This is a genomic window from Bacillota bacterium (genome assembly GCA_023511455.1).
GTDB lineage: Bacteria > Armatimonadota > HRBIN16 > HRBIN16 > HRBIN16 > HRBIN16.
Map to the genome: position 1 here is coordinate 1 of JAIMBJ010000014.1, position 57,671 is coordinate 57,671.

Annotated in this window: 53 protein-coding genes and 1 pseudogene (1 of these 54 running past the window's edge); 16 read left to right on the forward strand and 38 right to left on the reverse strand. The window is 59.7% G+C overall.

The annotated features are described in order from the left end of the window. Nucleotides 1–89: 89 nt before the first annotated feature. The 17 genes from K6U75_09240 to K6U75_09320 form a co-directional block, all read right to left on the reverse strand. Nucleotides 90–758: a DUF4304 domain-containing protein gene (locus K6U75_09240; protein MCL6475221.1), complete on the reverse strand. Its 669-nt coding sequence runs from the start codon at nucleotides 756–758 to the stop codon at nucleotides 90–92. Beyond that, complete coding sequence (locus tag K6U75_09245) at nucleotides 755–1,513, reverse strand: RHS repeat-associated core domain-containing protein (protein ID MCL6475222.1); 759 nt, start codon at nucleotides 1,511–1,513, stop codon at nucleotides 755–757. Before K6U75_09245 ends, K6U75_09240 begins: the two co-directional genes overlap by 4 nt. A gap of 66 nt (nucleotides 1,514–1,579) precedes the next feature. Beyond that, complete coding sequence (locus K6U75_09250; GenBank protein MCL6475223.1) at nucleotides 1,580–2,392, reverse strand: hypothetical protein; 813 nt, start codon at nucleotides 2,390–2,392, stop codon at nucleotides 1,580–1,582. Nucleotides 2,393–2,401: 9 nt separating this feature from the next. Next, nucleotides 2,402–2,641, reverse strand: coding sequence for a hypothetical protein (locus K6U75_09255; GenBank protein MCL6475224.1), 240 nt, complete (start codon nucleotides 2,639–2,641; stop codon nucleotides 2,402–2,404). Between the two features lie 77 nt (nucleotides 2,642–2,718). Beyond that, nucleotides 2,719–3,021, reverse strand: coding sequence for a hypothetical protein (locus tag K6U75_09260; protein ID MCL6475225.1), 303 nt, complete (start codon nucleotides 3,019–3,021; stop codon nucleotides 2,719–2,721). A gap of 32 nt (nucleotides 3,022–3,053) precedes the next feature. Further along, nucleotides 3,054–3,794: a DUF4258 domain-containing protein gene (locus K6U75_09265; protein ID MCL6475226.1), complete on the reverse strand. Its 741-nt coding sequence runs from the start codon at nucleotides 3,792–3,794 to the stop codon at nucleotides 3,054–3,056. A 137-nt stretch (nucleotides 3,795–3,931) separates the two neighbouring features. After that, nucleotides 3,932–4,780, reverse strand: a complete 849-nt coding sequence (locus K6U75_09270; GenBank protein MCL6475227.1) for an SMI1/KNR4 family protein — start codon at nucleotides 4,778–4,780, stop codon at nucleotides 3,932–3,934. Then, entirely contained in the window at nucleotides 4,771–5,229 is a 459-nt protein-coding gene (locus tag K6U75_09275) for a hypothetical protein (GenBank protein ID MCL6475228.1), read from the reverse strand. The genes K6U75_09270 and K6U75_09275 overlap by 10 nt, the downstream gene beginning before the upstream one ends. Nucleotides 5,230–5,407: 178 nt before the next feature. After that, nucleotides 5,408–5,776, reverse strand: a complete 369-nt coding sequence (locus K6U75_09280; protein ID MCL6475229.1) for a hypothetical protein — start codon at nucleotides 5,774–5,776, stop codon at nucleotides 5,408–5,410. 3 nt (nucleotides 5,777–5,779) lie between these two features. Further along, nucleotides 5,780–6,484 (reverse strand): RHS repeat-associated core domain-containing protein, encoded by a 705-nt coding sequence (locus tag K6U75_09285; GenBank protein ID MCL6475230.1) that lies wholly within the window; start codon nucleotides 6,482–6,484, stop codon nucleotides 5,780–5,782. Between the two features lie 84 nt (nucleotides 6,485–6,568). Then, complete coding sequence (locus K6U75_09290) at nucleotides 6,569–7,237, reverse strand: DUF4304 domain-containing protein (protein MCL6475231.1); 669 nt, start codon at nucleotides 7,235–7,237, stop codon at nucleotides 6,569–6,571. After that, nucleotides 7,234–7,992: an RHS repeat-associated core domain-containing protein gene (locus K6U75_09295; protein ID MCL6475232.1), complete on the reverse strand. Its 759-nt coding sequence runs from the start codon at nucleotides 7,990–7,992 to the stop codon at nucleotides 7,234–7,236. Before K6U75_09295 ends, K6U75_09290 begins: the two co-directional genes overlap by 4 nt. A 66-nt stretch (nucleotides 7,993–8,058) precedes the next feature. Further along, nucleotides 8,059–8,871, reverse strand: a complete 813-nt coding sequence (locus tag K6U75_09300) for a hypothetical protein (GenBank protein ID MCL6475233.1) — start codon at nucleotides 8,869–8,871, stop codon at nucleotides 8,059–8,061. A 9-nt stretch (nucleotides 8,872–8,880) separates the two neighbouring features. Next, nucleotides 8,881–9,120: a hypothetical protein gene (locus K6U75_09305; GenBank protein ID MCL6475234.1), complete on the reverse strand. Its 240-nt coding sequence runs from the start codon at nucleotides 9,118–9,120 to the stop codon at nucleotides 8,881–8,883. Between the two features lie 77 nt (nucleotides 9,121–9,197). Then, nucleotides 9,198–9,500, reverse strand: coding sequence for a hypothetical protein (locus K6U75_09310; protein MCL6475235.1), 303 nt, complete (start codon nucleotides 9,498–9,500; stop codon nucleotides 9,198–9,200). A gap of 32 nt (nucleotides 9,501–9,532) precedes the next feature. Further along, complete coding sequence (locus K6U75_09315) at nucleotides 9,533–10,342, reverse strand: DUF4258 domain-containing protein (GenBank protein MCL6475236.1); 810 nt, start codon at nucleotides 10,340–10,342, stop codon at nucleotides 9,533–9,535. 114 nt (nucleotides 10,343–10,456) lie between these two features. Next, entirely contained in the window at nucleotides 10,457–11,821 is a 1,365-nt protein-coding gene (locus K6U75_09320) for a CCA tRNA nucleotidyltransferase (GenBank protein ID MCL6475237.1), read from the reverse strand. 319 nt (nucleotides 11,822–12,140) lie between these two features. Here K6U75_09320 and K6U75_09325 point away from each other — a divergent pair, with 319 nt between their 5' ends. Genes K6U75_09325 through K6U75_09335 form a run of 3 tightly spaced genes read left to right on the forward strand, consistent with a single transcriptional unit; the run spans nucleotide 12,141 to nucleotide 16,317 of the window. Continuing rightward, entirely contained in the window at nucleotides 12,141–13,235 is a 1,095-nt protein-coding gene (locus K6U75_09325) for a uroporphyrinogen decarboxylase family protein (GenBank protein ID MCL6475238.1), read from the forward strand. Then, complete coding sequence (locus tag K6U75_09330; GenBank protein ID MCL6475239.1) at nucleotides 13,232–13,984, forward strand: HAD-IA family hydrolase; 753 nt, start codon at nucleotides 13,232–13,234, stop codon at nucleotides 13,982–13,984. The genes K6U75_09325 and K6U75_09330 overlap by 4 nt, the downstream gene beginning before the upstream one ends. Nucleotides 13,985–13,989: 5 nt before the next feature. Beyond that, nucleotides 13,990–16,317 (forward strand): hypothetical protein, encoded by a 2,328-nt coding sequence (locus K6U75_09335; protein ID MCL6475240.1) that lies wholly within the window; start codon nucleotides 13,990–13,992, stop codon nucleotides 16,315–16,317. 125 nt (nucleotides 16,318–16,442) lie between these two features. On the opposite strand, the gene K6U75_09340 is transcribed toward K6U75_09335, so the two are convergent. Together K6U75_09340 and K6U75_09345 are read right to left on the reverse strand one after the other, a co-directional pair. Next, nucleotides 16,443–16,721, reverse strand: coding sequence for a hypothetical protein (locus tag K6U75_09340; protein MCL6475241.1), 279 nt, complete (start codon nucleotides 16,719–16,721; stop codon nucleotides 16,443–16,445). Beyond that, on the reverse strand, nucleotides 16,709–16,951 hold the full coding sequence (locus K6U75_09345) for a twin-arginine translocation signal domain-containing protein (protein MCL6475242.1): 243 nt from the start codon (nucleotides 16,949–16,951) through the stop codon (nucleotides 16,709–16,711). The genes K6U75_09340 and K6U75_09345 overlap by 13 nt, the downstream gene beginning before the upstream one ends. Nucleotides 16,952–17,081: 130 nt before the next feature. Here K6U75_09345 and K6U75_09350 point away from each other — a divergent pair, with 130 nt between their 5' ends. Then, the gene (locus tag K6U75_09350; protein ID MCL6475243.1) at nucleotides 17,082–18,248 is read left to right on the forward strand and encodes an amidohydrolase; all 1,167 of its coding nucleotides are present in this window, start codon (nucleotides 17,082–17,084) and stop codon (nucleotides 18,246–18,248) included. Between the two features lie 367 nt (nucleotides 18,249–18,615). Here the strand turns inward: K6U75_09350 and K6U75_09355 are convergent, their stop codons facing one another. Genes K6U75_09355 through K6U75_09380 form a run of 6 tightly spaced genes read right to left on the reverse strand, consistent with a single transcriptional unit; the run spans nucleotide 18,616 to nucleotide 26,713 of the window. Then, nucleotides 18,616–20,070, reverse strand: coding sequence for an NADH:flavin oxidoreductase (locus K6U75_09355; GenBank protein MCL6475244.1), 1,455 nt, complete (start codon nucleotides 20,068–20,070; stop codon nucleotides 18,616–18,618). A gap of 43 nt (nucleotides 20,071–20,113) precedes the next feature. Then, the gene (locus K6U75_09360; protein ID MCL6475245.1) at nucleotides 20,114–20,905 is read right to left on the reverse strand and encodes an amidinotransferase; all 792 of its coding nucleotides are present in this window, start codon (nucleotides 20,903–20,905) and stop codon (nucleotides 20,114–20,116) included. 3 nt (nucleotides 20,906–20,908) lie between these two features. Beyond that, nucleotides 20,909–22,132: a TIGR00300 family protein gene (locus K6U75_09365; protein MCL6475246.1), complete on the reverse strand. Its 1,224-nt coding sequence runs from the start codon at nucleotides 22,130–22,132 to the stop codon at nucleotides 20,909–20,911. A 13-nt stretch (nucleotides 22,133–22,145) separates the two neighbouring features. Then, nucleotides 22,146–23,924: a hypothetical protein gene (locus tag K6U75_09370; protein ID MCL6475247.1), complete on the reverse strand. Its 1,779-nt coding sequence runs from the start codon at nucleotides 23,922–23,924 to the stop codon at nucleotides 22,146–22,148. Then, nucleotides 23,921–24,751: a Cof-type HAD-IIB family hydrolase gene (locus K6U75_09375; GenBank protein MCL6475248.1), complete on the reverse strand. Its 831-nt coding sequence runs from the start codon at nucleotides 24,749–24,751 to the stop codon at nucleotides 23,921–23,923. Before K6U75_09375 ends, K6U75_09370 begins: the two co-directional genes overlap by 4 nt. Before the next feature lie 39 nt (nucleotides 24,752–24,790). Then, a complete protein-coding gene (locus K6U75_09380; GenBank protein MCL6475249.1) occupies nucleotides 24,791–26,713 on the reverse strand; it encodes a hypothetical protein in 1,923 nt (640 codons plus the stop codon). Between the two features lie 167 nt (nucleotides 26,714–26,880). Between K6U75_09380 and K6U75_09385 the strand changes: the two genes are divergently transcribed. Beyond that, a complete protein-coding gene (locus K6U75_09385) occupies nucleotides 26,881–27,789 on the forward strand; it encodes a hypothetical protein (GenBank protein MCL6475250.1) in 909 nt (302 codons plus the stop codon). Between the two features lie 4,108 nt (nucleotides 27,790–31,897). Here K6U75_09385 and K6U75_09390 read toward each other — a convergent pair. Next, nucleotides 31,898–32,497: pseudogene (locus tag K6U75_09390) on the reverse strand (beta-galactosidase). A 220-nt stretch (nucleotides 32,498–32,717) separates the two neighbouring features. Between K6U75_09390 and K6U75_09395 the strand changes: the two are divergent. The 5 genes from K6U75_09395 (at nucleotide 32,718) to K6U75_09415 (ending at nucleotide 37,287) form a co-directional block, all read left to right on the forward strand. Then, nucleotides 32,718–33,824: a GntR family transcriptional regulator gene (locus tag K6U75_09395; protein ID MCL6475251.1), complete on the forward strand. Its 1,107-nt coding sequence runs from the start codon at nucleotides 32,718–32,720 to the stop codon at nucleotides 33,822–33,824. A gap of 27 nt (nucleotides 33,825–33,851) precedes the next feature. After that, nucleotides 33,852–34,595: a DUF1559 domain-containing protein gene (locus K6U75_09400; protein MCL6475252.1), complete on the forward strand. Its 744-nt coding sequence runs from the start codon at nucleotides 33,852–33,854 to the stop codon at nucleotides 34,593–34,595. Between the two features lie 21 nt (nucleotides 34,596–34,616). Continuing rightward, a complete protein-coding gene (locus K6U75_09405; GenBank protein MCL6475253.1) occupies nucleotides 34,617–34,835 on the forward strand; it encodes a hypothetical protein in 219 nt (72 codons plus the stop codon). Nucleotides 34,836–35,054: 219 nt separating this feature from the next. Beyond that, nucleotides 35,055–36,314 (forward strand): glycosyltransferase family 4 protein, encoded by a 1,260-nt coding sequence (locus K6U75_09410; GenBank protein MCL6475254.1) that lies wholly within the window; start codon nucleotides 35,055–35,057, stop codon nucleotides 36,312–36,314. After that, a complete protein-coding gene (locus K6U75_09415) occupies nucleotides 36,304–37,287 on the forward strand; it encodes a hypothetical protein (GenBank protein ID MCL6475255.1) in 984 nt (327 codons plus the stop codon). Before K6U75_09410 ends, K6U75_09415 begins: the two co-directional genes overlap by 11 nt. Nucleotides 37,288–37,451: 164 nt before the next feature. Here the strand turns inward: K6U75_09415 and K6U75_09420 are convergent, their stop codons facing one another. Beyond that, nucleotides 37,452–38,810, reverse strand: coding sequence for a hypothetical protein (locus K6U75_09420; GenBank protein ID MCL6475256.1), 1,359 nt, complete (start codon nucleotides 38,808–38,810; stop codon nucleotides 37,452–37,454). Nucleotides 38,811–38,957: 147 nt separating this feature from the next. On the opposite strand from K6U75_09420, the gene K6U75_09425 reads away from it, so the two are divergent. Together K6U75_09425 and K6U75_09430 are read left to right on the forward strand one after the other, a co-directional pair. Then, nucleotides 38,958–40,658: a hypothetical protein gene (locus tag K6U75_09425; protein MCL6475257.1), complete on the forward strand. Its 1,701-nt coding sequence runs from the start codon at nucleotides 38,958–38,960 to the stop codon at nucleotides 40,656–40,658. A gap of 150 nt (nucleotides 40,659–40,808) precedes the next feature. Beyond that, nucleotides 40,809–41,447 carry a hypothetical protein gene (locus K6U75_09430; protein MCL6475258.1) on the forward strand — a complete coding sequence of 213 codons (639 nt, stop codon included), beginning with the start codon at nucleotides 40,809–40,811 and terminating at the stop codon, nucleotides 41,445–41,447. 16 nt (nucleotides 41,448–41,463) lie between these two features. Here the strand turns inward: K6U75_09430 and K6U75_09435 are convergent, their stop codons facing one another. Both K6U75_09435 and K6U75_09440 read right to left on the reverse strand, forming a co-directional pair. After that, nucleotides 41,464–41,949: a metallophosphoesterase gene (locus tag K6U75_09435; protein MCL6475259.1), complete on the reverse strand. Its 486-nt coding sequence runs from the start codon at nucleotides 41,947–41,949 to the stop codon at nucleotides 41,464–41,466. Continuing rightward, nucleotides 41,946–43,490, reverse strand: coding sequence for an MBL fold metallo-hydrolase (locus K6U75_09440; protein ID MCL6475260.1), 1,545 nt, complete (start codon nucleotides 43,488–43,490; stop codon nucleotides 41,946–41,948). Before K6U75_09440 ends, K6U75_09435 begins: the two co-directional genes overlap by 4 nt. Nucleotides 43,491–43,628: 138 nt before the next feature. Here K6U75_09440 and K6U75_09445 point away from each other — a divergent pair, with 138 nt between their 5' ends. Further along, on the forward strand, nucleotides 43,629–44,516 hold the full coding sequence (locus tag K6U75_09445; GenBank protein MCL6475261.1) for a sulfurtransferase: 888 nt from the start codon (nucleotides 43,629–43,631) through the stop codon (nucleotides 44,514–44,516). On the opposite strand, the gene K6U75_09450 is transcribed toward K6U75_09445, so the two are convergent. From K6U75_09450 to K6U75_09480, 7 genes are all read right to left on the reverse strand, one after another. Next, nucleotides 44,481–45,317, reverse strand: a complete 837-nt coding sequence (locus K6U75_09450) for a hypothetical protein (GenBank protein ID MCL6475262.1) — start codon at nucleotides 45,315–45,317, stop codon at nucleotides 44,481–44,483. The genes K6U75_09445 and K6U75_09450 overlap by 36 nt on opposite strands. A 59-nt stretch (nucleotides 45,318–45,376) precedes the next feature. Further along, nucleotides 45,377–46,204: a hypothetical protein gene (locus K6U75_09455; protein MCL6475263.1), complete on the reverse strand. Its 828-nt coding sequence runs from the start codon at nucleotides 46,202–46,204 to the stop codon at nucleotides 45,377–45,379. A gap of 194 nt (nucleotides 46,205–46,398) precedes the next feature. Continuing rightward, entirely contained in the window at nucleotides 46,399–47,718 is a 1,320-nt protein-coding gene (locus tag K6U75_09460) for a sigma-70 family RNA polymerase sigma factor (GenBank protein MCL6475264.1), read from the reverse strand. Between the two features lie 112 nt (nucleotides 47,719–47,830). After that, nucleotides 47,831–48,814, reverse strand: a complete 984-nt coding sequence (locus K6U75_09465) for an LCP family protein (GenBank protein ID MCL6475265.1) — start codon at nucleotides 48,812–48,814, stop codon at nucleotides 47,831–47,833. A gap of 58 nt (nucleotides 48,815–48,872) precedes the next feature. After that, on the reverse strand, nucleotides 48,873–49,193 hold the full coding sequence (locus K6U75_09470) for a heavy metal-binding domain-containing protein (GenBank protein MCL6475266.1): 321 nt from the start codon (nucleotides 49,191–49,193) through the stop codon (nucleotides 48,873–48,875). Between the two features lie 13 nt (nucleotides 49,194–49,206). Continuing rightward, the gene (locus tag K6U75_09475; protein MCL6475267.1) at nucleotides 49,207–50,079 is read right to left on the reverse strand and encodes a hypothetical protein; all 873 of its coding nucleotides are present in this window, start codon (nucleotides 50,077–50,079) and stop codon (nucleotides 49,207–49,209) included. 3 nt (nucleotides 50,080–50,082) lie between these two features. Next, nucleotides 50,083–50,631 carry a D-lyxose/D-mannose family sugar isomerase gene (locus K6U75_09480; protein ID MCL6475268.1) on the reverse strand — a complete coding sequence of 183 codons (549 nt, stop codon included), beginning with the start codon at nucleotides 50,629–50,631 and terminating at the stop codon, nucleotides 50,083–50,085. A gap of 181 nt (nucleotides 50,632–50,812) precedes the next feature. Here K6U75_09480 and K6U75_09485 point away from each other — a divergent pair, with 181 nt between their 5' ends. Genes K6U75_09485 through K6U75_09495 form a run of 3 tightly spaced genes read left to right on the forward strand, consistent with a single transcriptional unit; the run spans nucleotide 50,813 to nucleotide 56,497 of the window. Then, a complete protein-coding gene (locus K6U75_09485; GenBank protein ID MCL6475269.1) occupies nucleotides 50,813–51,916 on the forward strand; it encodes an NAD(P)H-binding protein in 1,104 nt (367 codons plus the stop codon). Nucleotides 51,917–51,964: 48 nt separating this feature from the next. After that, entirely contained in the window at nucleotides 51,965–55,084 is a 3,120-nt protein-coding gene (locus tag K6U75_09490) for a DUF5107 domain-containing protein (protein ID MCL6475270.1), read from the forward strand. A gap of 27 nt (nucleotides 55,085–55,111) precedes the next feature. Then, a complete protein-coding gene (locus K6U75_09495; GenBank protein MCL6475271.1) occupies nucleotides 55,112–56,497 on the forward strand; it encodes an NTP transferase domain-containing protein in 1,386 nt (461 codons plus the stop codon). A 26-nt stretch (nucleotides 56,498–56,523) separates the two neighbouring features. Here K6U75_09495 and K6U75_09500 read toward each other — a convergent pair whose 3' ends face one another. Further along, on the reverse strand, nucleotides 56,524–57,363 hold the full coding sequence (locus tag K6U75_09500) for a histidinol-phosphatase HisJ family protein (GenBank protein ID MCL6475272.1): 840 nt from the start codon (nucleotides 57,361–57,363) through the stop codon (nucleotides 56,524–56,526). Continuing rightward, nucleotides 57,350–57,671, reverse strand: the 3' portion of a protein-coding gene (locus tag K6U75_09505; GenBank protein MCL6475273.1) for a hypothetical protein. 167 nt of this gene lie beyond the right edge of the window; only the last 322 of its 489 coding nucleotides appear in the window; its start codon lies off the right edge, out of view; the stop codon is at nucleotides 57,350–57,352. Before K6U75_09505 ends, K6U75_09500 begins: the two co-directional genes overlap by 14 nt.

Genomic DNA, 57,671 nt, shown 5'->3' on the forward strand with positions numbered 1-57,671 from the left:
CCCACATGTTATAAGCATATAGTCCTGTCCTACATAGGGTATGTTGGCTGAGGCATATGCTTGCCATCTCTATAGCCATTGCCCGCGCTTCAAATCTCCTTCTCCAGGCGTAGCTGGGTCAAAGTAAACTGGCGCCATTCATACAGTTGCTGCACTGCCGCCTCCGATGACTGCTCCAGCAACGACATCATCCGATTGACACGCTCCGCTATCTCCCCCATCCACGGATAGTTCGGTTCATCTTGGCGCAACTCGGTATACAAGCGAGGCAAAATCCGCCGCGCAAGACGATAATCGCCAATCAAAATATAAGAATAGGCTTTTACTTCTTGATAGTGAACATCCTTAGGATTTCCACTCTTTTTGTCAATCCACCATATCACCTCACTGGGGGTCCGCACCTTATCCAGAAATGGTAACCCGTACTTTTGCATATACCAGTAGATTTCCTGCATCACTTGCTTCTCCTGCTCGTTATCCTCTGGACGCCACCGCCACCAGATGTCTCTGTCATGTTGAAACCATCCCAATCGCCCACCAATATTCAACACAAAGTGATCACAGGGCACATAGAGTGGCTGAGCGAACACCCATACCGTGAAGGCTTCCCTGTCCAGATAAGAGGTTTGAAAGTAGAAGGCACGAAGAACCATCTCCACTGGGGTGGCGTATAGAATCGTCGTCGGTTTGTACCTGAAGTTGGGCAATAGAGGTAGGATGTGTTTTCTAAACGCCTTCATCAGAATGCTGGCTTTCATCTGGGGCGTACCTCCCGAATAGGAATATTTTCGCAACCTTTGGGGAGATGCCGACGTATCTGCTCAATCCGTTTCGGTGTCAACTGCGCACCTCCTGTCTTCAAATCCCAAATCTCCTTCGGCTTATCAAGACGACCTCTAACCGCATCTACCCGTACTGAGCCCCGGGAACCTCTGGGTACTACCACACCGTTCCTATAGGATACCTCAGCGCGGATTCGTCCACGCGAGATTTGTTGCACCTGCTTTGCGAACTCCGTATGAACACGAGTCCCATGCGCAGCACCACGACCAGAACCTACGATACGCTGCGCATTATTCGCTGCCTGTTGAACCTGCCTCGCAGCGCGCGCAGAAAATATGAACTCTCCCACGCCCAGCGTAGCCGCTGTAATCAAACACTCACGACCCACTCCAGCGAAGAAGTTGCTGGTATCAAAACCAACCTGATCTTTGTAAGCGCCTCCATCCCACAAGCCAAAAGTGAAGACACTGCCAACCGCCGCCAATCCCGTCTTGAGACCTTCTGACACAACCTCACTGTTGAAGAGGAAAGGTCCTATCCAGATTCCATCCTCTGTCTTCTTGAACCAGTCCTTTCCTCCGTCATCTGCCATGTTGATGGGGTCATTGCCCGCATACCGATACAGGTTCGGGTCGCCGGAGGCGATGTCAATCGGGTCGCGTTGGAGCCATCTTGCGGTGCGCGGGTCGTACTCGCGGGCGCCGACATGATACAAACCTGTGGCTGGGATGTACTCATACCCGTACGCCCCGTTCCAGCGGGAGGGCTGGCGCGTGGTCTCCGCGTGAGCGTTCCGCTATTTCTTCAAACGCGCCACTACCTTCTCCACCATCTTGCGGAACTCGCCTTGACTACGCTTTGCCATCCGCTCCGCAAACCGTGCCAATATCGCCTCCCGTGCCTCCCGCACCTTCAAACGCGCCAACCCACGCGCCGCCTCTAACGCGACGCCATCGTCAAAATCCTGCAACAACTCCAGCAACAACTCGCGCAGCCCTTCAGGACGAAAGCGAACCATTGCGCGTAAGATTTGGGTGCGTGCCGAACCGTAGCGTGGGTCGCGCACAATCTCCAACAGGTGGGGCAGGTCTTCCCGCTGCGCCAGATACCCAATCGCATTCCCAAAAGCGAAAAGCAAACTCTCCCACGGAGCCAGCGTGCGGATGCGACGCTGCATCTCCACTGGCAGTTCGTAAAAATCGCCCAGATCAACGTGAGTCTCTGAAAGGCGTTGGTACTCCCGCGCCAGTTCTGCGTTCCACGGCACCTGCTTGAGCTGTTCTATCAACACCGAGTTGGCAATCCCGCGTGCTTCCTTCACAGTTAGGGCTCTTGTCAGCATCTCTTTCACCCGAGGATGCTGCACTGTGCGCAAGAGATCGATCAGCGTTGGAATGACCTCAGGGTACGAAAGCCCAGTATTGACCAGTGCGTCTAGCGGCGAGAGTGGTTCTGTTTGCCAGAGAGCGCGTGCCTCTGTTTCATACTGGACAATCTCTCGCACTCTGGGAAACTGCTCCAGCACACGGTCGACCTTTTCGTACTCGCTTTGGCGCAGTTGTTCATCAAGCGCGAGTTCCAGCATCGGTTCATCTACAATCGGTTCCATCGCCACACCTCATAGTATGGGCTTGTGGATGCTTCTACCCTGTCGGATGAGGTCTTGCAGTCGTTTATCCAAGACCGTATTGCGTCGTGTGATGAGTACAAAGGTGTGGTTATAATTCTTGCACCACTCTAAATAGTCTTGAAGTTGTTTGGTGTATCGCAGCTCGCGGACATTCTTTACTTCTTCAAGTGTGCACGCATTTTTATTAACCTCTTCAGGGAACGGGACCCCTTCGATTGAGCAGTGCAAAACACATACGCCGTTAGGAAAGTTAGAAACTACACATGGCTTATATACTCACCGCAGCACGGTTCAAACAGCCAAATCTAACCGCTTTCGCTATCTGCAGATTCAACTTTCGCTATAGCTATCAGAATCTGTTGACAAACTTCCTCGTCTCCGAAAAATGAAGGACTCTCTCTACGCCACTCTTCGTTTGGTTCGTAGTAATCAAGGTCGACTGCAAGATCGTTAAGAATGTCCCAGATCTGCTGCTCACCTGGTGCGATCTCATCCTCTCTGGTGTCCCACACCAGCTGCTGAAACCTGTTTATCCTTTCGGAGCGATTCTTCGGGTTCTCAATCGCTTCCTTGAGCAACCCGATCAGCATCTCCAACTTTGGACTCATCCAGCCCCTCCAAGAGAATTTTACCCACCAGGCTATCTACATCGTACAGGCTGATAGCGCGGACTTAGCTCGCGTGTCACAAAAGTAGTTGTGACCTTACCAGTTACAGGATTACGCGCTACTACAAGATGTTTTCCACTAGCCATTCCGTGTTCGAGAACGTGGATGATTGTTTTCGTTTTAGGATCCCAGAACTGCCTGCCACGTTCTGTGGCTTTTCGCACCATCGCCGGAGTAATCCCGCGTTCGGACATACGTTGCAACGCATGCTTAGAAAAAACAAGACGCGGTGCCAAAGCTGTGGATGTACGCGCACCACCAACTGCTGTTGCTTGCCTAACAGCGCCCCGCACTCCTTGGGAAGCCGCTGCTTTTGCCGTAGCAGCACCCCCAAACACCATCTCATCCCCTGGAACCACAGAGGAAAACCCTGCCAGCAGTAGGGCACCGCCCCACAAAGTCGCATCCCACGCCAGCTGCCATCCCGACGCCTGTCCGCAATCATAACGCCCTGCCGTCGTACCGAACCGCTCTGTCAAACCGAACATCAAGTTCTGATCCACCCACTGGCTCAGCCCGCCCATTCCGCCCATATACCAGCGTTTGAGATCTTCCCAAAAGTCTAAGCCAGAGGGGTCTGCCAGGTTCACGGGGTCGTTGAGACAGTACCGATACAGGTTCGGGTCGCCGGAGGCGATGTCAATCGGGTCTCTCTGCAGCCATCTTGCGGTGCGCGGGTCGTACTCCCGTGCGCCCGCGTGGCACAGCCCCACGGTGGGCAGCCACTCATACCCCGCGGCGGCGTTTTAGTGCTGTCAAGGAGCAGGCGGGTGTTGCCCCACCTTTACGAGCATTATAGCGGGTGCAGCCGAAGAAAGCAAGGTTGTTCCCTCTACGTCGGGCATCATCGTTACGGCAGGTTGGGTTGCGCTATCAGATATTGCAATGCCTCGCGGAAGGAGGTGAACTCGGCGCTTGGGGTTCCGTCCTCGTGATGGAAGTAGTAGACGCGCGGCTGTTCATCCCCTTCCCGCGCAACGATGAACCCACCGCCACGCCCTGCTAATACCCAGTAGATGGCTTCTCCAAAGTTAACCTCATACATGGAGGATATGCCGAAAACGTCAACGTCGCCGGTTATAAAACCATCACACTGTTTCAAAAGTTCATGGTAGTCGTCTGGTAAAAGAAGCCGACGCCGATTTAGCCACCGCTCACGCTCGGGGGCATCCATGGGATAAGCCATCTCCAGCACCGGGTGCTGGGATATCCAATCCGCGAGCCATCCACTCATGACAGGAAACAAGCCGGGGGCGGAGACCACCTCAGGTGATACGGGCGCATCGGGACGCATGGGGTCAGAAAGTAGCTCTACCGAAAGCACCTTTACCTCAACGTCATGGCGTTTCCGAATGCGACGGACGTCTCTGCTGTATGTAATGCTAAAGAAACGACCATCGACCAGATGGATACGTGCCTGATAAACCGTGTTGCGGCACTCGAATCGCACCACCGCAAGACGTCTCTCCTCTTCGGGGTGGTGAGGGAAGCGGACAGTAGGCTCATCGGGCGAAGCAGGGTAATAATCCGCTTCGGTACCCAGAATTAGCTGACAGCGTCTGAGGACACGCAGCTGTTCATCCCATATCGCCTGCGCTTCCGGGGATAGATGCTTCCTCACCTCGTCCAGTATCTGTTTATCCAGAGGCGCGATGACTTCTCGCCTAAAAACGGTAGAAAGCCATGCCTTCAAGGACATTTTCCGTCTCCCAGCACCAGTTTGTTCCACCAGCTGGAGAGCCACCCAGCTGCCATCCCTGCTACTCCCACCGTCACTGAACTGGGAACCCTGTGTAACTGTTGTCTCCATACGGGATACGCTGGGTTAGCCTCCTTCCAGCGACTCGGAAGGAACTGCCGACGAAACGGGTCGTTCTTTGCATGTTCCGCTGCCCACATATACTTGGTATTCAAAGGAGAATCCATAAACCATTTGGGAACCCAGCGATATCGTTGCGGTATCCAGTGCGACACTTCCACCTTCTCCACGCCGCGCACCCTGCCATAAACGAACACCCGGGCAGGGTCAGGCCGAGACAAACTAGCCAGTCGTGCATTCCGCGCGTAACCCAACCAGCCGCTGAGTGCGGTCGTGTGCAGAATACCAGTAACCTCGCCCGCGTTATACCAGCCACTACACCGGTTCACGACGCTATCTACCCCCATCCATTGACGGGCTTTAGCCGTTAAGCCAAAAGTAAGCGTATCGCCCCAACCGGCGAAAAAATTCGCGGCGTCATCTAGCCAATCCAGTCCCGAAGGGTCTACTGTGTTAACAGGATAAAACCTTGCAGAACTTTGCAGCACGGGCAAGATCAGGAAAAGGCTAAAACCGCTTTAACCACAGCAAAAAACGCTTCCAAAAACCAGCTACACCCCGTGCCTCTGCAGCCTCTCGCCGCTTCCTTTCCCATTCCTGTCTGTTCAAAGCCGCTTTTTCCACTAGAGATAAAATCTCGTGATACTGCTGTTCTGAAGGATTATACAATCGGCAGCGTAAGACCTCCATTTGGCGCACTAGTAGGGAGACCGGACGCCCATATTTATCCAATACCACCATCTCCTCCCTGTCACTCGGATCATCACTGTCGTACCACTCGACATAGCTACCCAAACTGTCGAAACCGTGTTCTATAAAATATCCATCATGAATATCGATAAGTCGTACTGGAAAGGCAACCTCATGTACAGGCATCGCCTACCACCCCTGCCATGGTCTGTGTCTGCCTATGCCCGGTCGTCTATGGTAATGTAGCCATTTCCAGAAAGGCGCATACCTAGGTGGCGTGTCTTGCCACTTGTGCCAATCTAAGGCGAATATTCGCTTTCCGTCTCGGTAGACATTCATTCCTACGCCACCAGTATGTTGGTAATCTATCCACTGGAAATTATATCGTCCTATTCTAACACCGTTGGAGGTCGCTACCCCACCTAAGACTCCGCCCATCCCCCCAATCAACGCAGCTCCTATCGTCTCGCACGGGCGGTAGCAATTTTGCCAGGCAAAAGCCAGCGATACGCCCTGCACCGCAAGGTCACTGCTTGCCCCAGCTAAAGCACCACCAAGCACTGCACCAGCCGTGCCCCCAATACCAAACGTCCCTGCCAAGCTGGCTCCTGCCACGCCGCCCAGCACGCCCGCAGCGCCGATAACCGCCCCCCGCAACCCGCCATGCCAGATGTTCTCGCCGGACACCCAGGCAGTTACTCCACCTACAATACCACCGAGCACCACTCCTGCACCCACACCTGCCAATAGGGGCACAAACATGCCGTCGGGGTCAGCAATGTTGACAGGGTTATTCAGGCAGTAGAGGTAGAGGTTGGGATGCCCGCCGGCAACACCAATCGGGTCTCTCTGAAGCCATCGTGTGGTGCGCGGGTCATATTCGCGGGCGCCCACATGTTATAAGCATATAGTCCTGTCCTACATAGGGTATGTTGGCTGAGGCATATGCTTGCCATCTCTATAGCCATTGCCCGCGCTTCAAATCTCCTTCTCCAGGCGTAGCTGGGTCAAAGTAAACTGGCGCCATTCATACAGTTGCTGCACTGCCGCCTCCGATGACTGCTCCAGCAACGACATCATCCGATTGACACGCTCCGCTATCTCCCCCATCCACGGATAGTTCGGTTCATCTTGGCGCAACTCGGTATACAAGCGAGGCAAAATCCGCCGCGCAAGACGATAATCGCCAATCAAAATATAAGAATAGGCTTTTACTTCTTGATAGTGAACATCCTTAGGATTTCCACTCTTTTTGTCAATCCACCATATCACCTCACTGGGGGTCCGCACCTTATCCAGAAATGGTAACCCGTACTTTTGCATATACCAGTAGATTTCCTGCATCACTTGCTTCTCCTGCTCGTTATCCTCTGGACGCCACCGCCACCAGATGTCTCTGTCATGTTGAAACCATCCCAATCGCCCACCAATATTCAACACAAAGTGATCACAGGGCACATAGAGTGGCTGAGCGAACACCCATACCGTGAAGGCTTCCCTGTCCAGATAAGAGGTTTGAAAGTAGAAGGCACGAAGAACCATCTCCACTGGGGTGGCGTATAGAATCGTCGTCGGTTTGTACCTGAAGTTGGGCAATAGAGGTAGGATGTGTTTTCTAAACGCCTTCATCAGAATGCTGGCTTTCATCTGGGGCGTACCTCCCGAATAGGAATATTTTCGCAACCTTTGGGGAGATGCCGACGTATCTGCTCAATCCGTTTCGGTGTCAACTGCGCACCTCCTGTCTTCAAATCCCAAATCTCCTTCGGCTTATCAAGACGACCTCTAACCGCATCTACCCGTACTGAGCCCCGGGAACCTCTGGGTACTACCACACCGTTCCTATAGGATACCTCAGCGCGGATTCGTCCACGCGAGATTTGTTGCACCTGCTTTGCGAACTCCGTATGAACACGAGTCCCATGCGCAGCACCACGACCAGAACCTACGATACGCTGCGCATTATTCGCTGCCTGTTGAACCTGCCTCGCAGCGCGCGCAGAAAATATGAACTCTCCCACGCCCAGCGTAGCCGCTGTAATCAAACACTCACGACCCACTCCAGCGAAGAAGTTGCTGGTATCAAAACCAACCTGATCTTTGTAAGCGCCTCCATCCCACAAGCCAAAAGTGAAGACACTGCCAACCGCCGCCAATCCCGTCTTGAGACCTTCTGACACAACCTCACTGTTGAAGAGGAAAGGTCCTATCCAGATTCCATCCTCTGTCTTCTTGAACCAGTCCTTTCCTCCGTCATCTGCCATGTTGATGGGGTCATTGCCCGCATACCGATACAGGTTCGGGTCGCCGGAGGCGATGTCAATCGGGTCGCGTTGGAGCCATCTTGCGGTGCGCGGGTCGTACTCGCGGGCGCCGACATGATACAAACCTGTGGCTGGGATGTACTCATACCCGTACGCCCCGTTCCAGCGGGAGGGCTGGCGCGTGGTCTCCGCGTGAGCGTTCCGCTATTTCTTCAAACGCGCCACTACCTTCTCCACCATCTTGCGGAACTCGCCTTGACTACGCTTTGCCATCCGCTCCGCAAACCGTGCCAATATCGCCTCCCGTGCCTCCCGCACCTTCAAACGCGCCAACCCACGCGCCGCCTCTAACGCGACGCCATCGTCAAAATCCTGCAACAACTCCAGCAACAACTCGCGCAGCCCTTCAGGACGAAAGCGAACCATTGCGCGTAAGATTTGGGTGCGTGCCGAACCGTAGCGTGGGTCGCGCACAATCTCCAACAGGTGGGGCAGGTCTTCCCGCTGCGCCAGATACCCAATCGCATTCCCAAAAGCGAAAAGCAAACTCTCCCACGGAGCCAGCGTGCGGATGCGACGCTGCATCTCCACTGGCAGTTCGTAAAAATCGCCCAGATCAACGTGAGTCTCTGAAAGGCGTTGGTACTCCCGCGCCAGTTCTGCGTTCCACGGCACCTGCTTGAGCTGTTCTATCAACACCGAGTTGGCAATCCCGCGTGCTTCCTTCACAGTTAGGGCTCTTGTCAGCATCTCTTTCACCCGAGGATGCTGCACTGTGCGCAAGAGATCGATCAGCGTTGGAATGACCTCAGGGTACGAAAGCCCAGTATTGACCAGTGCGTCTAGCGGCGAGAGTGGTTCTGTTTGCCAGAGAGCGCGTGCCTCTGTTTCATACTGGACAATCTCTCGCACTCTGGGAAACTGCTCCAGCACACGGTCGACCTTTTCGTACTCGCTTTGGCGCAGTTGTTCATCAAGCGCGAGTTCCAGCATCGGTTCATCTACAATCGGTTCCATCGCCACACCTCATAGTATGGGCTTGTGGATGCTTCTACCCTGTCGGATGAGGTCTTGCAGTCGTTTATCCAAGACCGTATTGCGTCGTGTGATGAGTACAAAGGTGTGGTTATAATTCTTGCACCACTCTAAATAGTCTTGAAGTTGTTTGGTGTATCGCAGCTCGCGGACATTCTTTACTTCTTCAAGTGTGCACGCATTTTTATTAACCTCTTCAGGGAACGGGACCCCTTCGATTGAGCAGTGCAAAACACATACGCCGTTAGGAAAGTTAGAAACTACACATGGCTTATATACTCACCGCAGCACGGTTCAAACAGCCAAATCTAACCGCTTTCGCTATCTGCAGATTCAACTTTCGCTATAGCTATCAGAATCTGTTGACAAACTTCCTCGTCTCCGAAAAATGAAGGACTCTCTCTACGCCACTCTTCGTTTGGTTCGTAGTAATCAAGGTCGACTGCAAGATCGTTAAGAATGTCCCAGATCTGCTGCTCACCTGGTGCGATCTCATCCTCTCTGGTGTCCCACACCAGCTGCTGAAACCTGTTTATCCTTTCGGAGCGATTCTTCGGGTTCTCAATCGCTTCCTTGAGCAACCCGATCAGCATCTCCAACTTTGGACTCATCCAGCCCCTCCAAGAGAATTTTACCCACCAGGCTATCTACATCGTACAGGCTGATAGCGCGGACTTAGCTCGCGTGTCACAAAAGTAGTTGTGACCTTACCAGTTACAGGATTACGCGCTACTACAAGATGTTTTCCACTAGCCATTCCGTGTTCGAGAACGTGGATGATTGTTTTCGTTTTAGGATCCCAGAACTGCCTGCCACGTTCTGTGGCTTTTCGCACCATCGCCGGAGTAATCCCGCGTTCGGACATACGTTGCAACGCATGCTTAGAAAAAACAAGACGCGGTGCCAAAGCTGTGGATGTACGCGCACCACCAACTGCTGTTGCTTGCCTAACAGCGCCCCGCACTCCTTGGGAAGCCGCTGCTTTTGCCGTAGCAGCACCCCCAAACACCATCTCATCCCCTGGAACCACAGAGGAAAACCCTGCCAGCAGTAGGGCACCGCCCCACAAAGTCGCATCCCACGCCAGCTGCCATCCCGACGCCTGTCCGCAATCATAACGCCCTGCCGTCGTACCGAACCGCTCTGTCAAACCGAACATCAAGTTCTGATCCACCCACTGGCTCAGCCCGCCCATTCCGCCCATATACCAGCGTTTGAGATCTTCCCAAAAGTCTAAGCCAGAGGGGTCTGCCAGGTTCACGGGGTCGTTGAGACAGTACCGATACAGGTTCGGGTCGCCGGAGGCGATGTCAATCGGGTCTCTCTGCAGCCATCTTGCGGTGCGCGGGTCATATTCCCGTGCGCCCACGTGGTACAAGCCGATGGCAGGCGTCCACTCATATCCATAGGCAGCGTTCCAGCGGAAGGGGTTGAAGGTGGTGCCGTGCCCCACGCATCGTAACTGTAACGGTCGGTGATGTTGCCTGAACTGTCAAGGAGCAAACGGGTGTTGCCGCGTCATCGGGAGAATTATGGCGCGTCCGACCGAGAAAGGGAAGCTGCTCGCTTACCCGAACCGCTCCAGCAACAGCCGAGTAGCACTCTCCTTATCATCGGGGGCGAGTCTGCCCTCGATGACCTCGTTCAAAAGAAACTGCTTGCACTCGCCCACCTGTTTGCCTGGGGGGATTCCCAGAATCTGCATAATCTCGCGTCCAGTCAGGGGGCTGTCCAGCGACTGCACGTCCTCGCGGGCGGTCAGCAGTTCGATGCGGCGCTGCAGGGCGTCGATGTCCGCTTTGGGGAAGGCGGGGTTGCTTGCAGCGATGTCTGCCCGCACCAGCGTCAGCAGCTCCTGTAGCAAGCCGTCGGCATCGCGAATGAGCCGGCGCACCGCTGCATCGCTCCACGAATAGTCGTACTCGCCGGGGCGCATGTGCAGGCGCACCAGCTGCACCACCTGCTCCACGATGTCGTTGCTGTAGCGCAGGCGTCGCAATACCTGCCCGGCAATCTGCGCACCTACGTTCTGGTGACCGTAAAAATGCACGCCGCGCTCGTCGACGGTGCGGGTGAGGGGTTTGCCCACATCGTGCAGTAGCGTCGCCAGACGCAGCACCAGCGAGGCATCCGGCGGCAGGTGCGAAAACGCCACCAGCGTATGCTCCCACACGTCGTAGAGGTGGTACTGGTTCTGCTCCACCCCGCGCATCCGCGCCAGCTCGGGCGCAAACTGCTCCAGCAAACCGGTCTCCAGCAGCAGCCACAAGCCCTTCACCGCCTCCGTCGCCTGCAGCAGGCGTGTGAACTCGTCGCGGATGCGCTCCTTGCTGATAATCTGCAGGCGATGCGCGGTCTTGCAGATGGCGTCGTAGGTGCCCGGCTCGATGTCGAAGCCGAGCTGCGCCGCGAAACGCACCGCCCGCATCGCGCGGAGGGGGTCTTCCTCGAAGGTGACCATCGGCTCCAGCGGTGTGCGCAGCAGTCCCGCCTGAAGGTCACTCAATCCCATGCCCGTCAGGTCGAGCAGCTCGCCGGTGTGCAGGTTGCGCATCAGCGTGTTCACCGTGAGGTCGCGCCGGAAGGCGTCCTCGCGCAGGGTGGCGGGCTGTACCTGCACGGGCTTGCGGCTATCGGCGGAGTAGCTCTCGCGGCGGGCGGTGACCAGCTCTACCTGCACGCCCTCGATATGCACCATCGCCGTGCCGAAGCGGGGATAGGTGACCGGCAGATGGTCGGTGATGCCCTGTGTGTGCAGCCAGTGCGCGAGTTCGAGCGCGTCCGCCTCGGTCACGATGTCCACGTCAGGTGGCAGCGGACGACCGAGCAGTTCATCGCGCACGATACCGCCCACCAGGTACAGGCGTCCTTCCCACTTCGTGCCGAGCGTGGTCTGACGCAACTTGTCGATAGCAATCAGCAGGTGGCTCACACATCGAGTGTACCACGCTTTTGCGCGGGGCGAGTATTCATTCCGTGCCCGGTGCGCGTATCGATTCCCATTGCTGAGGCAGAGGGATACGCCAGAACAGCGAAAGTGCTTCTTCTCTTCGTCCCCCCTCTGGCAGATTCCTTATTTACAGGTTACAATAATCGGTGAGGTCGCAGCCCGTCGTGTGTGAGGATTACCACTGTAGCCGCGGGCTTCAGCCTGCGCTGGGCGGAACGCACCCTGAGAGGGGCGGCGCTATGGTGTTGGAGAGCAAGACCACAGGCAGGTTGACCTTGAGCCATCCAGAGGGTGAACCAACATGAAACGTGAGCGTGCGTTGAAAGCGTTTCAGAGGGAGATGACCGACCGCATCCCGCACTGGGAAATCATCTCCTGTCCGGATGCTATCGAGTACATTACCGGCATAGACCCCTGGCAGCATCCGCGCCAGGCGCAGAAGGCACTGGTGGAACGCTATGCCCTCGACCTGTACACGCTGCCTCTTGAGGATACCCCTGTGCCGCGCCCGCCAGACGGCGTGGTATACGAGGATGCCGAGGGACGCAGGACCGTGCGCTGGGGATGGGACCATACCTGGCACTGGGATTGGGGACATCGGTTTCGGTCGGTAGAAGAAGTGCTGCGCTATCAACCGCTGGAACACTGGGACTACCGCGAGATGGACCCCATCGGGATGGACCTTTCGCCGTCGGAAGACGAGCTGGCAAAACGTTTTCAGGAGCAGGTCAACCGCGACCGCGCCGCCAATGGTGACCTCTGTCTGGAAATCGGGCACTTTTATAACACCCTGTTCATGTGGCCCCTGCTCACTTTTGGCTGGGAGCTCTGGCTGGAGGTGGCGGCGTGCTACCCACAGGAGGCAAAGCGCCTGTTGCGTGACTTCGCCGAAATCTCGCGTAAAGTGTTTCGCGCGTGGGCACAGACGGATGTACAGGTTTTCTCCAGCCACGACGACATCTGCCATCGGCAGGGACCGGTCTTCTCGCCGAAGTGGCTACGCGAGAATATCTATCCCTACTACGAGGAGTTCTGGGGTTACCTGAAAGCGTCGGGCAAGAAGATATTCTTCGTCTCCGATGGCAATGTGGATATGGTGGCGGACGACGTGCTGGCGTGCGGGGCGGACGGCATCTTCTGCGAAACCTATACCGACTGGAAAGCCTTCGCCCGAAAGCACCCCGACAAGGTGTTGCTGGCAGGTGGCGACAACCGCATCATCATGAGCAATGACCGCGAGGCGATCGAGGCGATGGTACGCGAGATGGCGGAGGTAGGGCGTCACATGCCCGGATACTTCTTCTGCGTGGGCAACCACCTGACGTGGGACCTGCCTCCCGAGGGCGTGAAGGCTTACTTCGACGCTGCCGAGAAATACGGGGTGCGCAGTGTATGACGAAGGCAGCGATATTCGACATCGACGGCGTGCTGGTAGATTCACCACACGAGCGTGCGTGGGGCGAGACGTTACAAAGACTCATGAACACCCGCTGGGCGGACATCGCTTCTGACACTCGCTATGCGCCGGGGCGTTATACCTCAGAGGTATATCAACACGTCGTGTCCGGCAAACCCAGGCAGGAGGGAGCGGCTGCGTTGCTGGAGTACTTCGGCATCCACGACCCCGACGGCAGGCGCACACAGGAGCTGTGCGACCTCAAACAGCAGATGATTGTGGAACTGATCGAACGCGCCGAGTTTACTGCCTTTGAGGACGGTTTGCGGTTTATCCTCGCGCTGAAGGCGAGAGGAGTGAAACTGGCTGCCGCCTCTTCGTCCAAGAACGCCAATCGGATGCTGGAGCGGGTGTTCCTGTATCCCTTCTGCGAGAGGCAATGCCTGCAACTGCCCTTTGTCACCGCGCAAACACGCCTGATTGACCTGTTCGACGCCAACGTTTGCGGGCGCGACTTTGCGCGGGGTAAGCCGCACCCCGAGATATTCCTCACCGCCGCGGCTCTGCTGGACGTTCCCCCAAACCGGTGCGTTGTTATCGAAGACGCGCCATCGGGCGTGCAGGCGGCGAAGGCGGGAGGGATGCGCTGTATTGGCGTGGCGCGTAGGGACGATAGCGACTTGCTGCGTGCGGCAGGCGCAGACTGGGTGGTAACGAGTCTGGACGAGGTCAATCTCGAGGAGCTGTGAGGAGGATGGACGAATACGACTTTATCGACGGCTGGATTATTCGGGAGAAGCAGTACAAACCTGAAGAAGAGAGCGCAAAAGCCACCGTTTTCGCACTGGCAAACGGCTACATGGGTCTGCGTGGAGCAGGCGAAGAGCTTCCCCCCACCATCCCGGGCGTCAAAGGATGTTACATCAACGGTATCTATGATACTCCCCGTGGGAAACTCACCGAGCGCGAATTCCCCAACATGCCCGACTGGACGCTCATCCAGTTCTGGGCGGACGAGGAGCCTTTCGACCCCGCCAACATGGGTGAGCTGCTGGAATACAGCCGCGAGCTGGACATGCGCGAGGGCGTGATGCGCCGCTCCATCCGCTGGCAAAGCCCCTCCGGTAAGGTAATCCGTATGGAGAGCGAACGCCTGCTCAGCATGACGCACCGGCATGTGGGGGTTATCCGCTACCGGCTGGTTGCCGAAGACCCGGTGCACATCGAACTGCATTCCAGTATCGATGGGGCGGTGAACAACCGCTGGGCGTATCATTTCAAGCGGTTCTCTCGCCAGCAGGATGGCGAGGAGGACTATCTGGAAGTGGAAACCTTCGAGCCGGGCTACCATATCGGCGTGATGGCAAGACATGAGGTGCGTACGCCCGCACAGGTGAGCGTGGAGCGGGACGACCCCACCGACCGGTGCGTGCAGACGATTTTCAGCGTGCACCTGCAGCCGGGACAGGAGCTCGAGCTGACCAAATGGTGTGCCCTGTACGACAGCCGATTCAGCAACGGCGACCTGCGCGCGTTATGCCTTGCCGATATCGAGGCAGCGCGCACACTGGGCTACGAGGCGCTGAAAGCGCAGCATGTACGCCGCTGGGAAGAGCTATGGCAGGCATCCGACGTGCAGATTGAAGGCGACGAAGAGGCGCAGATGGGCATCCGGTTTGCGGTGTTTCACCTGCTCGCCGCCGCACCTTACCATGATGACCGCATCAGCATCCCCGCAAGGGGTCTGCAGGGACAGGACTACTACGGTTCTATCTTCTGGGACTGCGAGATATTTGTGCTGCCTCTGTTCATCTACACCCAGCCAGAGGTCGCGCGAAACATCCTGCGCTATCGCTACCACACGCTGGAAGGCGCGAAGCGCAAGGCGAAGAAACTAGGATTTGAGGGAGCCTATTACGCCTGGCAAAGTCAGGAAACCGGGGACGAGCAGTGCGACCTGTACGTGTTCACCAATCCACTCACCGGTGAGCCCATACGCAGCTACTTTGCCGACGAGCAGATACATATCTCTGCCGACATCGCCTACGCGATGTGGCAGTATGTGCAGGCAACGGGCGATGAAGGCTTCTGGCTGGATGGCGGCGCGGAGATTCTGGTGGAAGTGGCACGCTTCTTCCTGTCGCGGGCGACGTGGAATGCCGAGCGCGAGCGCTATGAACTCCGTTCGGTACTCGGTCCCGACGAGTATCATGAGCGCGTGAACAACAACGCCTATACGAACGCGCTGGCGCAGTTCAGTGTGCAGAAGGCAATCGAGGTGCTGAACCTGTTGCGGGAGAAACATCCCGAGGCATACGATGCAATCAAGGTGAAAACCGGTCTCACCGACGGCGAAGTGTCCCGATGGCAACACTTCGTGCAGAGGGTGTACGTGCCTGCCCCCGACCCGCAAACGCGCTTGATACCGCAGTTTGACGGCTACTTCGGGTTGCGCGACGAGCCGGTGGAAGAGACCCGCAAGCGGCTGGCACATCCCGACCTGCACCCGGGCGGACCGCTGGGGCCCTATCAGGAGACGCAGAACATCAAACAGGCAGACGTGGTGATGTTGCTGTACCTGCTGCGCGACCGCTACGATACCGAAACCAAGCGGGCGAACTGGCGCTACTACGAACCCCGCACGGCACACGACTCCTCGCTCAGCCCGATGGCGTATTCGCTCGTGGCGGCGGATGTGGGCATGGTGGACTGGGCATACAAGTACTTCCTGTACACCGCGCACATCGACCTGGCGTCCTATGGACCGCACTGGAATCTGGGCATCCACGCGGCATCACTGGGCGGGGCATGGCAGGCTGTGGTCAACGGTTTCTGCCAGCTGGAGCTGACCGCAGACGGCATCCGGTTTCTCAAGCCGCCGGTCATACCTGCCCACTGGCAAAGTGTGAGGTTCCGCGTGATGTGGCATGGTCAGCCGGTGCAGGTGCGTGTGGACGGGCAGAGCGTGCAGCTGACCAACGAAGGCACAGGCGACGTTCCCGTGCTGACCCCTCTGGGCAGAGCAGTGGTCGCGCCCGGCGAAAGCTGGCGTTGGGATTACTCAGGAGGTAGTTCCGACTGACTGGAGGGCGCGCCTCCCGCCGAGCCGCAAAAACTCCTGCCCGCGCGCGTGGAGGTTGGGCATGTTTTCCGGCTCACGCGGGGGTTCGCCCTCCAGAGTAAACATCCGTTTTCACCGACCGTGAACTACCCCGGTCTGTCCTCCTCGTTGACCGTGAGCCCATACAGTCGCGCCAGCTGCAACGCCTGCTTGCGCCAGTCGCCGTACACGGTCACGCGATGCCAGCCCATATCCCATTCGTTCAGGATGTTCTCGGCATCGGTTTTCGCTGCCAGCTTGGTGCGACAGGCTTTCGGGTCATCGACGTTGGCGACGGTCTTGCCGGTATGTATCACCATGCGCTTGCCGCCTACATCGATCTCTAGCGTGGTGACGGTCTCGCCGAGGGGCATCAATGACTGCACCGAAGCCCCTTTCTGGTCCTCGGCATGCGAACGGATGATGTAGGGGTTCGCCTTGCCCTGCGGACCGAACACGCGGTTGGTGGCGACGCAGTGCGCGTAGATAATCCAGCCGCGCGCGGTGCGGCGAACGCTGTTTCGGCAAGTGGCAGAAGCATCCATGCGCCGATTGCTCCACCCGCGGCCCGCAGAAACTGCCGGCGACTTAACGCACACCTCTCGCAGGGGTTCATCAGATGCACCCTCCTTGTTCAGAGTTCAGGTCAAGCGAACAGGTTTCTCAGTGCCCTTCTTCGAAAAGGAAGAAGGATTTCCTGTTACTTAGCGTCAAAAACTTTCGCATCAGGGAGAGGAGAAACCATCATGTCGGGGATACGACAGCATATGGCGCAGTTACAATCGGAGTGGGTAGCCCTGCGCCATGACCTGCACGCACATCCCGAGCTGGCTTTCGAAGAGCATCGTACGGCAGGAGTGGTCGCCGAATGGTTGCGCAGATATGGTCTGGAAGTGCGCACCGGCGTGGCGGGTACAGGGGTGGTGGGCACATTGCATGGCGAAGCGGGCGAAGGAGCAGTGGTGGGTTTTCGTGCCGACATGGACGCCCTGCCCATCGAGGAGCAGAACGAGCTACCGTACCGCTCCCGACACCCCGGCAAGATGCACGCCTGTGGACATGATGGGCATACCGCCATCCTGCTGGGCACAGCAGCGGTGCTTTCTCACTTGCGGACACAACTGCGTGGCACGGTGCGCTTCTATTTCCAGCCTGCGGAAGAGAGCGTTTCGGGGGCGAAGGCAATGCTGGAAGCGGGCGTTTTGCAGGAGATGCCTCCCCGCTGGGTGGTGGCATTGCACGGACGACCGGGGTTGCCGCTGGGTAGCGTGGGCATTCGCGCAGGCGCGATGATGGCGTCGGCAGATACGTTTGACATCCGTTTGAAGGGCCGGGGAGGACACGCCGCATTGCCCCACCTTACCGAAGACCCCATTGTGGCGGGGGTGCAGCTGGTGCAGGCAATGCAGACGCTGGTCAGCCGTGAGAGCGCACCTTCCGACCCTGTGGTGCTGAGCATCACGCAGTTCCATGCAGGCAACACCTATAACGTACTGCCGGAGGAGGCTCATCTGGCGGGAACCGTGCGCTGCCTGCGTGAGCAGACGCGCGGCAAGCTGCGCCATCGCATGGGGCAAATGCTGGAGGCAATGGCACAGGCGTGGCACATGGAAGGACGGTTCGACTGGCACGAGGGCGTGCCTGCCCTGTGGAACGACGAAAACGTTACTTCACGGATAGCGCAGGTAGCGGAGCGGGCATTCGGTAAGGAGAGGGTGATATGGCTGGAGCATCCGCTGATGGGCGCAGAGGATTTCGCCTTTTTTGCGCAGGCTGTTCCTTCGGCAATGTTCTTTCTGGGGCTGGGGGAAGTGGCGGACTGGCATACCGCCTGTTTCGATTTCCCGGACGAAGCGATTGCGCCCGGGGTGGAGATGTTCGTTCGGCTCGCGCTGGCAGAGTTCGCCACATAAAAAAACAGGGCGACAAAGCCGCCCTGTCTGCGCAGATGAACCGCCTCGGCATCCCTCCTCTCCGAAGCCTCTGGTGTCCTTCGCCAGCCAAGTTAGAGATATGCACCCTCACGGATCATGAGTACCACCAGTGCGATTGCCGCGATGGCCACACATATCGCGATAACGGAAGACATCCTGTGCACACCTCGCTTCCTTGCCTGCGTATGGTAACGGGAAGACTTCCCGCGTATTCGCTGTCTCGCTTCCACTGAGGTCTTTCCACCCGGAGTCGCAAAGTGTTCCTGCGTATCCTGCGAGGTGTGCCAAAAACCGAGAAGGATACTGACGGTAAATTGCGCAACCGCAAGAGTGTCAGAGAGGCGCTTTACCCCGGACGTTTCACCCTCTTTAACTGCTCCGCCAGCGGGGAGTTTCTGTAGAAGTCGTCCAGCGGGTAGCATCCTGAAGGCAATCCGTTACGCGGGGCGGTAGTGCAATCGCTGAAGGTGCGGCAGATGCGTTTGGTCTGCAGCGGTCTGCCTTCCAGTATGTCGCGCGGCAGTTCAGGGTATGCCAGCATTATCCGTCCCAGCCCCACCAGGTCCGTCCATCCCTCGCGCACGGCCGCCTGCGCCACATACGGAATGTAGTCCTGCAGGTAGGTATATGCTGTGCCCACGATGACCATGTCCGGGAACTGCTGTTTCAACGTGCGCACAGCCCACATTTGCCGCGCCACGCCCACCAGCGGGTCTTCAGGGGGCTGATAGCCGTCAGAGGGCGGGTACAGGGCAGGACGCTGGATGTGCGGGTTATAATAGGGACTGCCGGCGGTAAGGTTGACCAGCCGGATGTCCAGCTCGCGCAGCAGGGCGAGAAAGGCGGCAGGCTCGGTCAGGTCGGGTTCGGTCGGGTTCTGCGGGTTCACGCCGAAGCCCCACTGGTAGGGCAGCAGATGTTCGAACGGCTCCGGCATGCCGATGCCCGGCTTGCCCGGTCGCGATGTTGCCGGGTCGGGGCGGAAGGGCACCATGTCGAACGCCGACAGCCGAACGCCGATGCGCAAGTGGGGCGTCTCCGCACGGATGCCCTGCACCACCTCCCGCAGGAAGCGGGTGCGGTTCCCGAAGCTGCCGCCGTAGTCGCCTTCGCGCGTGTGCGCACTCAGAAACTCGTGTCCCAGATAGCCATGGCAGTGCTTGATGTCCACAAAGTCGAACCCAATCTGCCACGCCAGTTTCGCCGCGCGGATGAACGAGTCGATAATGTGCCGAACGTCGCCATCGGTGAGCGAGGGATAGTCATCGGGCAGGTTCAGCCGCCTGTCCAGAATGGGATGGCGATACAGGATTCGCGGGGCAGGCTTGTCGTCGGGACGGCTGTAGCGACCGGAATGGGTGAGCTGCAAGCCGATGACGAGTCCGTCGGTGGAGCCGCAGGCTTTACGGTGCTCTTCGACCAGCGCGTCGCGCAATCTGGCGAGGTCGTCGCGCGTGTGTTCGTTTAATACGAGCTGGTTGGGGTTCGCCCTGCCATCGTGCTGTACGGCTATCGCCTCGCCGCCCCAGATGAGCTTGGCTCCGCTGCTTCCAAAGCGTCGCCATCGGCGGAAGGTCATCTCCGAAGGTCTGCCGTCGCGCGTGCCGTCCCAGCCCTCCATCGGCTGCACGGCAAAACGGTTGCCGATAGTGAATCCATCTGCTGTTATCGGCTGGGCGAGGGGCGAGGCATCCCCCACCAGCACCTGCCGATCGCAGGGGATATGCAGATTCAGCTGCTGTATCGCAGCAAGGAACTCGTCGACGCTCTTTAATGATGCCAGCTTCACGTAGTCGCTCATGGTGGAAGGTTTCGACATGCAGGGCGCAAGTCCTGTGCGCACGTTACCTCTCTAAAAACATCACCAGGCACTTGCACGCGCCGCCGCTTTTGATAAACTCGCTCATCGGTATCGGTACCACCGAATAGCCCTTGCGCTCCAGCAGGCTTTTCAGTAGCCAGCAGCCATCGGGCATCCATACGGTGTTGCCAATCACCACGCTGTTGCAGGCGAAGCGCAGAGCCTCTTCCTGCGTCACATACAGGGTGTGGTAGTGTTCCTCTATCACGCGGCGGGCATAAGGGTCGAACGCGCCCGGATAGTACACCACCGTGTGCGCGTCCAGCACAAACAGCGCGGTGTCCAGATGATACCAGCGATCGTCTATCAGCTCCAGCGAAAGCACCTCCTGCTGAAGAATATCCGCTGCGATGCGATGGGCGCACATCTCCGTGCGTTTTCGGTAGCCCGCCAGGTAACGCTTGCCTGCCCACAGGATGTCGCCCTCGCCCTCGAACGGGCAATCTTCGGGCATAGTGAGCACCGTGTAACCGTGCTCCTCGAACCAGCGGCGGAAGTGCGGTTCCTCGGGCTGGCGTTCGGGATGGCGGAAGCGACTGAGCAGCACCGTTTTTTCGCCCACCATCAACCCCGCGTTGGCGGTGAAGACCATATCGGGGCACTCGGGGGCAGGAGCGACCAGCTCCACCTGTGCCAGCCTCTGAACCTGTTCGTACAGCATTCTCCACTGTCGGGCGGCAAGGGGCAGGTCGGGCTTGTTCTCCAGATGCATCCAGGCGTTAATCTCGTAGCGCAGGTCGTAGTGGTCGGGTGGACACATCAGTACCCGTGCCATGGCTCAATCCTCTCCGCACAGCTGCGTCGCCAGCTCTTTCAAGAAGAAAGCGCAGTCGGTAACGATGCCGAACGCCTGATGCGAGCCGCGGTCTGTCAATTTGATGACGGTATCGGCGTTGGCGTCGATGCAGAAGGTAGTGACCGAAGCAGGAAGCAGGTTACCCGTGGCGATGGAGTGCAGGGTGGTGGCCACCATCAGCGCCAGCCCCACGTCGCGGATAGCTTCGCGCATGGCATCCTGTGCCTGCACCGTGTCGGTGATGACGTCGGGAAGCGGTCCGTCATCGCGGATACTGCCTGCCAGCACGTAGTGAACTCCCGCCACCACGCAGGCGTGCATGATGCCGCCCTTCAGGATGCCTTTCTCCACTGCCTGACGGATGCCGCCTGCTGCGCGGATGGTGTTAATCGCCCGCAGATGGTGTTCGTGTCCGTGTGTTTCGGGCACGCCCGTCTCCAGGGCAACGCCCAGCGAGGTGCCGTATAGCACGCGCTCGATGTCGTGCGTCGCCAGCGCGTTGCCTGCGAAAAGCACGTCGATCCAGCCGCTGCGAATCAGTCGCTCCAGATAGGGTGCCGCACCCGTATGCACAATCGCGGGTCCGCCCACGAACAGCACCTTTTGCCCTCGCATTTTGGTTTCGCGCACAGCGCGTGCCACCGCCTGCACGATGCGCGTCTTGGGCTTTTCGAGAGAGACCTCACTGCCCATGAAGTGGAACACGCTCTCCGCCTCGCGTCGGGGCATGGGGGTTACCCGAACGCCTGCGCTACCCACCACAAACAGGTCGCCCTTTCGCGCCCAGTGCAGGGGAACGCACTCCGCCCACCAACCCGATTCGGTGCGGGTAACACGGATGCCGCAGTCCATCTCAATGCGTTCCACGGGTATCCACGTGCCCTCCACGCGCACGAAGGTCTCGAGATTGGTGGTGGAGTAGAAGCCTTCGGGAAACACGCCGTCCTGCGGAGCGGGTTGCAGGCTGGCGTCGTCCTGAGAGATGAGCGCGCCGTGTTGCTGCACTTCGTGCAGGGCACGTTGCAGGCTCTCCTCACTGGGCGCGATGACCAGTATCTCCGCGTGACTGGGCTCGTCGTGCGATTTGCCGATGCGGAACTCGCGTATCTCGTAGTCCACACCCGCCGCCACCAGAATATCCAGCACCTTCGACAGCGTCAGCGAGTCGATGATGTGCCCGTCGAGCGTAATCAGTTCGGTGTACATGGTCGCCTCCCCGTCACGGTTGTGCCTGCAGCCACTCGTCCCAGTGGGTGGCTCGCGCGAAAGCCAGCAGGTTATAGCGCGTCTCGAACTCGCTGGGGCGAGGTACGTAGATGGACAGCCCATGCGAACGGTTCACCCGTCGGTTGCTGTGCGCTTCGGCAATCACCGCCTGCGATAGGGCGTTCTGCACGCCGTTGATGGCGTCGGTCAACGCCGGTGAACTGGCCAGTCGGGTACGCAGTTGCTCGGTATAGTCCCACAGGTCTTTGAAGGTATATTCCGCGTATGCCTGCGCGTTCTCGCGGGCGGCGGCGACGGCGGCGTGGTCAGTCGCCACGCGCAGCAGCACCTGTGCAAGCACATCTACCCTCTGCGCAACATCTTCGATCAAAGAAGCGTCCAGCGCGGACTGCGTGATGTTATCGGTGCTGTCGGGGTTGTAGTAGTTGATGGTCTGCGTGACGATTTGCGCCGCGAAGTCGCGCACGGGGATGTTTGGGTTGGCAATGACCGGCGCCAGGATGCGATGGTAGGGGTAACCGGGTGCAGGCGGGCTTTCTTCGGAACCCACGATGTAATCGCCCAGATTGCGTATTTCGTATGCCACCTCCAGCATCTGCATCAGCGAGGCATCAAAAGCGATAATGTTCCATCGGACGCCCACGCTCAGCGCCAGCGGCAGCTCCCAGATACGGATGTGATTACCCGTGTTATCGTCGTAGGAGACGCCGCGCGCGAGGATGTTCAACCTGTCGCGATACGCCCGCCAGCCTGCACCGTGATTCCATATCACCACCATGTATTTGCGCGCGGGGAAGCTGCGCACGCCCCACTGCAGGAACTCACGCAGGGTGTTGGGATTGCCCATGTCCACCCCCGTTCCCATGTCCACCAGCAGATTAGCGTTGACCGTTTCGGGGTCGTTGTCTTTGGTGACGTAGTAGCGTCTGGTGGTGCGCCAGTCGCCGTTACTGCTGTCATAGCCTGCGATGCGCTTCCACTGCACCACGATGTTTACGTCCGCCGTGGAGCCGAGCTGTTCCATTTCGTTCATGTCGTCCACGCTGTCTGGCTCCAGATTGTTTGCGGCGTTCATGAACACCAGTATCGTCCACTCGCGGGTGACGGTTTGCACGCCCACGGAGGCGTTTGCGCTCAGCCCCAGACTGTCTACACTGGCGGTCACCGCGACACTGCCCGGAGCCAGCGCGCGGGCAACGCCGTCCGATTGCAGGTTCACCACATTGCTATCGCTCACACTCCATCGCACCACTGTACCGGCAGGCAGCAGCAGGTAGCGTCCCTGCGCGTCCACGCCCAGCACCGACAACGGCAGTATCTGTCCGGGTGTGAGCGTAACCACTTCCGGCAGGATAGCAAGGGCGACAGGGGTTCCACCGGTTGCCACGTTCAGCCGCTGCGGGGTATCCTGCACAATCTGCACGGTAATGTCCCCGCTGGCGACCGGCGTGCCGATGGCGTTCTGGTTGTTGTAGACGGCAAGCTGCAGGCGATACGTACCGCTCTCGAGCTGGGCTGTCCATCCGGTAGAGGGAGTATCCGCCCGGCTCAGTACCACATCCTGAATCAGTTTGTCCGCACGGTACAGCGTGACGCGCACTGCATGGGGTGAAGAGGGGTCACCGCGGTTGCCCGTCCAGATAACGGTAAGCACCAGACTGCCGGAACCGTTGATGGGGGGATTGGTACCGCTATGAAACATCCCGCAGCCCGAGAGGGGCAACACGAGTAGCAATAGCAGAGCAAAATCTCTCGAACGGGGTAAGGTCAAGGATCGAAAACCTCCTTCTCATCCAGTTTGAATATATCGACGAGTGCGACCGCCAGCCCGTTTTGCTCTATCGACGGGGCAATGCGGTGCGCCAGCGCTTTCACGGCGGGTTTGGCGTTGCCCATCGCCACTGCATAGCCCGCCCAGCGTAGCATCGGGATATCGTTGTTGCCGTCGCCGATAGCCAGCACCCGCTCGCGCGGCACGCCCAGCTGATACGCCAGCCTTTGCAGGGTGCGCGCCTTGTTCGCTGCCGGATGCATAAACTCCAGATACTCATCGTTGCTCTTGATGATGTTCAGCCGCTCGCCGAAACGTTGCAGGAACTGTTCCCGCAATTTATCGGTCGTTTCGGGGGTGTCAATGAGGATGAGTTTGGTCGGCGACTGTCCCCGAAAGCGTGTGAGGCTACCTGCTGGTTCAATGATTGAGCCTGTGCGCTGGTGGTACAGCTGCGACCACGGCGTCTCCTCTTTCACGTACAGGTGGTCGTTCAGGTAGTAGTTCAGGTGGTAGCCGTGCGTCTCGCAAAAATCCACGATGGCATCGGCGAAGGCGGCTGGCACGGTGAGGTGGAACCAGATGAAGCCATCTCGCGGGTGTTTGACCATCGCGCCGTTGTAAGAAAGGATGGGGGCGTTCAGAGCTGCCTCATGCCAGAAGCGTTCGGTGGCGGCGTGCATCCTGCCGGAGGCGATGACCACGTATGCCCCCCGCTGCGCCACCGCGTGCATCGCCCGCAGGTCGATGGGGGAACAGCGGTTCTGCTCATCCGCCAGCGTGCCGTCTAAATCCACTGCGACCAGATTGAAAGGAAGAGATTTCATCTTGACCCCTCGGGTCTCGTTCGGAAGTCGCCCGGTTCCCTAACGGGTCGGGGCGCGCCAACCGCTGTAGAGTGCCCAGCCAATCCAGCCCTGCTCCCGGTCGCTTTCCAGCGTTCGCACCTCGTTCCCTCGCTTTTCGCGCACCTTCACCGGGTAGCAGTTGCCCGCGAAGGCAATCTCACGCAGTCCCATAACGCACAACGATGCATCCACGATGTCAAAAAGCGGACGACGGTCGCTCTCCTCCGTGCCGAAGCCGTAAACAAACATGCCCAGCACCTCCGTGCGTCCACCGTCGCTGGTAAGAATCCTTATACCCCGACCTTCGTTCTTCATTCCCAGCACCCACAGGTCGCCGCCCCGATTCTGTACCAGTCCGACATCGCTGTCGCCCTCCGGGTTCAGCTGACGCGCCCACGCTTTTTGCCCCCGCTTCCGAAGATCCAGAAACCCCGACACGTTGGTCGCGAAGATGTCTCCTCCGCCATTCCCCACCAGCAACACGCCACCGCTCTCCATCACCAGCGTGCGCGAAGTAGACCGGTTTTCCAGTGTGACGGGTGGACCACCAAACGCATCCAGGTTTTGAAACTTGACCACCGGCGCCGAACGGTCATCTACCACGAAGCGCCCTTCCGGACCTCCCATGATTCGCCCAAAGCCCAATCCTATGATGTGTCGCACGCTGCCATGCACTCGCACCGGTCGTTCCAGATTATACCAGTTTGGGTCGGTTCCCCTGATGCCTCGCAGGTAGACGGTCGTCTTGCCCTGAGCCGCTGCGGTATCGATGGCTTTTTGTATCGCCTCGGAGTCGTCCTGATTGTGCCCTGCTTTGGCACCGAAATCGTTGGCGCAAACCCAGCGCGATGGGTTGGTCTCCCACGGCACGGCCGGCTCCCGCTTGATGGGCAACCGCAGGGCGCGCTCGGGCGAATCGTACAGCTTCTTGACCTCGTGCGAGATGTACTCCTCGATGAACGGTGTCTTCACATCGCCGCTCGGTGTCTCTCCCTTCAGCGCGAGGCGGTAGCCGCGGGTGCGCACGTTGCGCGCGTAAAGCACACTCCGATTGTGGATGGCATGGTCGCCCGGCGTTCGTGTGATGAATCGAGCGTTTACCAGTGCGACAACGCCCCCCCACCATGTCCAGTCGTTGGGAAAGTCGCAAAAAAGTCCGAGTGGTGTGTTCTCCACCGTCAGGTCTTCGATGCCGACGGCGGTCCCGCTCACGTAGACGCCCAGCTTTTGGCAGTTGCGGATGGTGATTCGGGACAGCGTATGCCCCCAGTTCCACTGACACACGATGCCCGTTTCGAAGCCGTCGATTTCCACGTCCTGATTCAGGTTGGGGCTGCTCTGGTCGATGAAGCCCGCGTTAATGCCCACCTTACCCCTGCCGATTACGCGCACGTTCTTAATGATACCGGTGTTGGTGGCGCACCAGCGGATGCCATCGGTTTCCGGATTGTTGCCCACGTCGACGGTGAAGTTGTAGAGGTTGCGCATGAACCAGTCCGCCGAGGTCGGAGCGCTTTCGCGCGGATGCGTGCGGATGACCGCATTGCAATCCTTCACTGCGTCGTCGAGACGGATGACCACCCCGTCGCGCGTCTCGCCGTAAATCCACGGACCGATTGCCGCGTTCACGACCAGGGTGCGGGTTACCCGATACACACCGTTGGGCAGGTATAGCACCCGCGTCGGTCCGCCGATGCCGCAACTGGCGTCAATCCCCTTCTGCAGCGCGTCGGTATCATCCGTCACGCCATCGCCCTTTGCGCCCAGGTCGCGCTTCGCGTCCAGCACCGACGGGTCCTTTGGAAAAACAATACGATCAGTGGCTACCTGCGGAACAGAAGGCGACTTCGCCCTCTGTTCCTGCGGCGCTGTGGTTGCGGAAGTCATCGTCAATGAGACCAGCGCCGCCCCGAGAAAGCGCAGATAAAAAGGTCTTATCATGTCTACAGGATACACCGTTTGAGGGGCGGTGTCAAGATTCGCAGCGGATGTACGATAAATCCTCCAGACGCCTCTTGAAAGGCGAGGCTCCTGCCGAACCGTGAAACCAGTCCACACCTGCGACAATGTTGGGATTGGGTACGGCTCACCAGGAGGTTCTGTCTCCAATGTCACAGGCTAAAGCCTGCGGCTACATTGTGTGTATTTTCGAACTCCCTCCCAACGACTTGACAGTGTTGAACGAAAGATGCAAAATAGTCTCGCCATACCGGGAGGTGATGGTGGTGCGATACGCTGCGCGACTTTTTAACACGGCAGACTGGCTGGGCGTCGCCGCTGTGGTTGTTTCCTACTTCAACTGGTCAAACTACCAGATGGCACAGCGTCAGCGCGGCGAGGTGGAGGTGCATCTGGCGATGGCGCTTGCGCTGGTAGCGGGGCTGGTCTACCGCGTCTACTGGCAGCGTGTGCCTTCTCGTTATGCGGAAATTGGCGCACGGACAGCGTTTCTGGCTTCGGCGTTGCTGGTGTTTACCGGGTGGGTGACGGAGGCGGTTACGCTGGCGGCGGGCGCGAATCTGCAATTCCTTCTGGATGGGGCGCGTTTCTCGGAGAGGGCGCGCTACGCCGTGGCATGGGTCAGCCCACTGCTGTACCTGATACTTGTTTTCATCGGGCCCACCAACGAGGATTTCCTGTTCCGAGTGATTTTGGGTATCTATTTTCTCAACATATTCGCTTTCGAGATAGAGGAGGAGGCGCACGATGGCAAAAACCCCTATGCGGATGTGCTTGGCGGCACCCTAGCTGTGATAGTTCTTCTATTTCTTCCGGCAGCGGCAATCTCGCTACTGGTCTATCCAAGGTCACCGACAGTGGAAGGGCAGCTGTTTGAGCGAGTCATGGCTGGCTTCGGCCTGGGTATCCTGCTTCTGGTGGCGGTCTGGTTGTTTTGGGAGATGCGCAGAGCGAACGGCGGACAGCGACCGCCTGATGCTGGTGTGCGCTCACCGGTGTCGCCGCGCCTGGTTCTCACCTCGCAGAATATGCAGCACCCGCCCGAAGAGGGGCAGTAGAGACGGACCTGTCCTCTGCGGGGTGTATGCCGCGGTTTTCACCCTAACGGTTTGCAACTACCGCGACCGGTGGCGGCTGCAGCAGGCGCTGGCGCATCTGGCGGGCTTGCACATGGTAGCCCTCGTGCAGGTAGAGCCAGAGCCGCACACGCGCCGGAAGCACTGGCTGGGCCACCAGTTCGATAGTGGCGTAGCGGCGCGCCTCGGCGGGTTTGCCGCGCTCCTCGCCCCAGAAGCCCTGCCGTACCCGATTGCAGCCTACGTTTTCCATAAGCAACAGGGAAAGGCTCTCGCTCAGGTCGCCGGGATGGAAAAGCGTCAATACCGGCGGAACCCAGTCGCCCATGCGCCAGCCGAAATGCACCTTCGGGCCGAATATCTCTGTCGGCTGGTCTCCCGTGCCCACGAAGTTCGGGAAGGTCTTCGTCCACCAGCGGGCGTTGAATCGCGCCTCCAGCGCAACGAGTTCCTCTGCTTCCGCCGCCAGCGGATGCACCTGCACGCTCATCTCTACCAGTGGTAGACCGGCAAACACGCGGTAGCGCTGCGTTGCCCGCAGGGGCAGGTTGCCCCCGCCAGCGGTGGCCTCCACCGTCACCCACACCGGATTGCGCTCTATCACCCGCACGGTTGCCCTGCCGTTGCGTTGCCACACGATGTCGTCTACCACGAACTGTGCGGTGTCCTGCGCAGGGCGTTTGGGGTCGCTCCTGCCGAATGTGCCCATCCCCGCGCCGCCGCTTTGCGCGGCGTAGTCCCTTCCGGTGCGTTTGGAACGCAGCCGGGTGATTGTGCCTCCGGCATCCTCGCGCCACTCCAGCTCCAGCACGCCGTTGTCTATCCGCACCACTCCGCTGCCGGTCTGTACCTGGATAGACGGTGAAGGCGCTTTCCGCGCTGGCGATACCCCCAGCAAGAGCAAGCCGCTTTCCTCTACTGGCTCCAGCGCTATCCAGTCCAGCGCAAGGTTGCACACCCGGCGGTCGTTGCCTGCACCCCTCTCCGCCGGACGATGCGCCTGCGCAAAGAGCAATCGTACCTCTGCAGGTTGAGGAGACGGGCTTTTGCGTGGCGGCAGGTTCACCGCCAGAGTTTGCCAGCCAGGGCGCATCTCGACCTCGTCTACCTTACGCCCGTCGACGAAGACAGCCAGTCTGTTCTGCCAGAGCACCTGCCCGTGCAGCAACAGGCGGTATGTGCCTCCGGCGGGAAGGGGCAAGCGCAGCACTGTCTCGCGTCCTTCTCCGGGTATCCAGCGTATCGTATTACCCTGTGCCCATGCCTCGCGTTGAGCCATGCCGCGCACAAGCACCTGCTCGTCGCCGGGGGAGCCGATATCGATGCGCCAGCTTTGAGTGCGCGGGGGGACAATGAAATGCATCCTGCCGTTGGCGATATGTGTGGGCAGGGGAGTACCATCGGGCAGATGTACCTGCCACGCTCGCCTACGCAAACCCCCAGGCAGTGGAACAGACAGCGGCGTCCCTCGCGCTTCATCTGCGCTGGCGATCAGCAGGCAGGATGCCTGCCCCTGGCGGGACGCGGGTAGACGTCCCGGCGCAGAAGCAATTACAAGCGGCGCTGTGCGTTCGTGTATACCTGCGCTGTCGCGCCAGCGGAGGGTAACGTTTGCCCGGCGGGCTTGCGGCTGTGCGCTGAACGGTATCGGTAAACGCACCTCTTTGCGCACGCCCTCGCGCAGTTCGCCAACGCGGATACGCGCCCCTGAAAAAACGACCTCCACGTCGCGGGCGGTCTCGCCGGGCACGTCCTGCGCAGGGTGCCACCATCGCATGTCGCCATACGGGGTGCGCGGCGCGTTGGTGACCACGACCGCAGGCGCGTGAGAGCTGGCAGAGGTGTGCAGCAGGCGTACATCCGCGTTGCGCCCCACCAACAGTGGACGCAGCAGATACGCCGTTTGCTCCCGCCCATCGGGCTCCTGCCACGAGACCTGTACGTACACCGTCTTCATGCCCCAGTCGGCGAAGGGTTTGACCTCGCAGGGCAGTTGCACCTGCTTGCTCTCCGCAGGCGCAAGGCGCAGGGTGATTGGTTTGCCCTGCACGCTGGCGATTTTCGCGCCGATTTGCAGCGTCACGCTGACCGGCGCCGAGGTCAGGTTCTTGACCGTCACAGGCAGGTTCACGATGCTGCCGGGATAGGCAAGCCACTGACGGGTATTCACCTGCACCGGCGCGTAGACCAGCTGATAGGCAGAGACGTATTGCACCGTGTCTTCAAATGGAAGAGAGGCTACCCGACGCGGGATAAAGTGCCTGCCGTCTATGGTCAGGGTGGTCACTTCCGCCAGCGGCAAGCCGTCCGCTTCCGGGGGATGCAGCCGGATGGTCTGCGGCTGCCAGGTGCGGTTTTCGACGAGCAGGAAGCGGGTGGTTCCTGCCTGCAGCACCGCGCCCATCAGGTCGGGGGTGTCGGGCAGGTTACCATCGGCGAGGCGGAGGCATTTCTCGCAGGGCAGGCCAGCCACTTCTTCCAGCGCTTTTGTCCACCAGCGTGGGTCGTCGGTGAAGATGCCGTTCACCGCGAGCAGACGGGAGCTACCGATCTCTGCCAGCACGTCGCGCGGCAAGCCGTCACTGTAACGGCTAAGTGCTTTGCCTTGCGGCAGGCGGCTGCGACGGCGCTGCAGGGGAGCACGGAAGACCGTATCGCCCTCGGTGAAGCGAGCGGCGTCGATCGGCTCCCATTCCACGCTCTCTTTCTCGCCTGCGGGTGCGTCGGGAGTAGAGATTTGCACCCAGTCCAGCGCGAGGTTGCAGGCTCGGCTCTCGTCTTTGAACCGCTGTGGCTCCTTTTCGCGCGGTATCATCGCCTCCGAGAACTTCCACTGTACCTCCGCCACCCGCGAGGCACCGATAGCGGAGGCAGGGATACGCACCTCGTACACTCGCCAGCCCGGTTCCAGCATGACCTCGCCAACCCGCTCATCGTGGACTATCACGCGCACCTGGTGTTGCCACATCACGCTGCCGTGCCAGCGCAGGAGCAGGTCGGTATTCGGCAGGGCAGGAAGCAGAAGGGTGGTGATTGTGCCTGTGCCGGGCGTCCAACGAACGGTTGCCTGAGTGCCTGCGCCGTATGCCCCTGGTGGCAGGTTGCCCCAGTCCTCGCGCCCACTGAATCCGGTCTGTAATACCCGCTCGTCGCCCGGCACGCCAATGTCTACCAGGAAATTGAACCGCCGGGCGGGTGTTCCGGATTGCACGGAGGGTGTCGCAGGCATCGTTTCGCCGGTCCAGTCCTCTGGTAACGCCGAGACGATCAGCGTGCGGTCGCCCTGTTGGAGCCATTCTCTCAGCACTTGCGCAATCCGTTCCCGCTTGCCGTTCAGTCCGAAGCCCGCTCCACCGGATGGCGCTATCAGCACACGATAGTTTCGCAGATGTTCCATGTCGGCCTCACTCTGCAGAAGCACCTCGAAGGGAGCCTGTATTGCCCGAAGAGCCTGCACGGCATGGTAAAGGTCGTTGGGGTCGCCTGTGCCGCTTTCGAAAATCCAGTCGTTGACCAGCAGGGCGACGGGGGCTTGCATTTGCGGACGGGGGTAGGTCAGCTGCCAGAGGGTGCTGTAGAGCAGGTTCGTCTCGCAGAAGCGTTTGCCACCTTCGAAGCTCGGCTCGAGATTAGAGCCTTCCCACCACTCGTTCCAGCTGAGATGCAACACGCCGTCCACGAATCGCATCAGGTTGCCCACCCAGAAGCGGTCGTAGTGGTGTGGTTCGGGGAGGTAGCCGGTACCCGGCACGCGGATGCCCCAGTCGAAGTAGCGGTGCTTGAGGTGGTCGAAGAACACGCCGCCGCACCTGCGAGTAACCGCCGCCTGCAGGAAGCGTTCTGCATCCTGCTCGTGAGGCACCCCGAAGATGCCAGCATACGAGTGCGCCCCGCCGAACACACGCGCAAACCGCTCGAAGCCGAAGCCCATGAAGGGCGCGTAGCCCACGTCGAAGGAGGCAGAGAGACCGGGCAAACCAAACTCCTGCTGTATCAAATCCTCCATCTTGCGCCAGTCGCGTTGCCATATCTCATACTGATATTCAATGCTCAGCGCACGCTGGAAGCCAGTGCTGTTGACGTCCATGCGGATATCTTCGAAGCGACGATACTGTGTGCCCCATTCTGCGTTGAGGCGATCGATGGTCTGGTACCTCTCCCGCAACCACTGCTGGAATCCCTGATGGTGCACGGTGAGTTGCGGCGCGCCGTTGCGCGAGTAAACCAGCTGGAACGGCTTCCCGCCCAGCCACGTCCACACGGGCGAGCGGGCATACTGGCGCATCCAGTAGACGGTGTCGCGTCGTTCGCTGACGTTGCGCCAGAACTCGCGCATGGCGAAGTTCTCGCCGTCCTGATACAACCCCATGAAGAGGCGATAGCCCAGCGCATGTACACGCTCAGTGGCTTTCAGCACGGTGGCTTCACGAGGCTCCCCCCCTTCGCCGCGCCAGTCGTGCCCCCAGTAGTCCATGTACAAGTGAGTCATTCCCCAGTCGGCGGCGAGCAATTGCGAGCGCACATTGTCGGCGAGCTTGCGGTTGTCGTAGTAGCCGTACAGGGGCGTATTGTGGACGCCGTTGATCCAGTTTCCCCACTCGCCCGCGTGCGTGTCCCATTCGTACCAGTAAAAGTATGCTGCACCCACCAGGGGCAGTTTTTCCGATACCTGGTGCATATCGGGCTGCATGATGAGGCACCCTCCCGCGTATGGTCTCGGAAGCCATCGTTCTTGATGGGGTAGAGAACTTCCTGTTCGGCGGTTGCGCCGACTCTTTCCTGCACTTCGGCGCTCGCACGAGGTTTTTTTCAAATTTTACGAAAAACCCGCAGGAAAACGCTTGACACCTCTGGCAGAGCGATATACAATACCAGTGTTACAGTAAACTATAACACTGGTTGTGAGAACGATGAGCATTCAAGTTGTGGACAGGAACAATCCACTACCGCGCTACGTTCAGGCGATGCTGATTATCCAGCAGCGCATCCGTTCGGGCAAGTATCGCCCGGGCGAGCGCATCCCTGGCGAGCGCGACCTGGCAGTAGAGCTGCGCGTCAGCCAGATGACCATGAACCGGGCGCTCATGGAACTGGCGAAGGAAGGCTGGATACGGCGTGAGCACGGTAAAGGAACCTTTGTGCCGGAGAACTTCTGCCCACCGCCTCCCGAGGTATTACAAATCGGGGTGGTGGCGCACATCCCCGCCGAACACGCTCTGGAAGACTTTTATCTCGGCTCGCTCTTTCGGGGGATGCAACGCGCCATTGTCAACACTTCTGTCAGTCTGTCTATCCTCGAGGTGCCCGCGGACGAGATAGAAAAAATCGGTGAAGCGCTTCTGGACGGCTTGCTGGTGCTGGATATGCTGGAGCAGAACGTGGAAAAGGTCAACCAGCTTTATCGGGCAGGGTTGAAGATGGTGGTTCTCGGTGCTTCCTGGGAAGGGTTGGAGGTGCCCTTTGTGGATAGCGACAACGTCGCGGGTACCCGTGCGGCTCTGGAACATCTCATCAGCCTGGGGCACCGACGCATCGGAGGTGTGTTTGCTCTGCCCCGTACCTGCAACACTCAGGACCGTCTTCGAACTTTCCAGCAAACCCTGCAAGAACGAGGCACGCCGCCAGACGATACTTTCGTCCTGATGGAAGAAGAGGCGACCTCGATATCGCAGCCCGGGCGCGAAAAGATACGGCAGATACTTCGCTCTTCCGCTCGCCCGACCGCTTTCTTCTGCGGAGGCTATTATCTCGCATTGGAAGTCATGCGCATCGCGCGCGAGGAGGGCTTGGATATACCGGAAGACCTTTCGGTGGTGGGCTTCGATGACCCGGTATCTGCGGCTCTGTTAAGCCCACCTTTGACGACTGTGCGTCAGCCTCTGGATGAGATGGGGCGTGTGGCCACAGAGATGCTTCTCGAATGGCTGAAGAATACGGCACCACCCCGCCATGGCGTCGTGTTGCCTGCGCAACTGATGGTGCGTCAGTCTACCACGTCGCCGGGCGGTAACACATAACGAACACACTTAAGGAGGGTTCAACGGATGCATCGCAAAAAACAGAGTTTCGCCTTTACGCTGATTGAGCTGCTGGTAGTTATCGCGATTATCGCGATACTCGCAGCCATCCTATTCCCCGTGTTTGCCCAGGCACGGGCTAAAGCCCGGCAGACCGTGTGCCTGTCCAACCTCAAGCAGCTGGGAACCGCGACCATGATGTACGCCCAGGATTACGACGAGACCCTGTGGTGGCAGGCATTCCCCGGTTGCTATACCGACCCGAACACGGGACAGACGGTCAACCAGCTGTATTTCCCGGACCAGCTGTACCCCTACGTGAAGAGCGCAGCCATTTTCAAGGAACCGGACTTTAGCGGTTATCCCTGGCTGGCGTACTGCTGCTTCGCTCCATCGCCTAACGTGACAAGCCTGGAGGACTACCGTCTGGGCTATGGCTACAACGAGTTGCTGATGGGAGGTAGCCTGCGATTCGGCGGCTGGCCGCTGGCAGCGATTAACGAACCCGCCGAAATCGGTGTGCTGGCAGATGGCTACATGCCCTGGAACAGCTACATCGGTTATTACCTGGATGCGGGCGACGGCATCAAGCGCACCTACTGGCTCAGCAGTGACCAGCAAACCTGGTTCTATGGTCCGCCCCGCCATAACAACGGTGCAAACTTCATGTTCGCGGACGGGCACGCGAAATGGGTGCGAGTCACGCTGACCAGAGAGAGTCCGGTATTCTGGGGCTACTACAAAGTACGTCTCCATCCCACCGAACCCTGACGCTAAAGGAGAACACAGCGGATGAAGAAGGAGATTTCGCCGGCGGTTGCTGCGATAATCATCGTCGTGATTGTGGTGGTGATTGCGCTGGTCTACTGGCAGAGTACGCGCAACGAGCCGAAGCTGCCGCCTGCGCCACCGTCCGGTCCGATTGAATTGCCCCCCAGCCAGCAGGGGCGTCCTATGCCGGGAGGAATGCTGTCCAACCCCATCCAGAATCCGCCCTCCCCGGGACGGTAAGCCAACCAGCACGAGCCCCCTCTTGGAGACAAGAGGGGTTTTTTTGTCACTCTCCTGAACCGGCAAAATCTTGCAAAACCGGCATATCCTCTGGTATAATGCTAACTGCTGCAACCCGTCTGTGTTGTCCAGTATCTGCTTCCGGTCATCTTTCGGGTAACACGGACGACGCGAACGCTCCAGCGAGAGCGACTCATTACTTTGAAAGGAGGTGAGGTAATGAGCCGTCTTGCGCAAGGACGTACCGTCGTGTTCGTGAGTACCTATCCACCTGTGCAGTGTGGGATAGCCACCTTCACCCGGGATTTAGCCAATGCTGTAGAACTTCACGGATGGACACCGCTGGTGATTCCCGTAGATAGAGGCGATGTGGACTATGCCGACCAGCGGGTCATCTGGCGAATCCGCAAAGAGCGGGTGGAAGACTACGAGCAAGCGGCGCACTTTCTGAACCGCCTGCAACCCGCTGCGGTGAGTTTGCAGCACGAGTTTGGTTTGTTCGCGGGCGAGATGGGTGAGGAGGTCTTGCGCTTTGTGCGTGCGCTGCGCGTGCCGCTGTTTGTCACACTGCACACCATAGAGCCGCAGCCGCGCGACATCATGAAGCGCATCCTGCGGGAGCTCGTGACGCACGCACAGGGCGTGATGGTAATGTCGCATACTGCCATTCGGTTGTTGAAGCAGGTATACCATGTGCCCACGCACCATGTGCGTACGATCCCGCACGGCGCACCTGATGTGCCGTTTACCAGCACCGAAGTCGCCAAGAGCAAGCTGGGTCTGGAGGGCAGAAAAATCGTCTCTACTTTCGGACTCATCAGCCGGGGGAAAGGCATCGAGGACGTGATTACTGCCCTGCAGGATGTGGTGCCGCATCATCCTGACGTGCTGTATCTGATACTCGGGCAGACCCATCCGAACGTGCGTGCCTATGAGGGCGAGACCTATCGCGAGTCGCTGCTGGCGCTGGTAGAGCAGCTGGGTCTGCAGAACAATGTCCGGTTTGTCAACAGCTATCTGACGCAGGAAGCTCTGCTGCGTTACCTCGCCGCAACCGATATCTATATTACGCCCTATCCCAACCCGGGGCAGATTTCCAGCGGCACACTGACCTATGCCCTGGCGTGCGGGTGTGCCGTGGTGTCTACGCCGTACCTGTATGCGCAGGAACTGCTGGCAGATGGCAGAGGCGTACTGGTTCCATTCCGCAACCCGAAGGCTATCGCAGAAGCGTTGAATCGCCTGCTGAGCGATGATGCCTATCGCGAGGGGTTGCGCCGCAAAGCGTATCAATACAGCCGACACACCACGTGGACATCCGTGGGGGCGCAGTTCGGTCTGTGGCTGAGCCGGGCAACTCTGGCTTATTACGCCACAGCGATGCCATATCCGGGGCACTATCTGTCGCCAGCGTACGCGCCGGCTGGTGATACCGCTCAACCCGTTGCGACATCGGAGCGGTTGTCCGATGCGGTTTGACTACCTGCATACCCTGCTCGGGCCTCTGGGGGTGTGGCAGCACGCCAACCTGCGCACCCCTGCCCCCGAGCACGGTTACTCGATAGATGACCAGGCGCGCGCGCTGATAGTGGCAACGCTGGCGAGAGAGCAGATGCCCGCTGCCCTTCACGCCGCCCTGTGCGACCGTTGTATGCGCTACATCCGCAGCGCATTCCTGCCCAACGGAAGGGTGCGCAACTTCCGCTCGGCACAGGGCAAATGGCTGGAATCCGTCGGCAGCGACGATGCGCTGGGACGCACGCTGTGGGCGCTTTATATCTGGCTGAAACATCACCCGTCAGACCACTCCGTCCGGAATATGGTACGGCGCATGGAACGCGCCCTGATGGAGGTCCACTCGCCACGTGCGCTGGCATTTGCTGCGCTGGAGACCGATAACACCGACCTGTTGCACCGGACGGTGGATAAACTGCTGACGGGCTATCACCATTACAGCGACCGCGAATGGCGGTGGTTCGAGCCGGTGGTGACCTACGAGAACGCACGTTTGCCACACGCGCTGTTCGTTGCCGCCTATCGCCTGCATCATGCGGAGGGCATCGAAGTGGCGCATCAGGCGCTGCGGTGGTTGATTCAGCAAACCTTTGTGGCTGGGCATCATCGCCCTGTCGGCAACCACGGCTGGCTGGTGAAGGGCGGTGCGCCTGCGCAGTGGGACCAGCAGCCGGTGGACGCCGGCGCGATGGTGGAAGCCTGTACCGCCGCTTACCTGCTTTCGCACGAGCCGTTGTATCGGGAGAGGGCGGTGCTCGCTTACGAGTGGTACCTGGGCAAGAACGACCACAGGCTTCAAGTATACGAACCCGAAACCGGCTTCTGCCACGACGCGCTCACGCCGCACGGGTTGAACCTCAATGGCGGCGCGGAGTCCATCCTCTCATACCTGCTGGCGCACCTCACTCTGCAGAAGCACGGGCTTCTTCCACCATAGCGGACTCCAGTGACGCGAACGGCTCGGCTCCCGCCGAGCCGTTTACAAGTCTTTGGTTGCATTTGAAGGGTGAGCCTGCTGGTAAGCCGAACCCCCCACCAAACCTCTGTGCGACCGGGGAGGGGTTTGCCGCTGGGCAGGAACCTTGCCCTCCAATGGGCGCGTTAACCCTCGGAGGGACCAACAGGACGTCCTTCCCTCACAGCAGCACGCCACCAGACCGGCAGTGACAGCACCGCCGCCAGCATCAGGAAGCTGACCTCCACCACTCCACCCGAGCCCCAGCGTACGAACCAGTTGCGCTCGTCGGGCGTGAGCAGAACTGGCGGCAGGTACTTCACCCACGTCAGCCCCGTCTGCACCCATACCGTCCACAGCCACCAAGTGGATGCCGGTGCCTGTCGGCGATACCAGAGTGCCGAGAGATAAGCCGCAATGAACAGCAACACTACCAACCCCACAAAGCCCCAGACAAAGGCAAACAACGCCTTTTCATCGGTGAGATAGCGCACCGTGTCACTGGCGGACGCCAGCGTCACCGCCACGCCCACGCCGAACGGCGCCCATCCTCTGCCCAGCAGGCTACCCAGCAAGCCAAACACCATCCAGAACGCGGGCAGACTGCCCAGCGTCTCTGCCCACGACAGCCCCATGTCGGTCGCCAGCACAGGTAGCACCCAAAGCAGCATCGTCAGGTCGTCCAGACGGGGATGCCAGTGAACGATTCGCGGCGGTGCCTCTCGAGACAGTCCCGTCACTTTCCAGCCGATACTCAGTCCCGCGCCCGCCACGAAGCCGAAGGTCATCTCCATCACCTTCCACCAGTCCAACCACCGATGCACTGCCTCACCGAAGGGTATCTGGTGCGTGCCCCATGCCTGCAATACCTCTCCGAGACTGAACCCGATTGCACCCGCAAGAACGCCCCACAGCGCCATTGCCACACCCTGGCGGTGCTTTTTCACTGCGCCCATGTATACCATCAGCCCCAGCAACGCGAACCACAGTCCACCCCACCACTCCACGCGCGGCTTCGCCGAGCGGGGGTCGGAGAAGTAGATGGGCGGCAGGGCGTCGGGTGGGTGATGAGGACGGTTGAGCAGGTAGACGCCCACGACGAACAGCCCCAGCAGTCCCAGCAGCAGGAAGACCACCTCGCGTGGGCGGTAGCGGTCGCTGGCGGCGATGGCGAGAAACGCGCTCGTGATGCCTATCCACACCCCGCCTTTGACGGCAAGTCCCAGTAGCCCCCACCAGTAGGTCGGGGGAGGATATTGCCCCTGCGCCGGGTTCTGCACCAGCCCGATGGTTTGCCCATAGGTCATCATCCCGCCGAGCGAGCAGGCGAAGGTCGCCACCGCCGCCAGACGCAGTGCGTCTTTCCCCCTCCAGCCCGACAGCAACGCCAGCGCGAGACCGACCAGCGCGCCCGGTACCATCGCACCCGTCTCCCCACCGAACTGCCCGCGAATGCCCCAGCCGAGACACATCGCCAGCGCAGGCAATAGCACCAACTTAACCATCAAACCCGCCTCCTTTCGCGTGGACGCTTCCTTTTCACTTCGCGAGCGCAGGAAAAGTTCCTGTGCTCGACGTGAAATACAGCGTTGCATCGAATCTGCAACCGTGCTATAATATGACATCACGTTGTCTGAAAGGGGATGCGCAGAGTGCCGCGCGCGTCTGTCGTGATGCACCGCCGCGTGCTGAAGAAAATCCGAAACAAGCAACTGCCCACGCGGGAAATCGCCCAATGCCTGGGTCAGCTGACGGACGGAAATTCGCGTGCGAAAGGGCTTGGGATGAAACGGCTGAAGGGGATTGACCTGCCGGTGTTCGAGGCGCGGGTCAATCGCGACATTCGGCTCGTCTTCACCACACAGCCCGCAACGGTGTATCGGGAAAAGGGCGGCAGCGACCAGCCGCGCATGACACTGGTGGTGTGGGACGTCGACCACCACGACGATGCCCTGAAACGCGCCCGCCGCATCGATTACGACGCCGTGCAGAAGCTCGACCACCTGTCGCTAACAGCTCTACTCCATGCAGATGCCGTGCAGGAAGAGGTGCATCTCTCCAAACTGCCAGAATACCCCTGGGTTCCCATCTCCATCGTCCAACAGGAGATCGCGCCCGGCAAGGGCGTGCTGAATCAGTATCGCCAGCTGCGGTATCGCGGCGAGGAGTGGTGGCTGGATCAGGCGGCGCGGACGGAGGTGGAAAGCCTGCGTGACGCGCACGAATTCTGTGAGGTGGACATCGAGCGCATCGATGAGGAGCTTGCCCGTATCGCGCAAAGCAGCGAGGATTTCCTGTTGCACCTGCTGCCAGAGCAGATGCAGTTCGTGCGCAAGGAGGGTCCTCTGCTGCTCAGCGGTACGGTGGGCAGCGGCAAAACCACCATCATGCTTTATCACCTGTACCGTCGCGCGAAAAGCAATCCTGCGGGCAGGTATCTGGTGGTGACCTACTCGCCCACGTTGACCGGGCTGTGTCGCTTGCTGTTCCAGCAGCTTCCCGGCGGAAGCGAACTTCTGCCTCGGGTGCACATCCTCAGTTACGAACAGCTGCTGCGCCGCCGGTTTCCAGACGCACAGCTGGTTTCTTACGCGCAACGGCGTCAGGAGTTTCGGCAGGCATACCGAAACGCCGCGAAACGCTGGAAACTGCTGGAGACTGTGCCCAAGCCCTTACGGGAGTGGCGCAAAACACACCCCAACTTCTGGGACGAGGAGACCCCGTGGGCGGAGTACTGGGACGCGGTGAAGGGGCAGCTCAACTGGAACACGCGAGAGCCGCTGGATAGAGACGGGTACGTCTCCGCTGTAGAGCTCCCGGAGCAACAACAGGAGCACGATGCCATCTACGAGTCCCTGCAGATGTGGTTCCATTTCGACGGCGAGGATGAACTGGACCTCTCGCGCAAGTGGTGGCGGGAGCGCAACACTATCCTTCCCGAGTATGACGGCGTTTATGTGGACGAGGTGCAGGACCTGTGCGAGGTGCAGTGGATGATTCTGCTGCATCTGGTGCGCCATCCGTCTGGACTCTTTCTCACCGGCGACCCGTTTCAGGCGTTGCGCCCATCGGGGTTCCACTGGAACCGCCTGCGGGCGCGGCTCCGGCAAGCGGCAAACGTTGAGGACGGCTCACTGGGTATCAACCTGCGCAACAGAGGCCAGATTGCGTGCTTTTTGGAGACGGAGCTGCAGCGATTCAAGAAACTGTACGCACTGGAACACCAGCCCGACTACCATGTGGACGCTCTGCTGGAGGGCTTGCCGCCGGTCGGCGTGGAAGCGGCATCTTGCCCGCCAGAACAGGTGGCGAGGTGGCTGGGCGATCAGGGCGCGCTCATCGTGTGGGACTAGGAAGACGAGCAGGATGACTTCGTGCGGCGATGTGTCAGCGAAGGCGCAAAGGTGGTTTCGGTGCAGGAGGCGAAGGGTCTGGAGTTCGACCGCGCGGCGGTGTACGGTATCTACGGTCAGGTGAACTAACAGAAGCGCACCGGCTCTGTGGTGCAACGGCAATGGGCGTATTATCGCCTGTACGTTACGCTGACGCGGGCGCGGCGGGGACTGTGGATTATCGAGCCGAACAGCCAGTACCTGCCCCCGAACCTTTCCGACGACTGGCAACGCTGGCTGAACAGCTGGGCAGAATCCGAGACGGTACCGGTGCTGAGCCTGCAGGCGATTGAAGAGAAGCCGGAGCGGCTCGAGGCGGAAGGTGATTACCTGAAGGCATCTCAGCTGTATGAGCAGGCAGGCATGACTGCCGATGCTGGGCGGTGCTATGAGAAGGCAGGGGATACGAAGTCAGCTACCCGTTGTCGGGCGAAGCAGGCAGAGCAGGTGGGGCAACCACTACAAGCCGCACAATACTATGAGCAGGCGACCATGTATAAAGATGCTGGGCGGTGCTATTACCAGGCGTCTAGATATGCGGATGCTGGGCGGTGTTATGAACAAGCTCGCAATTATCGAAAGGCAGCCGAGTGTTACAAGTTAGCAGGCATGTACGCCGAAGCAGCCCGCTGTGAAGCAATGGCAGCTCCACCAACCCCTCCTCCCGGCTCTTCAGGGTGCGTGCTGGTGTTGCTAATGTGCGCCATTGGTTTGGTGTTGTGTTTCATTCTGTATGGATTCACCGTTTAGAGTGGAAGGCAACCGCTCACACCTCCCACACTTTTGGCTCCATCTGTTCGGTGTCGAGGGTGACGAGGGTGCATTTAGCGGTGAGCCAGCCGCCCACCTCGCCGGGGTTGATGATGAGCGTTTGCCCTTCGCGGCGGATGTCCAGCCGATGCGTGTGCCCGTAGACCAGCAGGTCAAAGGCGTTGCCGGCGGCGATGGGCGCGACCAGCTCGTCCTGATGCACCATGCCGATGCGCTTGCCGTCCACCTCCGCCGTGGCGATGCGCGGATGCACCTCGCCGATGGCTTCAAACGCCTTCGCCAGCCCCACCCGCTCGCCGTCGTTATTGCCGAACACCGCCAGCACCCGGCAGGGCGCACCATGCATCGCCCGCACCGCAAACGGCGCGACAAAATCGCCTGCGTGCAGGATAAGCCCCACTCCCTCCCGCGCAAACAGCTCCATCGCCGCGCGGATTTTGGGCAGGTTGTCGTGGCTGTCCGCCATGATGCCTATCTTCATAGCACCATCTCCTTGCCAGCCTGTGGAATCACCACTTCACATATACCCGAAAACCGCTCCGAAAAGACAGCGGGTTCCTGTGTATGCACCGGGATGAGTTTGCGGGGGCGGATGGTCTCCACCACATGTGCCAGCTCCTCTCCCGAAGCGTGCCCGGAGACGTGCAGCGGCACGCTCTCGTCGTCGGCGTTGCCGTGCGTGGGGTAGCGGATGAGGCCGAACCGTTGCAGCCAGCGGTTCAGGCGGGCGTCGTCGATGCGCTGCTCTTCGGTCATTGGTTCGCTGAAGGATTGTATCCACACGCCGTCGTTCACTTTCAGGTAGGGCAGCTCGTTGAGGTCGAAGTAGCCGAAGCACAGCAGGTAGTCCTGCGGCGAGCGGGCGAGCTCCTGCGCGGTGAGGCACAGGTTGCCGTAGTGCTGGTGCAGAGTTTTTTCCCATGCCTCGGAGGGCGGTTTGCCCACGCCCTGATACAGCCTCAGCGAGCCGTCCTCCAGAGGCATCTCGCGCCCGCTGATTCGCCACACATGGAGCAGGTACAGGCCTTTTGGGTTTACCACCAGCTGCCTGCCGCTGTCGCGGGCGCACTGCCACACGCGCAGCAGCCGTTCCAGATGGGTCATGGAGAAGTTCGCCACCACCAGACGGTCAGAGTGCTGCGACAGCAGCTCAGCAAGGCGCGCCTGCACATCGTCTTCCGTGTAGCCCGAGCCCGTTCGGCTGATGCGTGTGCCCTCTATCAGCAACGCCACAGGCTGCAGTTTCGCCGCCTCCTGCAGGAACTGTTCGGTGAGGTGGCGTCGCTCGCCTCGGAAGCGCAGGTCGCCGGTGTATACCACCCAACCCGCGTCGGTTTCGACCGCCCACGCCCCCGCGCCGGGGATGGAGTGGTCTACGGGAAAGAATCGCACGCGATGCCCGTTCACAGTCCCGCCCAGAGTCCACAATGGCAACACCTCGCATTTCTCCTGACGTCCTTCGGGCAACTGCGTCCAGAAATCTTGCGCCCCCTCCGGTTCATTATCCACCGTGTATACCGACCGGAAAGTGGCGATGGGGGTCTCCTTGCGGTTCCATGCCAGCGTCTGGAACTCCCCGTTTTTCTGCTCGAAGCGACGCACAAGGATGGTGCCGCTGTCCTCTTTGCCCATATCCTGCAGGGCACGCAACAGCAACGCACTTTCGGCGGAGCAAATCAGGGGGATGTCCCCGCGCAGGTATTGCAGGTCGCCCGCATGGTCGAGATGAGCGTGGGAGAGCAGTACCCCATCCACCTGCTCCAGCTGGGCCTGCCACTCGTCGAAGCGATAATCCTCCAGAAAGCGTTCGTGGTAGATGCCGCGCACTGGCGGCAGCAAGCCCATCACGAACAGCTCGTACAGCCCACGCGATTTCTGTGGCTTGATGAACTCCTCGTAGTATTCCATCAGGCGGCTGAGGTTCTGCCCGAAGTCCAGCCACAGCGTCAGGTCGCGGTCTTGTAGCAGGATTTTATTGCCCCCCACGCAGTCCGCGCCGTCCCAGACGGTGATGCAGGTCATTGTGTCACCCTCGCGACACCATTTCAGATTTGGCTCTGTTTTCGCACCCAAGCCCCACGTCTCCTGCTGAGGGTCTTGCGTTTTATTTTTGACTAAGTATATAATCTTAGTAAACAATCAGTAAGGAGGTGGACTACCATGTCTGCAGGTATCACCCATCCAGATGTGCTGGTCAGCACCGACTGGGTGGCGCAGCATCTGGGTGACGAGAGCATTCGCCTCGTGGAAGTGGACGTCGACACCAGTGCCTACGATTCGGGACACATCCCGGGCGCCATCGGCTTCAACTGGCAGACCCAGCTGCAGCATCGCGTACGTCGTGACATTATCACACGCGAGGAGTTTGAGCAGCTGCTGAGCGAGTCAGGTATCGGTAACGACCATACGGTCGTCCTATATGGGGACAACAACAACTGGTTCGCCGCGTATGCCTTCTGGCTGTTCAGTATCTACGGACACGAGAAGCTCTATCTGATGGATGGGGGACGCAAGAAGTGGGTGGCGGAGGGACGCCCGCTAACCACTGAAGTGCCCCACTATCCCCGTACCCAGTATCACGCGAAGGAGCCGAACGTGGCTCTCCGAGCATATAGCGCACAGGTCATGCAGGCAATCAACAACCCGCAGGTAGCCTTAGTCGACGTGCGCTCACCGCAGGAGTTCACCGGGGAGGTTATCGCACCACCTGGCATGACCGAGACGGCACAACGCGGCGGTCACATTCCGGGCGCCGTGAACATCCCATGGGCGCAGGCAGTTAACGAAGACGGCACCTTCAAGAGCGTCGATGAGCTGCGCGCGCTGTATACCAGCAAAGGCGTCACGCCCGACAAGGAAGTCATTGCCTACTGCCGTATCGGGGAGCGGTCATCGCACACGTGGTTTGTGTTACGACACCTGCTCGGCTATCCGCACGTGCGCAATTACGACGGCAGCTGGACGGAATGGGGCAACCTCGTCGGGGCACCCATTGAACGCGAACAGCCTGCGTCACAAACGCTGGCGGACCCACCGTGTCCGGCGTGAGGACGTCCTGTGCGTCACCACCAGCAGCGCCGCGCCTGCCAGTAACGTCATCGCCGAAGCGGGTTCAGGTATAGGCACGGGCGGGTTGACCGATACGTCACCTCCCTGCGAAAGCCCCAGCCCTGCCACGATGAACAGGGGTAGCAGGGGAAACGCTCTCGGTCGCCCGATGAGAGGCTCCAGCGCAGGCTCGCTCTGCGCAGCCAGAGGTTCCGCCTGCCACACCGACAGGCTGATTGGCACCAGCGGAGGAGGGTCTGGAGGGCTCGGCAGATCAAGAAGAGTGGTTGGCGCGGCAGGTTCCAGTAGAGGTGGCTCACGCGGCGGCGCGACCGGGGGAGTGATGACCCTGGGCGGCACGACGGTCACCCTGCGCGGCGGAGGATAGCCGGGCAGTACCGATGTCAGGGGGTTGCCGCATGTGCCCAGCAGCACTGGTTGCCCGGACCGCAGATGCAGGAATACCCGCGTGCCCTTCGGTAGATAACGCGCCCGGCTTTCGACGTCGCCGTCGGCTCGGATGAAGAAAACGCGGAACACGCCGCCACGGGGTAGCCTGCGCAATCCGAGGTGAGTCTGTGCATACTGCGCAAACTCTGGAGCAGGTACCCCAAAATGCCGGGCATACCGGCTGGCAACCACCGGGTTCGCCCTGACCTGATTTGCCAGCTGTGCGGCACTGGTGGCAGGTTGAACCAGGAACGAACCTCGAGGCATCCGGGCAGCTTGCGCTTCGCTGGAGACAAGCAGCGTTGCCGTTAGCCATATTAGCCACAGGAGAATCGTAATCCACAGCCTCATTTTGCACCGAGCATCCCTCTGCACCAGTTTACCATCAGAAGCCGGTTCTCGCAAGATGTCTATGGCTTCCCCCTGCTCCTCCCTTTTGCGAAAAGCATTCCTGCACCTGCCACTGCCCACAACACGAAAGAAGCAGGCTCAGGCACTGCAGGAGGTGGTGGTGAACCTCCACGCCCTGAGGCAGATCCCCCCAGCGAGAACAGTCCGCTTGCGCCCACCATCAACATCGGCGTCAGTGAGGCAGGAGGTGCAAAAGCTGTCACCGCGCCCTGTGGCAGAGTGAACTCGGGCGCAGATAGCATGGCATCCGCTGCCCACAAAGGCAGGTCTACGTCTTGAATCTGCGATAGTAACTGCGCCTCGGTTGTGTCTGGCATAAGCGACGCCACCGGTGGCGGCAAAGGATTTTCGTGCACTGGCTCGGCTGGCACAGGGTCAGCCGTTTCTGGTACGGCTCGGTTCCTGGTCTGCGATGGCGGTGCAGTATACCCCGGCAGGTTAGTGCCCATGGGGTTACCGCACTCCGCCAGCAACACCGGTTTGCCCGTGCGCACGTGCATGAAAACCGCCGTGCCTTTGCGCAGTTTGCGCACGCTGCTTCCGATGGTGCCATCGGTTTTGATAAAGTACACTCTGTAGCTGCCGCCGCTCTTCAGCCGCTGAAATCTCAGCCGGCTTTGTGCATAGTCCGCGAATCGCGAAGCGGAAACCCGGTAGTGTCTCTCATAGCGCGCAGCGACCACAGGATTCGTTCTCACCTGTTGGGCAAGTTGCCATGTGCTTTGCACGGGTCGCGTCAGGAAAGAACCGCGTGGCATGGGCGCGCTCCATGTCGGCACAGCGTAAAGCAAGAGAAGCCCAACGGCGAACAGGACGCGGATGTTCATGCACACTCACTCCCTTTAAAGTAACTTCACTGAGATTAGACAGCAAGTCCCGCGCCGTAGGATGAGTATTCAGCCAGTATCATTACTGGTTTTTCCTAAAGAATGGCAGAAACAACAGGTTGAAAGAGGAAAACAGAAGGGAACCCGATGGGGGTACGGTCGGATTCCCTCTGGCTAGATGGGGGAAAAGGTGGTCAGGCAGCGAGGTCTTCCTGGTGCGCTTTGCCCCAGTAGGCTCGCAACCTGCATTGTGTCTGATGCACAAACTCCCTGACCTTCTCCCAACCCTCCGTATAGTTACATGCGCTCTCGATCCACAACCCGGAGTCGAGCAGGTTTTCTTCTCTGAGCATCTGTAAAGCCTCTTCACTCAATCGTTGCCGTACGACTTCCGCCTGCTCGCCGGTGTAGGGCAGGATGATTGCCAGGTCTGAAACGTCGATTCGTGCGGGGATGTCTGCCTTGCGGATTTTCGCCCGCAGGCGCGGTGCCAGACGCGCCATGATGCCTTCAAACAGGTTCAATCCATACTGTCGGATGAACATCTGTGAACCACCAACGCGGATGATAACCAGCCCCAGCATATAGCCATATCGGCTGGCGCGGTTTATCTCTTCGTCCAGCCTGCTCTCGAAGTAGCGGCGATTGTAACAGCTGGTAATGGGGTCGACAATGGATGGTTGCAGCAGTTCCTCCTCGGTAGCCGTCATCTTCTGCTGCATCCGCATCATCTGTGCCTGCGCGTCTTTGATTTCCTCGGTCACCAGTATCTTGCGCAGTTTCTTGGTGGAGTTGCGCAGGATATGGGACACGTAGTTGCAGGAGATGCCCAGCCGCTGGGCGATTTCCGTTTGCGAGAGCTCCTCATAGAAGAAAGCGTACAACACCTGCCGTTCGATATCTTTCAGCCGCTCCATCGCGTGTTCCAGCACCACGCGCTCCTCGGTGGCAATCTGAAGGGTGAAGCTGTCCGGGTGTTCCAGCTTTTCGAGGTCCGCACCGGGGATGTGGTCGTCTTCCTCGCTTTCACCCGCATCCAGTGAGCTCACCCGAAACAGTTCGCTGGTGGAAAGCAGATATTCCACCTGTTTTTCGTCCATATTCATGACCGCGCCGATTTCAGCGGATGTCGGTTGTCTGCCCAGCTGTTGGGACAGCGAGTCCACAATACGGGTGAGTTTCTGATGCAGTTCCTGAACCCATGCGGGCACCTTGATCATCTTGCCCCGGTCACGCAGATAGTGCTTAATCTGTCCGATGATGAAGTGGGTGGCATATGTGGAAAACTTCGTGCCCTTATCGGGCTTGTACAGGTCGATGGCGTTGAGCAAACCGACGTAACCCTCTTGAATCAGGTCTTCAAGGGGCTCACCGGTGTTGATGAACCGCCGGGCAATGCTTTCCACCAGATTGGGAAACTGCTCCACAAGACGTTCACGGAGTTCGAGATTGCCTGTCCGGTGGTACTCGATGACGAGCTGCTGTACCTCATCGTCGTTATATCTCTTGGACATCCCTGTCGCTCCCTCTGGATTTGCTAGGATATTCCCGGAACGCATCCAGCGTTCCACAAAGGGGCTACACTGGTATTATCGGCACGCGAGAGGCGATTTTTACAGTACAGGCTTACTGAATCGTGCTAATCGGCACAGGCGCGCTCACGGGATGAGCAGATGTATCGTGGAAGAGTTTGTCCACCAGCTCGCGAGCCTTCTCCTCGTCGGCATACACGTACACTCGCCCGGGACGGCATGGCAGGGTCACCATCTGGATATTGGTTGAGGGTACCGACTTGGCAAACCATGCCAGCGCAAGCATCTGCCCGTAACTGAGGGAGCTTTTCAGATTCTCATCCACCGCATCCAGCAGCTGAGGCAGTTTCAGGTAGGTGCTGGGGTGGCGAAAATGGTCTTTCACCGCCGCGAGGAACTTGTGTTGCCGTTCAATCCGCATCAGGTCGCTATCCTGACGGTAACGCACGTAGCCCAGCGCCTGCTGACCGTCCAGCCGATGCCAGCCGGGTTCCAAATGCACGTGCAGGTCGCCCCAGTTGTCATCGTAGTGCATGGGCTTGTCCACGTAGATAGTGATACCGCCGAGCAGGTCTACCACACGACGGAAGACACGGTAGTAAACCACCACGTAGTGGTCTACCGGCACGTCCAGCCATTCCTGTATTGTCTGGGAGGTGAGTTCCGGTCCGCCGAAAGCCATGGCGGCATTGATTTTGTGATAGCCGTGGTCAGGAATACGGACGCGCGTATCGCGCGGGATGGACAGCACACTGATGCGCCTGTTTACAAAGTCAAAATGCGCCAGCATGATGGTATCGCTGCGGGTGTGCTTGGTGTAGATGCGTTTCTTGTTGTCACGGTTCTCGTCGGAACCCAGCAACAGCACTGTCACCGACGATTGCCCCGGAAAGGCTTGCGCGACGTCCAGCCCCCGGTACTGCCACAGCGCGCCTACCGTTTTGCGAACCGCCTTGCTGGACGCATAAAAATAACCGCTGACCGTGCCGATAGACAGCGCACCCAGCATCAACAGTACGAGTACGACTCGCCAGAAAAGACTGCGGCGTTTGCGCCGGTTGACTTCCTGTCGTGCCAAAACATCACCCCCCACGCCCAGTATACCAAAAAAAGCGGCACTCTGCAAAAAAACGTGGTTACTCCACGACCACAGCCGTGCCGCTTACCGTCACCATCAGCATCGAGCCGCCCTGACCCAGCACCTCGTAGTCCAGGTCAATGCCTACAATGGCGTTTGCCCCCATCGCCTGCGCACGCGCTATCATCTCCTGCACGGCGATGTCCCTTGCACGCTGCAACTCCTCTTCGTAGGCTGCTGACCGCCCGCCCACGATGTCGCGAATGCTGGCGAACAGGTCCTTGAACACGTTCGCGCCCACGATGGCTTCCCCAACGACCAGCCCCAGATACTGGCGAATGCTCTTGCCTTCTAAGGTGGGAGTAGTGGTGATAATCACTTTGCCTTCCTCCTTACCCTCTTAATGTCCAGAAAGCAAAGGCGATGATGCCCACCACCAGCAGTGCCACCACCGCCATCGCGCGTTTCTCCTCGCGCGAGAAACGGAAATACTTGCGGTTCACAAGGAGCAACACTACCGCCATCGGCACCAGACCGGGCAGCATGTCCACCGCATCCATAAAACGCGGCGTGAGCGACCCCACCACGTTCTGGAAGAACATATATCCAGCCAGCGCAATGACCATCCAGATGTAGGTGGCTCGCGCCGCCATGCCAAACCGCCACACACAGGCGAAGTAAAACGCCAGGAACACGAAGTCGGCGGGGCCGATGATACCTATGGGGCGCAGACCGGTGGGCGTGGGTTTGGCTCCTGCCTGCGGCACGTGTATCGCCACCGTGCTCAACGCCTGCGGTGCCACCTCCATGACTCGCGGAATCCACAGGCTTACCACCGCAAAGTCTGCCAGCGCCGCGAAAAGGGCAGCGGGAGCAAGGATGTTTGGCTCACGGATGATGTGTGACACCGCCAAACCCAACATGCTCGCCGCCAAAACCATCAGCGTATCGCTGATGCCCAGCACCGTCTCCAGAGCCACTGGGCTCTGACGCAGCGCGGGCACGAAAGCCGGCGACAGGCGCACCACGACAAACAATATCAGCAACACTGCCATCCAGGCCAGAGCTACCAGCGGACGCAGCGGAAGCGCAGCAGCCCGTAACACCACCCATGTCGCCAGCGCCATAAATACCAGCGTGGAGAGCGCCACCTGTAAGAAACCGTCACCCAGAAAGGTGACCAGCGGCGCTCCCACGCGGTAAAGCAGGTAGACCCCTACCGCCAGCCAGAAAAGGCGATAACGGTCGTGCAGTGTTTGTTCCATGCACTATCCCGGTACGACCTTCGTGATGCGTTCGATATCAGGGTCGGTGAAGATGTCGGCTTCATCGCGGCTGGTGGAAGAAAACTCGCTCACCACCGCGCCTTCATCGCCCGCCTGGAACCAGTGTTTGGTGTTAGAAGGAATGGTGTACTGCTCGCCGGGGCGCAGCACAATCTCATGCCACACTGTGTAATGCTGTTCCCGTCCGGCGGGGGGCTTTGCTTTAGGGTTGGGCGTTGGCTCGCCTTCCACGTACAGGTACACCTCGCCCCAGCGGCAGCGGAAGGTCTCCATCTTGCCCGGGTCGCCGTTCACCGGCGGATGACGGTGCTCCGGACAGGTCTGACGCGGGAACAGCACCAGCTCCTTAGCGCAGTAGCGGTCGGTGTTCACATACACCACCAGCTCCAGTCCGGTATTCTCCAGGTCGCCCAAACCGAAGTCTGCCACTTCGATATTCTTTTGTTCCTCTGGCGTCAGCACGATGTTTGCTTTGCGCAGATACTCCATCGCGCGCTCCTGAGCCTGACGCAGCTGGCTTTCGGTAATCATCGGCGCACCTCCTTATCGTGATTCGTCCTGTGATATATACGCTAAATACTTCGTCAAACCGCTGCAGGTGTCCTTTCGGCTCAGGAGAACCTGACCCCAACCCCCTCCTCATTCGGCTTGCGCATTTATGGCGAAGACGGTACAATGTAGGCGAGACCGAGAGAACAGGCGGTATATCACGGTGGAGCGGTTTGCGTTTATTTTGCACCCGTTACGTCAGGAAGACTTTACCCGGAAATATCCCATCCTGAAGGCGGTTCCCTTCCGCTGGGTGGAAGAAACATTCAAACACATGCCCCCGCGTGTACTGTCCCACATCACGGGCATCGAATCGCGCACTGGCGCACAGGCAGAGGGCTGGTTCATCGCCGTTCCCATGACGCCGCGCCTGCTGCTGGAGACCCCCTTTGAGAAGGTGTTGCCCCGAATCGTGCGGGCTGGACGCATGGCGGAAGAGCTGGGTGCGCAGATTATCGGGCTTGGCGCGTTCCTGAAGGTGGTGGGCGATCGCGGCGTGAGTGTGGCGCGCGCGTTGAACACTCCCGTGACCACCGGCAACTCCTACACGGCGGGCAGTGCATTGCAGGGCACTCTGCTGGCGGCGGCGCGTATGGGCATCCGCGCGGAGGAGGCACAGGCGACCGTCATCGGTGCGACAGGGGCGATTGGCAGCGTGTGTGCGCGCATTCTGGCAAAGCATGTGGCGCAAATCACGCTGGTGGCGCGCAAGCGCGACCGGCTGGAAGCGTTGCAGGAGGAGATAGCCCGTTCCACACCCGCCGAGGTTCACATATCTACCGACTCGCGTAGCGCGGTGCGCGACGCCGACATGGTGATTGCCGTCAGCTCCGCCACCGATGTGCTGATAGAACCCGAAGACCTGCGTCCGGGCGCAGTGGTTTGCGATGTGGCGCGCCCCCGCAACGTGTCCGCTGCTGTGTATGAAAAGCGCAATGATGTGCTGGTGATCGACGGCGGAGTAATCCGGGTGCCCGGAGAGAATGTGGATTTCGGCTTTAACTTCGGCTTTCCCCCCAAACACGCGGAGGCGTGTATCGCCGAGACCATTATCCTGGCACTGGAACGCCGCTTCGAGTGCTTCACGCTGGGCGCGGACATCCGCGTGGACCAGGTGGAGGAGATTACCCGCCTGGCGCACAAGCACGGCTTCGAGGTGGCAGGTTTCCGTCGATTCGAACGCGCCATCCCCGACGAGGAGGTCGAACGCATCCGCCGCAACGCCGGACGTCCTCATGAGGTGGAACCGCCGATGCTCATCAAGTAACCTGTCCGTCCGGGCAGTTATCAAATCTTTTGCAACGGAGAGCCACCGATGTCTGTGCATCTCTGGGAGGAGACAGTAACCATCCCCACCTGTCCAGTGGGTAAAGCGAACCCGCATCCGCCACTACAGCGCAGGGGCTACTGGGCGGTATATCCCTATCCTCTACTCGACCAGCTCAGCGATGAGGCAGAGCCTCGCCAGTATCATGCGGTCTTCGTAGAGAACCCGTACCTGCGCGTGATGGTGCTGCCCGAACTCGGCGGGCGGGTGTGGTCGCTGTATGATAAAATCAGCGAACGCGAGTGCCTGCACCAGCCGCCATCCATCAAACCGGCACTTATTGGGCTGACTGGCGCGTGGATTGCCGGAGGCATCGAGTTCAACTTCCCCATCGGTCACCGCTACACCACGCACCAGCCTGTCTGGTACACCCTTTCCTATCCCAAAGAGGAGGGGGAGAAAGCCACCATCTGGATTGGCGAAATCTGCCGACGCAGCCGCATGATGTGGATGGTCGGCATTAGCCTTTATCCTGACCGTGCGTTCATGGAGACCGATATCCGTCTGTTCAACCGCACCGAGCTGAAGAAACGCTTCTACTTCTGGACGAACTGCGCCGTGTCGGCGCACGAGGAATGGAAATGGATACTGCCCGCTTCTTCCGTGCGCAACTGGGAGGGCGACCTGAGCGAGGCACGCGCTACCTTGCCCTTCCCTGTCACCGACGACGGCGCCGACCTGAGCCTGTACCGCAGTTATGATAGAGCCTCCAGTGTGTTCGCGCACGACTTCCGGGGCGACTTCTTCGGCGGCTATGACCTGCGCGAAGACACTGGGCTGTTGCACGTTGCCAATCCACGCGACGCCTGCGGCAGGAAGCTGTTCACCTGGGGCACGGCGGACGACGGCGCAGTGTGGGCGGAGCGGCTGGACGACCGCGGTGTGCCCTATGTGGAGATTCAGACGGGACGCTTTGAAGACCAGAGCATCTGGCACTGGATACCCCCGCACTCTCTGGAATGCTGGCAGGAGGCGTGGTACCCCATTCGCGGACTGCAGGGGACGGTTTCGGCAGCCAGCCGGGATGGGGCGTTGAGTGTGCAAATGCAGGGACAACAGCTACAGGTGCGCTTCCACAGCACCGCTCCGCGCCCCGACCATCGCCTCATCCTGCAGTATGGCGACGATGTGGTGCATGAGCAAAGGGTAGACCTCTATCCGGAGCGCACGGGCAGCTGGCAATTCACGCTGCCGCAGCCCGCCCAACTGCCGTTGAAGGTTCTCATCGCCACCGGGGCGCGGGACACCTTACTGGAAGCGATTGCCAACCCTGTCATCGAGCGGGAGCGTATCACTATTCCCCCAGCTCCCTCTGGCGACGACGCGCAGACCTACTTCTTGCAGGCAGACGCGCTGGAGCGCGGCGCGCTTCTGGACGAGGCGGAAGCGAAATACCGACAGGCACTGGAGAAGCTGCCGGACTACCTGCCTGCGCTGAACGCTCTGGCGCGCATGTGTCTCGAAGACGCACGCTGGGACGAGTGCCTGCGGTATACGGAACGCGCCCTGCAGCGCGACCCGCAAAACCACGAGGCGATGTACCTGCGTGCGCTGTGCCTGGTCACGCAGGGCAGAGATACCGAAGCGGAAGAGTGGCTCTACCCGTTGCGACGGAGCGCGGAATACCGCGCACTGGCATTCTATCTTCTGGCGATGTGCGCGCTGCGACGACGCGATTTGGCTCGGGCAGACGACCTGCTTGCCGAGTGCCTGTTGTATAACGCCGCGCACATCAAAGCTTGGATGATGCGGGCGGCGGTGCTTCGCCTGCGCGGAGAGGTGGAGGAAGCGGCACAGGTGCGCCTGCAGGTGCACCTGCTCGCACCGCTGGAGCCTCTGCTACGCACGGAAGCCTATCTGGGCACGCCCGAATCGCCCGAAGCGGATGCGGTCAATCTGCTGAAACCGCTGACGATGCAGGCATGGGGCTTCGAGGAGGTCGCCTGTGACTACCTGAACGCCGGCTGCGCAACCGACGCCATCCGCATTTTGGAGGCGTCTGCCCGGCTTGGTCTGCCCGAACAGGCTATCACCCATTACCTGCTCGCGCTGGCTTACAGCCAGAAGGGGCTACTGGCGCAGGTGGCGGAACACGCCCTGCTCGCCGCCCGCAGTGAGCAACGCTACCTCTTCCCATGGCGGCTGGAGGATTATCATGCCCTCCAGAAAGTGCTGGCGGTCAAAGCAAATGACACGCTTGCCCGCTACGCGCTGGGCAACTGGCTGGCAGCGCACCGGCGATGGGAAGACGCACTGCGCGAATGGCTCATGGCACTGGATGCGTCTGTCCCTTCCAGCCTGGAGAACCTGCAAACGCTTGCGGAGCGTTGCCTGCGGGCGACACCGCCCGAACTGCCCATCGCCCCGACCCTGTACCGCAACATCGGTCTCGCGCTGTCGGAGGCGAAGGGCTGGCACGACCTTGCGCTGCGCTACTATGAGCGCGCCCTATCGTTATCTCCGGACGACCATTACCTGTGGGTGGAGCGAGACGCTGTGGCGCGGCGCGCTGGTATCGAGGCGACTGTACGCCTGCAGTGGCTGGAGCAGGCAAGCCAGCAGGTTCTGCAAGAAAACCGCATGGCGCAGTTGCACGCGCACCTGCTGGTGCAGGCGCAGCGCTACGACGACGCTATCCGCGTGCTACACTCGCGTACCTTCCATGTGGCAGAAGGAGAGACATCCACTCGCCCTGTGTGGGTAGGGGCGCATCTCGGCAAGGGCAAGCAAATGGCGCAGCGGAGCGACTGGCAGGGTGCGCTGGAGCACTTCCAGCACGCACTGGAGTATCCCCATCATCTGGCAGTGGGTAAGCCGGTGCATCCGGCGGACGCAATCCCCTTCTTCTGGGCAGGGCTGGCGGCACAACGTCTGGGACAGGACGAACTGGCGCAACAGTACTGGCAGGAAGCGACACGGTGCGCGGCATATTCCGAGAAAGACAAAGCGCATCAGGCGGTGGCGCTGGATCTGCTGGGACGCCAAGAGGAAGCGCAGCAACTTGCTCAGGTGGAGGGGATCGCGCGCGAGATGCAGCAACTGAGAGAGGAGATAGCCGCCACCAGAGCCGAAACAACATCATTCGAAGGCATGGCGTTCCATCCGTAACAGCCAATCCTGTGCAGGAGGGCACTCATGAATCAGGCGATAGTCCTGTGCGCTGGGGCAGGTAGCCGCTTCTGGCCGTATAACGAGGTGCGCAACAAATGCGCCACACCGGTGGTGAACGAACCTGCAGTGCGCCGGCTGGTGCGGCAGATTCGCGAAGCGGGCATCCGTCGGGCAGTGGTGGTGCTGGGTGTGCACCCAGGTTCCGTCCGTTCGGCGTTGCATGGCGTAGATGGGCTGGAAATCGCCTTTGTCGGCGTGCAGGGGGTTCCAGGCACGGCGGCATGCGTTCACGCGGCTCTGCCCCTGCTGGACAACTCTCAGCGTTTTGCGGTGTTTTACGGAGATGTGGTGACCACACAGGCGACGGTGAACCGATTCCTGCAAACCGCTGCGCATAGCGACGCAGCGGCGGTCGCGCTGGTGCAGCCGGTTATCCCGCCCGAGCGGACGATTGACTGGCTGGGCGCGCACGTGCAGCAGGAGCGCATCGAATATGTGGAGGGACACAGCCGCGACTGCGAACACCGGCTATGTGGCATCTATGCCTTCACGCCATCTGCCCTTCCTGCCATCCAGAACAATCCGGGCATCATGACCCAGGTGCCCGTTGGCGGGATGCCGCCACTGGAAGCGGAGCTGGCGCAGAGCCTGCAAACGCTGATAGACGACGGGAAAGAGGTGCTGGCGGTGGAGGTGGAGGGCTACCTCGTGGACATGGACAAGCCCTGGCATATTCTAGAGGCAAACCGGCGTGTGCTGGACGAGATGAGCCGAAACCTGCAGGAAAGCGTCATCCACCCCACTGCCCGCATCCATGACGGGGCAGAGATAAAGGGGTTTGTCCTGCTTGGGGAAGGAAGCAAGGTTGGCAACCGGGTGGTGCTGGAAGGCAACGTGTTCATCGGCAAGCACACGCGTGTGGTGAACGGGGCGATTGTGGGCAGGGCGGTGGCGATTGGCAACCACACGCGCGTTAGCGACTACTGCCTGATTGGCGCGTATAGCGTGGTGGGCAACCGGTGCATCGTGGGGCATGGCGCGGAGCTGGACGGCGTGATGTTCGACGGGGCTTACCTGTATCACTATTGCGAGATTGCGGGTGTGGTGGGGCAATCGGTGGACATCGGCGCGGCGACGGTGTGCGGCACACTGCGCTTCGACGACGCCGAGACCATCCATCGCATTAAGGGCAGGCGCGAGTTTCCCGTCCACGGCGCGGACTCCACCTACTTCGGTGATTTCAGCCGCACGGGGGTGAATGTCATCACACAGCCGGGCGTCAAGATTGGCGCATACACGTGCATCGGCCCGGGTGTTGTCGTCTACGAGGACGTACCCAGTCGGAAGCTGATTCTGCTCAAGCAGGAGCTGGTAGAGAGAGAGTGGGGACCGGAGCGATACGGATGGTAATCCTCACTCCGGGCGCCGAGGTGTTTTTATTTCTTTGCCTTACACAGCGGCAAGAGGCTCATCTTTCTCCTCTCGAACACCGCGACCTCGCGAAAGCCGACGTCCCACGCCATGCGCACCGCATCCGGCAAGCAATGCGCTAACTCGTCGGGGTGGTGAGCGTCCGAGCCAAAGGTGATGAGCCTGCCGCCGCGTTCATAGTACCATTGCAGGGTCTGTCGGCAGGGGTAGAAATCGCGGGCATCTTGCCGAAGACCGGCGGTGTTTATCTCCAGCACCGTGCCTTTCTCCACCATCAGGTCAAACAACGTGAACAAGTGTTCGCGGTAGGGCTGGGGGTCAAATGCGCCAAATCGGGGCACACCGCGCCGTTTGGCATACTCCAGATGCCCCACGATGTCAATCAACCCGCTTTCCACCGAATGCAGCACTTCCTCGTAGTAGCGTTGGTACGCCTCGCGAGCCGTGGGGAAACGCTGCACGTAGTCATCGGTCATCAGCATCAGTGCGTCCACATAATGCACGCAACCCAGTACATAGTCAAAAGGATACTGGCTGAGCCACACACGCACATCCGGTTCGAACCACTGCTGGTAATCTATCTCCACGCCTGCACGGATTCGCAATCGCCCCCGGAACAGGTCGCGCACATAGGTGATGTCGTCCATGAACAGGTCGTAATCGAAGTATTCCACCACGGGATCGTTAGGGTCAAAATCCTTATGTTCGCTGAAGCCGATTTCGTCCAGCCCCAGAGCCATTGCACGGGCGCAGTGTTCCAGCATGGTCGCGCGTCCGTCGTGCGACAGGAAGGTATGCACCTGATAATCCACCCGCGTATATTCCACTCTGCTATTCCAGCCCATCGGTGCCTATTCCCTCTACATCCACCACGCGCCACTTTTCGGTGGGAAACACCAGCCATTGGCGAGCCGGCTCCTTGCGCAGCTTGAGCTGGATATCGGTAGGCTCATGGCGGCTGAGCAGCCCCTGGTCTTCCCACCAGACTTCCACGCGCATATTCACCGTCGCCTCTTTGCCGATAATATTGATGACCGGCGTGGTGTAGCGAAGATGCGGTCGGACACCGCGGCGAAACGCCGACGCTATCTCGATGCGCAGTCGGTCGCGCGAGTAGCCAAACGCATTAAATTCGCTGGAGATAGCGTCCATG

Excerpts from the sequence above, each read along its gene's own strand:
- K6U75_09240 (MCL6475221.1), bottom strand. The coding sequence starts at position 758 with ATGAAAGCCAGCATTCTGATGAAGGCGTTTAGAAAACACATCCTACCT.
- K6U75_09250 (MCL6475223.1), bottom strand. The coding sequence starts at position 2,392 with ATGGAACCGATTGTAGATGAACCGATGCTGGAACTCGCGCTTGATGAA.
- K6U75_09260 (MCL6475225.1), bottom strand. The coding sequence starts at position 3,021 with ATGAGTCCAAAGTTGGAGATGCTGATCGGGTTGCTCAAGGAAGCGATT.
- K6U75_09270 (MCL6475227.1), bottom strand. The coding sequence starts at position 4,780 with ATGTCCTTGAAGGCATGGCTTTCTACCGTTTTTAGGCGAGAAGTCATC.
- K6U75_09280 (MCL6475229.1), bottom strand. The coding sequence starts at position 5,776 with ATGCCTGTACATGAGGTTGCCTTTCCAGTACGACTTATCGATATTCAT.
- K6U75_09290 (MCL6475231.1), bottom strand. The coding sequence starts at position 7,237 with ATGAAAGCCAGCATTCTGATGAAGGCGTTTAGAAAACACATCCTACCT.
- K6U75_09300 (MCL6475233.1), bottom strand. The coding sequence starts at position 8,871 with ATGGAACCGATTGTAGATGAACCGATGCTGGAACTCGCGCTTGATGAA.
- K6U75_09310 (MCL6475235.1), bottom strand. The coding sequence starts at position 9,500 with ATGAGTCCAAAGTTGGAGATGCTGATCGGGTTGCTCAAGGAAGCGATT.
- K6U75_09325 (MCL6475238.1), top strand. The coding sequence starts at position 12,141 with ATGAAACGTGAGCGTGCGTTGAAAGCGTTTCAGAGGGAGATGACCGAC.
- K6U75_09330 (MCL6475239.1), top strand. The coding sequence starts at position 13,232 with ATGACGAAGGCAGCGATATTCGACATCGACGGCGTGCTGGTAGATTCA.
- K6U75_09335 (MCL6475240.1), top strand. The coding sequence starts at position 13,990 with ATGGACGAATACGACTTTATCGACGGCTGGATTATTCGGGAGAAGCAG.
- K6U75_09345 (MCL6475242.1), bottom strand. The coding sequence starts at position 16,951 with ATGAACCCCTGCGAGAGGTGTGCGTTAAGTCGCCGGCAGTTTCTGCGG.
- K6U75_09350 (MCL6475243.1), top strand. The coding sequence starts at position 17,082 with ATGTCGGGGATACGACAGCATATGGCGCAGTTACAATCGGAGTGGGTA.
- K6U75_09355 (MCL6475244.1), bottom strand. The coding sequence starts at position 20,070 with ATGAGCGACTACGTGAAGCTGGCATCATTAAAGAGCGTCGACGAGTTC.
- K6U75_09360 (MCL6475245.1), bottom strand. The coding sequence starts at position 20,905 with ATGGCACGGGTACTGATGTGTCCACCCGACCACTACGACCTGCGCTAC.
- K6U75_09365 (MCL6475246.1), bottom strand. The coding sequence starts at position 22,132 with ATGTACACCGAACTGATTACGCTCGACGGGCACATCATCGACTCGCTG.
- K6U75_09375 (MCL6475248.1), bottom strand. The coding sequence starts at position 24,751 with ATGAAATCTCTTCCTTTCAATCTGGTCGCAGTGGATTTAGACGGCACG.
- K6U75_09380 (MCL6475249.1), bottom strand. The coding sequence starts at position 26,713 with ATGATAAGACCTTTTTATCTGCGCTTTCTCGGGGCGGCGCTGGTCTCA.
- K6U75_09385 (MCL6475250.1), top strand. The coding sequence starts at position 26,881 with ATGTCACAGGCTAAAGCCTGCGGCTACATTGTGTGTATTTTCGAACTC.
- K6U75_09395 (MCL6475251.1), top strand. The coding sequence starts at position 32,718 with ATGAGCATTCAAGTTGTGGACAGGAACAATCCACTACCGCGCTACGTT.
- K6U75_09400 (MCL6475252.1), top strand. The coding sequence starts at position 33,852 with ATGCATCGCAAAAAACAGAGTTTCGCCTTTACGCTGATTGAGCTGCTG.
- K6U75_09405 (MCL6475253.1), top strand. The coding sequence starts at position 34,617 with ATGAAGAAGGAGATTTCGCCGGCGGTTGCTGCGATAATCATCGTCGTG.
- K6U75_09410 (MCL6475254.1), top strand. The coding sequence starts at position 35,055 with ATGAGCCGTCTTGCGCAAGGACGTACCGTCGTGTTCGTGAGTACCTAT.
- K6U75_09415 (MCL6475255.1), top strand. The coding sequence starts at position 36,304 with ATGCGGTTTGACTACCTGCATACCCTGCTCGGGCCTCTGGGGGTGTGG.
- K6U75_09420 (MCL6475256.1), bottom strand. The coding sequence starts at position 38,810 with ATGGTTAAGTTGGTGCTATTGCCTGCGCTGGCGATGTGTCTCGGCTGG.
- K6U75_09435 (MCL6475259.1), bottom strand. The coding sequence starts at position 41,949 with ATGAAGATAGGCATCATGGCGGACAGCCACGACAACCTGCCCAAAATC.
- K6U75_09440 (MCL6475260.1), bottom strand. The coding sequence starts at position 43,490 with ATGACCTGCATCACCGTCTGGGACGGCGCGGACTGCGTGGGGGGCAAT.
- K6U75_09445 (MCL6475261.1), top strand. The coding sequence starts at position 43,629 with ATGTCTGCAGGTATCACCCATCCAGATGTGCTGGTCAGCACCGACTGG.
- K6U75_09450 (MCL6475262.1), bottom strand. The coding sequence starts at position 45,317 with ATGAGGCTGTGGATTACGATTCTCCTGTGGCTAATATGGCTAACGGCA.
- K6U75_09455 (MCL6475263.1), bottom strand. The coding sequence starts at position 46,204 with ATGAACATCCGCGTCCTGTTCGCCGTTGGGCTTCTCTTGCTTTACGCT.
- K6U75_09460 (MCL6475264.1), bottom strand. The coding sequence starts at position 47,718 with ATGTCCAAGAGATATAACGACGATGAGGTACAGCAGCTCGTCATCGAG.
- K6U75_09475 (MCL6475267.1), bottom strand. The coding sequence starts at position 50,079 with ATGGAACAAACACTGCACGACCGTTATCGCCTTTTCTGGCTGGCGGTA.
- K6U75_09480 (MCL6475268.1), bottom strand. The coding sequence starts at position 50,631 with ATGATTACCGAAAGCCAGCTGCGTCAGGCTCAGGAGCGCGCGATGGAG.
- K6U75_09490 (MCL6475270.1), top strand. The coding sequence starts at position 51,965 with ATGTCTGTGCATCTCTGGGAGGAGACAGTAACCATCCCCACCTGTCCA.
- K6U75_09495 (MCL6475271.1), top strand. The coding sequence starts at position 55,112 with ATGAATCAGGCGATAGTCCTGTGCGCTGGGGCAGGTAGCCGCTTCTGG.
- K6U75_09500 (MCL6475272.1), bottom strand. The coding sequence starts at position 57,363 with ATGGGCTGGAATAGCAGAGTGGAATATACGCGGGTGGATTATCAGGTG.